This window comes from Peribacillus sp. NPDC096540 (assembly GCF_050278525.1).
Lineage (GTDB): Bacteria > Bacillota > Bacilli > Bacillales > DSM-1321 > Peribacillus.
Genome location: NZ_JBNNTG010000006.1, coordinates 57,672 through 115,342, shown reverse-complemented (window position 1 = coordinate 115,342; position 57,671 = coordinate 57,672). Strand labels below are relative to the sequence as shown.

The 57,671-nt window shown below is 39.5% G+C and carries 47 protein-coding genes, 3 pseudogenes and 1 riboswitch (2 of these 51 cut by a window edge); of the genes and pseudogenes, 18 read left to right on the top strand and 32 right to left on the bottom strand.

Annotation, left to right across the window (positions count from 1 at the left end):
- A protein-coding gene (locus tag ACQKMR_RS08435) for a YihY/virulence factor BrkB family protein (protein ID WP_427696894.1) crosses the window boundary here: on the top strand, positions 1-168 show its 3' portion. It extends 699 nt beyond the left edge of the window; 168 of the gene's 867 nt are visible here — the last part of the coding sequence; its start codon lies off the left edge, out of view; its stop codon occupies positions 166-168.
- A gap of 263 nt (positions 169-431) precedes the next feature.
- Here ACQKMR_RS08435 and ACQKMR_RS08430 read toward each other — a convergent pair whose 3' ends face one another.
- From ACQKMR_RS08430 to ribE, 4 genes and pseudogenes are all read right to left on the bottom strand, one after another.
- On the bottom strand, positions 432-1,598 hold the full coding sequence (locus ACQKMR_RS08430) for a DHH family phosphoesterase (RefSeq protein ID WP_427696893.1): 1,167 nt from the start codon (positions 1,596-1,598) through the stop codon (positions 432-434).
- A 597-nt stretch (positions 1,599-2,195) separates the two neighbouring features.
- A complete protein-coding gene (ribH, locus tag ACQKMR_RS08425; protein WP_427696892.1) occupies positions 2,196-2,666 on the bottom strand; it encodes a 6,7-dimethyl-8-ribityllumazine synthase in 471 nt (156 codons plus the stop codon).
- Positions 2,667-2,747: 81 nt separating this feature from the next.
- Positions 2,748-3,386: pseudogene (gene ribB, locus ACQKMR_RS08420) on the bottom strand (3,4-dihydroxy-2-butanone-4-phosphate synthase); the annotation flags it as partial.
- 20 nt (positions 3,387-3,406) lie between these two features.
- On the bottom strand, positions 3,407-4,045 hold the full coding sequence (gene ribE / locus ACQKMR_RS08415) for a riboflavin synthase (protein WP_427696891.1): 639 nt from the start codon (positions 4,043-4,045) through the stop codon (positions 3,407-3,409).
- 145 nt (positions 4,046-4,190) lie between these two features.
- Positions 4,191-4,321, bottom strand: a riboswitch (FMN riboswitch).
- Between the two features lie 210 nt (positions 4,322-4,531).
- Between ribE and ACQKMR_RS08410 the strand changes: the two genes are divergently transcribed.
- Together ACQKMR_RS08410 and ACQKMR_RS08405 are read left to right on the top strand one after the other, a co-directional pair.
- Positions 4,532-4,765: a hypothetical protein gene (locus ACQKMR_RS08410; RefSeq protein WP_427696890.1), complete on the top strand. Its 234-nt coding sequence runs from the start codon at positions 4,532-4,534 to the stop codon at positions 4,763-4,765.
- A 54-nt stretch (positions 4,766-4,819) separates the two neighbouring features.
- Positions 4,820-5,290, top strand: a complete 471-nt coding sequence (locus ACQKMR_RS08405; RefSeq protein WP_427696889.1) for a hypothetical protein — start codon at positions 4,820-4,822, stop codon at positions 5,288-5,290.
- On the opposite strand, the gene megL is transcribed toward ACQKMR_RS08405, so the two are convergent.
- Complete coding sequence (gene megL / locus ACQKMR_RS08400) at positions 5,287-6,462, bottom strand: methionine gamma-lyase (protein WP_427696888.1); 1,176 nt, start codon at positions 6,460-6,462, stop codon at positions 5,287-5,289. The two genes, ACQKMR_RS08405 and megL, sit on opposite strands and share 4 nt — an antisense overlap.
- A gap of 181 nt (positions 6,463-6,643) precedes the next feature.
- Between megL and ACQKMR_RS08395 the strand changes: the two genes are divergently transcribed.
- On the top strand, positions 6,644-7,525 hold the full coding sequence (locus ACQKMR_RS08395; RefSeq protein WP_427696887.1) for a DMT family transporter: 882 nt from the start codon (positions 6,644-6,646) through the stop codon (positions 7,523-7,525).
- 262 nt (positions 7,526-7,787) lie between these two features.
- On the opposite strand, the gene ACQKMR_RS08390 is transcribed toward ACQKMR_RS08395, so the two are convergent.
- The 3 genes from ACQKMR_RS08390 to putP all read right to left on the bottom strand — a co-directional run bounded on the left by ACQKMR_RS08390 (position 7,788) and on the right by putP (position 11,884).
- Entirely contained in the window at positions 7,788-8,924 is a 1,137-nt protein-coding gene (locus ACQKMR_RS08390; protein WP_427696886.1) for a DEAD/DEAH box helicase, read from the bottom strand.
- Between the two features lie 50 nt (positions 8,925-8,974).
- Positions 8,975-10,249 carry an ATP-binding protein gene (locus ACQKMR_RS08385; protein ID WP_427696885.1) on the bottom strand — a complete coding sequence of 425 codons (1,275 nt, stop codon included), beginning with the start codon at positions 10,247-10,249 and terminating at the stop codon, positions 8,975-8,977.
- Positions 10,250-10,414: 165 nt separating this feature from the next.
- On the bottom strand, positions 10,415-11,884 hold the full coding sequence (putP, locus tag ACQKMR_RS08380) for a sodium/proline symporter PutP (RefSeq protein ID WP_427696884.1): 1,470 nt from the start codon (positions 11,882-11,884) through the stop codon (positions 10,415-10,417).
- A 192-nt stretch (positions 11,885-12,076) separates the two neighbouring features.
- On the opposite strand from putP, the gene ACQKMR_RS08375 reads away from it, so the two are divergent.
- Positions 12,077-14,116, top strand: a complete 2,040-nt coding sequence (locus ACQKMR_RS08375; protein ID WP_427696883.1) for a molybdopterin oxidoreductase family protein — start codon at positions 12,077-12,079, stop codon at positions 14,114-14,116.
- A gap of 242 nt (positions 14,117-14,358) precedes the next feature.
- Here ACQKMR_RS08375 and ACQKMR_RS08370 read toward each other — a convergent pair whose 3' ends face one another.
- From ACQKMR_RS08370 to ACQKMR_RS08360, 3 genes are all read right to left on the bottom strand, one after another.
- Positions 14,359-15,879, bottom strand: coding sequence for an aldehyde dehydrogenase family protein (locus ACQKMR_RS08370; RefSeq protein ID WP_427696882.1), 1,521 nt, complete (start codon positions 15,877-15,879; stop codon positions 14,359-14,361).
- Between the two features lie 282 nt (positions 15,880-16,161).
- A complete protein-coding gene (locus tag ACQKMR_RS08365) occupies positions 16,162-17,601 on the bottom strand; it encodes an aldehyde dehydrogenase family protein (protein ID WP_427696881.1) in 1,440 nt (479 codons plus the stop codon).
- 12 nt (positions 17,602-17,613) lie between these two features.
- On the bottom strand, positions 17,614-18,939 hold the full coding sequence (locus ACQKMR_RS08360; protein WP_427696880.1) for an aspartate aminotransferase family protein: 1,326 nt from the start codon (positions 18,937-18,939) through the stop codon (positions 17,614-17,616).
- Positions 18,940-19,327: 388 nt separating this feature from the next.
- Between ACQKMR_RS08360 and rpoN the strand changes: the two genes are divergently transcribed.
- The gene (gene rpoN, locus ACQKMR_RS08355; RefSeq protein ID WP_427696879.1) at positions 19,328-20,701 is read left to right on the top strand and encodes an RNA polymerase factor sigma-54; all 1,374 of its coding nucleotides are present in this window, start codon (positions 19,328-19,330) and stop codon (positions 20,699-20,701) included.
- A 65-nt stretch (positions 20,702-20,766) separates the two neighbouring features.
- Here rpoN and ACQKMR_RS08350 read toward each other — a convergent pair whose 3' ends face one another.
- Entirely contained in the window at positions 20,767-20,910 is a 144-nt protein-coding gene (locus ACQKMR_RS08350) for a hypothetical protein (RefSeq protein WP_427696878.1), read from the bottom strand.
- Between the two features lie 123 nt (positions 20,911-21,033).
- Positions 21,034-21,675 (bottom strand): 5,6-dimethylbenzimidazole synthase, encoded by a 642-nt coding sequence (bluB, locus tag ACQKMR_RS08345; RefSeq protein ID WP_427696877.1) that lies wholly within the window; start codon positions 21,673-21,675, stop codon positions 21,034-21,036.
- Between the two features lie 351 nt (positions 21,676-22,026).
- Between bluB and ACQKMR_RS08340 the strand changes: the two genes are divergently transcribed.
- Together ACQKMR_RS08340 and ACQKMR_RS08335 are read left to right on the top strand one after the other, a co-directional pair.
- Positions 22,027-22,335, top strand: a complete 309-nt coding sequence (locus ACQKMR_RS08340; RefSeq protein ID WP_427696876.1) for an isochorismatase family protein — start codon at positions 22,027-22,029, stop codon at positions 22,333-22,335.
- A 79-nt stretch (positions 22,336-22,414) separates the two neighbouring features.
- Positions 22,415-22,486, top strand: a pseudogene (locus ACQKMR_RS08335) (DUF1272 domain-containing protein); the annotation flags it as partial.
- Between the two features lie 2 nt (positions 22,487-22,488).
- Here the strand turns inward: ACQKMR_RS08335 and ACQKMR_RS08330 are convergent.
- On the bottom strand, positions 22,489-23,094 hold the full coding sequence (locus ACQKMR_RS08330; protein ID WP_427696875.1) for a uridine kinase family protein: 606 nt from the start codon (positions 23,092-23,094) through the stop codon (positions 22,489-22,491).
- Between the two features lie 108 nt (positions 23,095-23,202).
- Here ACQKMR_RS08330 and ACQKMR_RS08325 point away from each other — a divergent pair, with 108 nt between their 5' ends.
- Entirely contained in the window at positions 23,203-23,874 is a 672-nt protein-coding gene (locus tag ACQKMR_RS08325; protein WP_427696947.1) for an HAD hydrolase-like protein, read from the top strand.
- Here the strand turns inward: ACQKMR_RS08325 and dacB are convergent.
- The gene (gene dacB / locus ACQKMR_RS08320; RefSeq protein WP_427696946.1) at positions 23,857-25,278 is read right to left on the bottom strand and encodes a D-alanyl-D-alanine carboxypeptidase/D-alanyl-D-alanine endopeptidase; all 1,422 of its coding nucleotides are present in this window, start codon (positions 25,276-25,278) and stop codon (positions 23,857-23,859) included. The two genes, ACQKMR_RS08325 and dacB, sit on opposite strands and share 18 nt — an antisense overlap.
- Positions 25,279-25,634: 356 nt before the next feature.
- Here dacB and ACQKMR_RS08315 point away from each other — a divergent pair, with 356 nt between their 5' ends.
- The 3 genes from ACQKMR_RS08315 to ACQKMR_RS08305 all read left to right on the top strand — a co-directional run bounded on the left by ACQKMR_RS08315 (position 25,635) and on the right by ACQKMR_RS08305 (position 29,781).
- Positions 25,635-26,129, top strand: a complete 495-nt coding sequence (locus tag ACQKMR_RS08315; protein ID WP_427696874.1) for a PH domain-containing protein — start codon at positions 25,635-25,637, stop codon at positions 26,127-26,129.
- A 2-nt stretch (positions 26,130-26,131) separates the two neighbouring features.
- Positions 26,132-27,604 carry a PH domain-containing protein gene (locus ACQKMR_RS08310; protein ID WP_427696873.1) on the top strand — a complete coding sequence of 491 codons (1,473 nt, stop codon included), beginning with the start codon at positions 26,132-26,134 and terminating at the stop codon, positions 27,602-27,604.
- Positions 27,605-27,789: 185 nt separating this feature from the next.
- Entirely contained in the window at positions 27,790-29,781 is a 1,992-nt protein-coding gene (locus ACQKMR_RS08305) for a methyl-accepting chemotaxis protein (protein ID WP_427696872.1), read from the top strand.
- Positions 29,782-29,830: 49 nt separating this feature from the next.
- Here ACQKMR_RS08305 and ACQKMR_RS08300 read toward each other — a convergent pair whose 3' ends face one another.
- Positions 29,831-30,241 (bottom strand): general stress protein, encoded by a 411-nt coding sequence (locus ACQKMR_RS08300; protein ID WP_427696871.1) that lies wholly within the window; start codon positions 30,239-30,241, stop codon positions 29,831-29,833.
- Positions 30,242-30,403: 162 nt separating this feature from the next.
- Here ACQKMR_RS08300 and ACQKMR_RS08295 point away from each other — a divergent pair, with 162 nt between their 5' ends.
- Together ACQKMR_RS08295 and ACQKMR_RS08290 are read left to right on the top strand one after the other, a co-directional pair.
- The gene (locus ACQKMR_RS08295) at positions 30,404-31,468 is read left to right on the top strand and encodes a M20 family metallopeptidase (protein ID WP_427696870.1); all 1,065 of its coding nucleotides are present in this window, start codon (positions 30,404-30,406) and stop codon (positions 31,466-31,468) included.
- Positions 31,469-31,981: 513 nt separating this feature from the next.
- On the top strand, positions 31,982-32,536 hold the full coding sequence (locus ACQKMR_RS08290; protein WP_427696869.1) for a 3D domain-containing protein: 555 nt from the start codon (positions 31,982-31,984) through the stop codon (positions 32,534-32,536).
- Between the two features lie 143 nt (positions 32,537-32,679).
- Here the strand turns inward: ACQKMR_RS08290 and ACQKMR_RS08285 are convergent, their stop codons facing one another.
- A complete protein-coding gene (locus ACQKMR_RS08285; protein ID WP_427696950.1) occupies positions 32,680-32,847 on the bottom strand; it encodes a hypothetical protein in 168 nt (55 codons plus the stop codon).
- 184 nt (positions 32,848-33,031) lie between these two features.
- Between ACQKMR_RS08285 and ACQKMR_RS08280 the strand changes: the two genes are divergently transcribed.
- From ACQKMR_RS08280 to ACQKMR_RS08270, 3 genes are all read left to right on the top strand, one after another.
- The gene (locus tag ACQKMR_RS08280; RefSeq protein WP_427696868.1) at positions 33,032-33,952 is read left to right on the top strand and encodes a ketopantoate reductase family protein; all 921 of its coding nucleotides are present in this window, start codon (positions 33,032-33,034) and stop codon (positions 33,950-33,952) included.
- Between the two features lie 232 nt (positions 33,953-34,184).
- Positions 34,185-35,453, top strand: coding sequence for a dicarboxylate/amino acid:cation symporter (locus ACQKMR_RS08275; RefSeq protein ID WP_427696867.1), 1,269 nt, complete (start codon positions 34,185-34,187; stop codon positions 35,451-35,453).
- Between the two features lie 255 nt (positions 35,454-35,708).
- Positions 35,709-37,127, top strand: coding sequence for an NAD-dependent succinate-semialdehyde dehydrogenase (locus ACQKMR_RS08270; RefSeq protein WP_427696866.1), 1,419 nt, complete (start codon positions 35,709-35,711; stop codon positions 37,125-37,127).
- Between the two features lie 82 nt (positions 37,128-37,209).
- Here ACQKMR_RS08270 and ACQKMR_RS08265 read toward each other — a convergent pair whose 3' ends face one another.
- The 15 genes and pseudogenes from ACQKMR_RS08265 to ACQKMR_RS08195 all read right to left on the bottom strand — a co-directional run bounded on the left by ACQKMR_RS08265 (position 37,210) and on the right by ACQKMR_RS08195 (position 57,054).
- On the bottom strand, positions 37,210-38,316 hold the full coding sequence (locus ACQKMR_RS08265; RefSeq protein WP_427696865.1) for an AI-2E family transporter: 1,107 nt from the start codon (positions 38,314-38,316) through the stop codon (positions 37,210-37,212).
- Between the two features lie 1,060 nt (positions 38,317-39,376).
- Positions 39,377-40,486, bottom strand: coding sequence for a lactonase family protein (locus ACQKMR_RS08260; protein WP_427696864.1), 1,110 nt, complete (start codon positions 40,484-40,486; stop codon positions 39,377-39,379).
- 206 nt (positions 40,487-40,692) lie between these two features.
- The gene (locus ACQKMR_RS08255; protein ID WP_427696863.1) at positions 40,693-41,148 is read right to left on the bottom strand and encodes an SRPBCC family protein; all 456 of its coding nucleotides are present in this window, start codon (positions 41,146-41,148) and stop codon (positions 40,693-40,695) included.
- A 114-nt stretch (positions 41,149-41,262) separates the two neighbouring features.
- Positions 41,263-41,778 carry a DinB family protein gene (locus ACQKMR_RS08250; protein WP_427696862.1) on the bottom strand — a complete coding sequence of 172 codons (516 nt, stop codon included), beginning with the start codon at positions 41,776-41,778 and terminating at the stop codon, positions 41,263-41,265.
- Positions 41,779-42,465: 687 nt separating this feature from the next.
- Positions 42,466-43,883, bottom strand: a pseudogene (locus ACQKMR_RS08245) (IS4 family transposase).
- 343 nt (positions 43,884-44,226) lie between these two features.
- Positions 44,227-45,147, bottom strand: a complete 921-nt coding sequence (locus ACQKMR_RS08240) for a CPBP family intramembrane glutamic endopeptidase (protein WP_427696861.1) — start codon at positions 45,145-45,147, stop codon at positions 44,227-44,229.
- A 324-nt stretch (positions 45,148-45,471) separates the two neighbouring features.
- Entirely contained in the window at positions 45,472-45,954 is a 483-nt protein-coding gene (locus ACQKMR_RS08235; RefSeq protein WP_056529740.1) for a DUF2690 domain-containing protein, read from the bottom strand.
- Between the two features lie 234 nt (positions 45,955-46,188).
- Positions 46,189-47,715 (bottom strand): acetyl-CoA hydrolase/transferase family protein, encoded by a 1,527-nt coding sequence (locus ACQKMR_RS08230; protein ID WP_427696860.1) that lies wholly within the window; start codon positions 47,713-47,715, stop codon positions 46,189-46,191.
- A 130-nt stretch (positions 47,716-47,845) separates the two neighbouring features.
- Entirely contained in the window at positions 47,846-48,496 is a 651-nt protein-coding gene (locus tag ACQKMR_RS08225; RefSeq protein WP_427696859.1) for a LytTR family DNA-binding domain-containing protein, read from the bottom strand.
- 610 nt (positions 48,497-49,106) lie between these two features.
- The gene (locus ACQKMR_RS08220) at positions 49,107-49,469 is read right to left on the bottom strand and encodes a P-II family nitrogen regulator (protein WP_427696858.1); all 363 of its coding nucleotides are present in this window, start codon (positions 49,467-49,469) and stop codon (positions 49,107-49,109) included.
- A gap of 15 nt (positions 49,470-49,484) precedes the next feature.
- Positions 49,485-50,699, bottom strand: coding sequence for an ammonium transporter (locus tag ACQKMR_RS08215; protein ID WP_427696857.1), 1,215 nt, complete (start codon positions 50,697-50,699; stop codon positions 49,485-49,487).
- Positions 50,700-50,947: 248 nt separating this feature from the next.
- Positions 50,948-51,151, bottom strand: a complete 204-nt coding sequence (locus ACQKMR_RS08210) for a YbdD/YjiX family protein (protein WP_427696856.1) — start codon at positions 51,149-51,151, stop codon at positions 50,948-50,950.
- Between the two features lie 13 nt (positions 51,152-51,164).
- Positions 51,165-53,216: a carbon starvation CstA family protein gene (locus ACQKMR_RS08205; RefSeq protein ID WP_427696855.1), complete on the bottom strand. Its 2,052-nt coding sequence runs from the start codon at positions 53,214-53,216 to the stop codon at positions 51,165-51,167.
- A gap of 324 nt (positions 53,217-53,540) precedes the next feature.
- Positions 53,541-55,331: an ABC transporter ATP-binding protein gene (locus ACQKMR_RS08200; RefSeq protein WP_427696854.1), complete on the bottom strand. Its 1,791-nt coding sequence runs from the start codon at positions 55,329-55,331 to the stop codon at positions 53,541-53,543.
- Positions 55,306-57,054: an ABC transporter ATP-binding protein gene (locus tag ACQKMR_RS08195; RefSeq protein ID WP_427696853.1), complete on the bottom strand. Its 1,749-nt coding sequence runs from the start codon at positions 57,052-57,054 to the stop codon at positions 55,306-55,308. The genes ACQKMR_RS08200 and ACQKMR_RS08195 overlap by 26 nt, the downstream gene beginning before the upstream one ends.
- A 455-nt stretch (positions 57,055-57,509) precedes the next feature.
- Here ACQKMR_RS08195 and ACQKMR_RS08190 point away from each other — a divergent pair, with 455 nt between their 5' ends.
- On the top strand, positions 57,510-57,671 hold the 5' end (the start) of the coding sequence (locus tag ACQKMR_RS08190; protein ID WP_427696852.1) for a nitroreductase family protein. It continues 399 nt past the right edge of the window; only the first 162 of its 561 coding nucleotides appear in the window; it begins with the start codon at positions 57,510-57,512; the stop codon falls past the right edge of the window.

The following is a 57,671-nucleotide window of genomic DNA, read 5'->3' as shown; positions in this document are numbered from 1 at the left end:
TCCACTTACGGCAGTTTAGGGGGCGTTATCATCTTAATGTTATGGTTGTATTTGAGTGGTCTGATCTTTGTAATCGGTGGCGAAATCAACGCAATTCTTCATCGCCAAAATTCAATACCAAAAAAACAATCCCGTACCATCGTTCATCCTGTCCCACTTAAAAGGTAAAATAGCTTAAACAGGCTCAAAAGGCATCCCTTTTGAGCCTGTTTTTATGAAAGTTCGGTCCAATCTTACGTAAAGGAGTGGGATCAACAACTTTTATCAACGAAACTTTCTTTTTATCTCCGAAATTTCAGCTTTATCTACGAAAAGTCTCCATTTATCTTCGGTTTTTTCGATTTATCGATGATGCGACACAAAGCGTCAGGTTTCCGTTTAAGAGACAAAACAAAAAGCGGCTGCCCACATTCGGACAGCCGTTTTCCTATTTACCCTCTATTGACAAACTCTTCGTATCTTTCATCATGGGCCAGCCATGCAGCGTATTTCCGCTTTATATATTTATCCGCTTCCCCAAATGTATCAAATGTTTTTTTCTGTTGTTTTCCGTTGATTTCCACAATCCATTCTTCTTCTTCATCTTCAAAGATGAAAATGTCTTGTTTTTCTCTCGTTGAATAAAGGCAACCCTCTGGGGATTCCTTGATATTCAATTGGTTTTTATGAGCATCGCGTTTAATAGGCTCGGCAAAAAAGGTCTTTTCTACGAATTGACTGTATGCCTTTTCAGACATTGTGCAACCTGCAGCTTTTTGATGACCGCCCCCATCGTATTTGCCTGCAACCTCAGAAACATCTATGTCATCATGGATTGTCCGAAAGCTGATTCTTTTACTTCCAACCATTAGAATTGCAATATAATCCAGATGGGAAAATTCTTTGGACAATTCATTTCCCAATTCCGAATGATAGGACTCAGCATGGACCACACCTGCTGTATGGGGACCAACCGTAGCCTGATAGACTTCTCTTTTTTTCCTGTTTATGTACCGATCAACCCGGCTTTCCTCAACATCCAAAAGCGTTTGCTCAACTTCGTCAAATGTAAAGCTTTCAGCCGTTGATAATTTATGGGCGATTTTCATTTCAAATTCCTCAATTGGAATCATGAAGAACAAATCATTTAACCGTTTTGCTGTTAAATTTTTATTTACTTCCCATTCCCAAGTATCATATTGACGAACTAATTCAACAAATTCAGCAACAATTCGCGAAGGTTCCAACAATTTTTTTTCAACTGCATACTGATAGAATAATGAAGTCGCCGCTGTTTGTTTACCGTCTTCCTGCTCGACTGTTACAGATGCCCAATCATGTTCGTTCAAATGCAGAGCTGATTTATGATGATCAATCAGAAGCGCTTTGCCTCCATCTTCAACAAACTGTGATATCACTTTTTCATTATCTTCATCGACCGAAAGATCAGTAACCATCAATGTATCCTCAATTTTGGCCTGCTCAAGAAATGCTGCTACATTTTGATTAAGGCGCCCGATTGAATTATAACTAACCACTACTTCTTCCCCGAATGCCAGCTTCGCTATAATCCCGCATCCGACTCCATCTAAATCATTATGTGTAAAGAGATGGTACACACAAACCCCTCCTAAATACTAATATAATTACTTTTCCCTAAGATATGAATTTCAATTGCAATCTTTACAATTGTAGCATAATCATATCCGCATATTTTAACATGCTTCCTTTACGAAGAACTTTTGTAATAAAATATTTTAATATTCCACCTATTAATTCTTTTTTTCCCATTATTTATAGGTAATATATTACTTTGAATTGAGGTATTTTCATGTATTCATTAAGGGAATTTAGCATACCACTGTTTGCTGAAATAAAGTCGTTTACTACGGAAAATGGAACGAGACTAAGCGAACATCTTTTTAAAGAGAGTGAAGGGCACGTTAGAAGTCATGAAAAAAAGCTTTACGACCCTTTAACTTAAATCTCGAATGTCGCTATATCAAGGGTCACAAACGCCTCAGGCATCATTGAAGAAGTGGGAGCAAGCCTCGAGGATTACATACGTTCATCAATAAACAAGAAATTCCCCGAATTTTGAAGAGCTGTTTAATGGGTTGAAAAAGTTAGCTATCTGACATGTAATTGTACATTGGGTACATCAAAAAAGCCGCAGAAAAGAATTTTCTTCTCTGCGGCTTTTTTGAGTGTAACATTTACTGTTCAATCAATCTTCCAAGGTTCGCCATTTCAATAGCACTAACGGCTGCTTCATAGCCTTTGTTACCTGATTTTGTTCCGGCACGTTCGATAGCCTGCTCGATATTTTCAGTAGTCAACAAACCGAAGATAACCGGTACACCTGTGTCCAGAGAAACGGCCGCCATGCCTTTAGCTGCTTCATTGCAGACATAATCATAATGGGAAGTGGCCCCCCTGATTACTGTTCCAAGACCGATTACCGCATCATATTTGCCTGTGTTCACTAGTTTCTTCGCAATTAACGGAAGTTCAAAAGCCCCTGGTACCCATGCGATGTCAACATCATTTTCATCAACGCCATGACGCTTAAGGCCATCCAATGCGCCGCCTAAAAGCTTGCTTGTGATAAACTCATTAAATCTTCCTACCACGATTCCGACATTCAATCCCGATCCGATTAATTGTGCTTCAATAATTTTCCCCATGTCCAATTCCTCCTAATTTTTAAAAAAATATCATTTTTTTATTCTGTAAAAATTAAATGCGCTAAAAAAGCTTCAAGCATTCGGGATGTTCAGTTCAAGTTCCTGTTTCCCGGTTGTATCACTTTGTTGAAGATACCGAATCAAATCGGCAATCGTAATGAATTTAAGGTCGAATCTTTCGGCGATAACTTCTAGATCAGATACACGTGCCATTGATCCGTCTTCATTCATGATTTCACAAATAACGCCTGCAGGAGCAGCCCCGCATAACTTTGCCAAATCTACGGATGCCTCCGTATGTCCTGCACGTATTAACACGCCACCTTCTTTAGCGACAATCGGAAAAGTGTGACCAGGCCGTTGGAAGTCCCCAGCAACTGAATCTTCTTTAAGAAGCTCCAGAATGGTCAAGGATCGTTCAAATGCACTGATTCCTGTAGAAGTACTTTTATGATCGACACTAACTGTAAAAGCAGTTCCATGATGATCGGTATTTTCACCGACCATTGGATGCAGATTCAATTTTGCCGCAAGTTCTTCGGTAATGGTTGTACAAATCAAACCGCGTCCGTGGGTCGCCATAAAATTAATCGCTTCAGGCGTGGCCTTTTCTGCCAATACAACAAAGTCACCTTCATTTTCGCGGTCTTCATCATCGGATACGATTACTACTTTGCCAGCTTTTAAGTCTTCGATCGCTTCTTCAATTGTATGGAACATCTTTTACACCGCCCTTTAAATTAAAATCCGTGTTCTGCCAAAAACTCTAAATTCAGTCCTGGTTTTGAATCACTTTTTTTTATTTGATGTATAATATATTTCCCTATCATGTCATTTTCGATGTTAACTATATCGCCAGCTGCTTTCTGCCCCAATATGGTGTCCTGATGTGTCAGGGGAATCAGAGATACAGTAAGTAGGTTTCCCTCTATCCCGAAAATTGTCAAGCTCGTACCATCAATGGCAACAGACCCTTTTGGTATGCAAAATGTACTGAGTCCTTCTTCCAATTTGATCACATAATACACAGCATTTTCTTTTCGCTCTTTTTTTATTATCGTTCCTGTACCATCAATATGGCCTGAAACAAAATGGCCGCCAAACCTGCCCTGTGCACTCATGGCACGTTCCAAATTCACAGGCGATCCCAGTTTTAACGTCCTGATTGAAGAAGCTTTGACCGTTTCTGGCATTACGTCGACCGTAAACAAACTTTTCGTGAAGGACGTTACCGTTAAGCAAACGCCGTTGACAGAGATGCTGTCCCCCAGATGAACATCTTCAAGGATTTTCTCAGAACGAATCGCCAACTCCATGCTGCTTTTGCCTTTTTTCAAGGAATGGACGGTACCGATATCCTCAATGATTCCCGTAAACATGTTTTTCCCCCTTTTATAGAATATAAAAAACCCCTTAGATTGACCTAAGGAGTTAGCAGGAGAAATGAGTGAAAAATTGTATACCTAAAAAGCCCAATATTTTCATTTTTTGAAAAATTAGGCGCACGTATACACTTGGGTTCCACACGTCCTTCTCCCATCCAGACTATACTGTCGGCTTTGGAATCTCACCAAATCCTGCCTTTATCAGGCTCGCGGGCTTAGAATTTCTTCATCACCGCCGGTTGGGATTTTCACCCGACCCCGAAGGACTAAATTATTATGAATCTCTGAATATTTTATCACCTTAAAGTAAAGATGTAAAATTTCTAATCTTAAATGAACCATTAGTAACAAGAACTTACTATGTATAAAGAAAAATGTACATATTTTTCTTCAAGACCTCCTATGTGCTCAAAATGGTTAAATAAGTAAAATTAGTGGAATATGATAAAGGTGTCTCATTTCTTTCAAAAGAGGAAACTTATGCTTATTGTTATCATCAATTTAATTTTCTATCTGTTTGTCGTCACAATGAACTTTTTGGCCAATTACCTGCCGTTCAACGGCCAAACATCGGGCGAGGTTTCCGATAAACTTGATGTTCTTTTCACACCTGCTGGCTATGTATTTTCCGTTTGGGGTTTAATCTACTTTCTGCTCGCCATCTGGGTATTCAGGCAATTTTTTAGGAAAGCATCGTTACAGCCCTGCTTATAAGGCATCCTCCCCTTGGTTTGCTTTTAGCTGTGCCCTCTCAATGGTACCTGGCTTTTGGCTTGGCATTACGAACAATTTTTGTTATCCGTATTCATTATCATTGCGCTTTTGATTAACTTAATTGTCATTTATACAAACATTAAAAAAGTGAAGCATACCTTTTTCGACCTATTCCCTTTTTCCATTTATTTAGGTTGGGTAAGCGACGCAGCCATCGCTAACATTTCTTACTATCTCACCTATATTGGTTGGAAAGGATTTGAGATATCTAATGTAACCTGGACGATTGTCATGATGATTGCAGCAACAATCCTGGCCTTTGTCTTCGCAGTTAAAAACCGGGATTGGTGCTATCCGCTTGTCTTCGTCTGGGCGTTCATTGGCATTGGTGTATGGAACAGTACTCCCTACCCGGCAATCACCACATTATCCTACATCCTGGCTGCTCTAATCCTTATCCTATCCTTCACCATTTTCATCAAAAAAAATCGGGAAATAATCCGGGAAATGGGGGGACCCAGCTAAAAAGCTTGCTGAAGATCGTGCCAGATGTCCTGCCAAGCTTCGAGGCCTACTGAGAGGCGGATAAGCTGGTCGCTGATACCCATTTGTTGTCTGGATTCTTCAGGAACAGCCGAGTGGGTCATGGTAGCTGGATGCTGAATCAATGTTTCGGCATCTCCTAGGCTGACAGCTATTTTGATAAGTCTCAGGTTATTCAGGAATTTCTGGGCATCCTGCTTCGTACCTTGCAATTCAAAGGAGATAAGGCCCCCACCATGTTTCATCTGTTTTTCCTTTATATAATGGTCCGGAGAACTAGCATCCCCTGGATAATATACACTCTTCACCTGGGGGTGCTGTTTCAGCTCCCGAAAGATTTCCCTCGCATTTGCAGAGTGCCGGTCCATCCTGACAGGTAAAGTCTTTAACCCCCGCAGTAGTAGCCACGCATCAAACGGCGAAATAATTCCTCCGATATCTTTCTGAGTCGTTACCGCTACCTGATTGATAAACTCTTTCTTTCCAACTACAAGGCCAGCAACGACGTCTCCATGTCCACAAAGATACTTCGTCGCACTATGAAGGACGACATCACATCCATATTCAAGAGGCTTCTGTAAATATGGTGTCGAAAACGTATTATCCACTACAACCGTCACATTGCATTCTTTCGCAACTTTCATGACCATTTGTAAATCAATCATTTTCATAGTCGGATTTATAGGGGTTTCCACATATATGCAGGCTGTTTCTGGTCGGATCATTTTCCTTAACTGTTCCTCTGTTTCCATATCACAAAAGTCATGAGTAATACGATATTTACTATTCATCAACTGGAGGAGTCCAAACGTACAACCATATAACCCTTGTGAACACAAGATGTGGTCATCTGTTTTGGTTAATGCAAAAAGCACAGCCGATACCGCAGCCATCCCTGAGCTGAAAGCAAGCCCTGCTTCCCCTCCCTCCAATGCGGCAATCTTGGTTTCAAGCACCTGTACCGTTGGATTTCCAAGGCGCGAATAAATATATCCATCTTCTAAACCGGCAAAACGTCTTTCTCCTTGCTCGGCCGTTTCGAAAGTAAATGTTGAGGTTTGAAACAGAGGTGTTGTTAAGCTTCCTAAATGCTCCTTCGAGTCATACCCTTCATGTATTACTGCCGTTTCAATATGCTTATACTTCTCTGCCATACCGTCTCCTCCTCACCAATGTCTATTTCTATCATATGTCAAAATTCCACATAAAGGAAGCGTTTTCATTTGTATTTTTCACTCATTATTAAACTACTATCTTCAACAATATGCTATAATTTTACAATATTTCAATACTAATTTTGACCGCTCATAGATAAGGATTTTTGGAGGGGAAAAGATGAATAAAGTCATATTTGGTTTACTAGTCATTTTAACGACTGCATTAATGGGTTCGTCATTCGCTATTGGAAAAATAGGGTTAGCCTATACTTCTCCCATGTTACTTGCAGCCATAAGATTTATCCTTGCAGGTTTTATCATGGCCATCATTGTAAAACTCATCAAACGACCTCATCCAAGCAAGACCAAAGATTGGGCTAAATTGGCTACCATCGGTTTTTTCCAGACAGCCGGTGTCATGGGCTGCATCTTTGTAGGCCTTAGGACCATTTCAGCCGGGGAACTTTCGATCTTGACATTTATGAATCCTTTATTAGTTATCATTTTTGGAACGCTCTTTTGTAAAACAAGATACTCCCCACAGCAATGGGCAGGGGTTTTCCTAGGATTTATCGGTGTCTTCATCACAATGGGGGCACATCTTAATTTAAAAACAGGGACACTGCTTGGATTAATGTCAGCCATTTCCTGGTCCATCGCCACCCTGTTGATGAAAAACTGGGGACACGCAATCGACACTTGGGTCATGTCAGCCTATCAAATGCTGTGCGGAGGGGTACTGCTGCTCATCGGCTCTTTTCTTTTTGAACAGCCCTTTTTCATGATTACAACGGCATCCATGCTTATATTATTATGGTTAGCCATTATGGCTTCTATCGTACAATTTTCTATATGGTTTTTCCTATTACAAAAAGGGGATTCCGCCAAAACAAGTGCCTTTCTATTTCTAGCTCCCTTTTTTGGCGTCCTATCTGGTTTCATCTTGCTAGATGAACCGGTCCACTGGTACGTTGCGTTAGGTGGTTCACTTATCTTCGTAGGGATCTTTCTGGTTAACTGGACATCCCATCAAGTTGCATCAATAGAAAAGTCCATGTAGAGTGTTCTTCAAAATACACACTCACTGTAGGAGGGAACAAGAAACCATCAATAAGTGTTATGTGTTTTCTTAATTTGGTTTCACTTTTGAAAAATCTAAAAGTAGGTAAAAGTATTCATAACCAAACGATTTTGGGAGCTGTTCTTTGTTATATTTTATTCATGACGTTAATGATCGGCTTAGAGGGCATGTATTAATACATCTGCCTAGTCTTGATAAAAAAAGTAGAGACAGCCTGCATGGCCATCTCTACTTTCAAAAATTATTCTTCGATTACGATATTTCCACCATAGAATGATACTTTCGTTAACGGAATATCAAGTTCACGTGCCATTTTTTTCAATTCGCGCTCTTCTCTTTCTGTTACAATCGAGATAACCGTGCCATTTGCACCCGCACGCCCTGTCCTCCCGGATCGATGGATATATTGTTCAATGTTTTCAGCCATATCAATATGAACGACGGCTGTCAGTCCTTTAATATCCAGTCCGCGAGCCGCCACATCAGTTGCCATCAACATCGGGGATTTTCCGGAACGAAGCTTGCGCAGCGCTTTCTCACGATCTACTTTATTAGATTCCCCGTGAAGGACACCCATTTCAACGCCTTTGTAACTCAGCTTTTCATGTAAGACGCTCAGCTCTGCAATATCGTTTAAAAAGGCAAGAGCTTTCACATCTTTCAGCCTCGTGATTTTTTCTAGAATCTTAGACTTTTCCCGTCTTTCGACAACAAAGTAAAGATGGTCCACTTTTGACTCCATTTTTTCACTCTTATCAACCTTGATCATTTCCGGTTCGTTCATGAATCCACGAGCCACTTTTTCCGTTTCCTCTGGTAGGGTTGCAGAAAACACCATGATTTGGCGGTCTTTAAGCGTTGTTTTGATAATATTATTAATCGTTCCCATATGCTCGGGAATAATTAATTGGTCACCTTCATCGAGGACAATTGTTTTTACTTCGTGCATTTTTAATTTCTTTTGGGCAATCAATTCATAAATCCGTCCTGGTGTTCCAGCAATGACCTGTGGATGCTTCTTCAGTTTGTCCAACTGACGTTTTACATTAGCTCCACCGATGAAAGCTGCACCTGAAATACCGCTTCCTTCTGACCAAATCCGAATTTCTTCATTAATCTGCATGACCAATTCACGTGATGACGCCAAAATCAAAGCTTGGGGAGATTTTTTATCAGGATCTATTTTTTCAAGCAATGGCAGTAAATAAGCAAGTGTCTTTCCCGTTCCCGTGGGTGATTCAGCCATGATGTCTTTTCCTTCTACAATCACAGGAATCGCTTTCGTTTGAATCGGAGTAAGTTGGCCGAAGCCAGATTTTTTCCAGACCTCCTGGATAAATGGCTTTCTATCGTTCACTAATGCTGGTAATTCGCTCATATCGTTCTCCTTTAATAAAAAACTTTTCATATCCTCTATAGTACCATTTGTTAAAGCGTAGTAGCCAATGGAATCCGAATTGTAACCGTGGTTCCCTTATTTATTTCACTTTCAAAGTGCATCTCTCCTTCGAGGCGGTGTATAATCTTCTGGCAGATTGCAAGTCCGATTCCTGTGCCCCTTTCCTTTGTCGAATAAAAAGGTTCACCGATTCGTTCCAGGCGTTCAGGAACCATACCTATTCCATTATCACTCACACTGAATACAGCATGATCATCAAGGATATCCAAGGATATGTCAATCTTCCCATTATCACTAACTGCTTCAATGCTATTCTTGACAATATTAATAACCATCTGTTTAAGTTCGATGGAATCAGCCATAATATAAACCGGCTCGGCTGTTTTCACCCGATACTCCATCTCAATATTATTTAGATTCGTCTCCGCTTTCATTAACGTAAATACTTGTTGTAAACAGTCACCAAGATCGATTTTACGGAAAGCAACTTCCTGTTTTTTCCCGAGAACCAGCAGCTCACTCGAAATAATATTAATTCGATCAATTTCCTTTAACATGATATCAGAATGCATCGGGTTGACTTCTTTCGTCAGATCCATTAACTGTACGAACCCTTTCAAAGATGTCAGCGGATTTCTTATCTCATGTGCGACGGCTGCTGCTAGATGCCCGATTACGGACAGCTTTTCAGACATAATCATCAATTCCTCTTCACGTCGCAATTCGGTAATATCTCTAACGATGGCATACACTCCAAGCAACTCCGTTTGAACAATAATTGGCATAAAAGTTACACGGATTATCCGCTCTTCATCACTCATGTTTTGGATAGTCGTTTCAAATTTAACAGCTTCCCCTTGAAGTGACTGTATAAAGAAAACAGATACTTTTTCACTTTCATTCCAATTGATGAGTTGATTAGCATTCTTTCCTTTTAACATGTCACTTTGGTAACCTAGCAACTTTTCTGCTTCCGGGTTAATCGACACCACATTTCCGTCAAGATTTAATTCAAGGACACTATCTGGATTATGCTTGAACAACGACTGATATTGCTCATCCTTCAGATTAAATTCCTTTTGGGAGCGCAACATTTTCCCAGTCCAATATCGGATTATAATATATAAAAAAACCCCGGTAATGAAAATGAACATCCACCCTTTGGAATGCTGAAACATCGCATATGTCTGGACATCTTCTTTTGCCTGGATCATAGAGAAGGAATCTGTAATGATAATCCATAAGACCCCAATGAATATATATATAAAAGCTACTTTAAATGCAATTTTATGAGACTGGTTCATGTTTTATCCTTTGTAGTTGTTTTTGGTTTATTATTCCCAAATCACTCAAAAAAAGTCCTCATGTTTTAACACATAAGGACTTTACGGATATTGTACCATATAATATGCATTTATTGGTTATATACCAAAAAAAACGCCGCCCATTTGACTGAGCAGCGTCAATAATCAAGTGAGGTTTTTTACAGCTTGATTGAATTCCTCTTCTATCTCTTTAGAAGGTTTAGCTGATAACAGGCTAAAAATCACGACCGCTATTGTACCAGCAATAAATCCAGGGATGATTTCATAAACTTCAGCAAATTTATCAATCATTTCCCAGACTATCACAGTTGCGGTACCAACAATCATCCCTGCTAGCGCGCCCCATTTCGTCATCCGTTTCCAGTAAAGACTTAACAGAATGACCGGCCCAAATGCTGCTCCAAACCCTGCCCACGCATAACCGACCAATTTAAGAATCGTACCACTAGGGTTAAAAGCTAAAATTAGGGCAATAGCAGATATCGCTAATACACCAAATCGTCCAACCAGCACTAATTCCTTATCCGATGCATTTGGGCGAATAAACTGCTTGTAGAAATCATCAGTCAGGGCACTCGCCGATACTAACAGCTGAGATGCAATCGTACTCATAACTGCTGCTAAAATCGCTGCTAATAAGAAGCCAGTAATTAAAGATGGAAACAGTTCTTTAGCCAGAATGATGAAGACTGACTCTGCATTTTTTTCCCCTAAGGGTCCGCTTGTCAGATTAAAATAAGCTATTCCGACCAATCCTGTAAACATCGCTCCTATGATAGCGAAAATCATCCAGCCCATACCGATTCGTCGTGCACTTTTCAACTCTTTCACGGATGAAATCGCCATGAATCTAACGATGATATGAGGCTGACCGAAATAACCAAGACCCCACGCTAGCAGCGATATAATACCAATGGTTGAAGTCCCTTCAAAAGCATGTAAGAAATTCGGGTTAATCGATTTTATTTCATTAAAGGTAGGATCCCAGCCGCCAATATTTACAATTGTGACAACAGGGACTAAAATTAAGGCAATGAACATGATCGTACCTTGTACAAAATCCGTCCAGCTAACCGCAAGGAAACCGCCAAATAATGTATAAAGAATAACAACACTCGCTGTCAGCCAGATGCCCAAGCGGTAATCCATATTGAAAGCGGATCGAAAAAGCTCCCCACCTGCTACCATACCTGAAGAGGTATAAAAGGTGAAAAAGATTAAGATAACCAAGGCTGATACCACTTTTAAAATTCGAGAACTATCTTTAAACCGATTTCCCAAAAAGTCCGGTATCGTAATCGAATTGTCGGCCACTTCCGTATATGTCCGAAGTCGCGGTGCCACGAATAACCAGTTTAAATAAGATCCTACACTCAGGCCGATAACAATCCACCCGGCACTTAAGCCGCTTATGTACATCGCACCAGGAAGACCCATTAACAGCCAACCGCTCATATCAGAGGCACCTGCACTTAATGCAGTTACAGCCGGGCCCAAGTTGCGGCCTCCTAGCATATAATCGGTTAAGTTGGCAGTTTTCCGATAAGCTAAATAACCAATTAACAGCATGCCTGCCATATATATTCCAATAGATATTAATATTCCATAATCCAAAAATATATCCTCCTATTACTTATTGGTTTTGTGATTAAAAAGGTTCATTTTTATCTTGTAAGCTTATCAGAAAAAAAATCATATGTTAAGAAGTTCTTGCAGGTATCTACTATTTCGCATTCTATATTAATTAAGATATAAATAGATTATCAATGCAAGATAGGAGATTAGATAAATAAGGAGGAATACGCCATGCAACCCTATATCAATCAACCAGATGGAGTCTTTCCCTCGGTTTGCTCTCTTGATTGTCCTGATCAATGCGGCTTACTGCTGCACAAAAAAGATGGAAAAATCATTAAGGTGCAAGGAGACCCTAACCATCCCGTTACTAAAGGAAATATTTGCAACAAAGTCCGAAACATGACAGCTCGCATTTATGACCCCAAACGTCTTCAGCAGCCATTAAAGCGGATAGGTTCAAAAGGCGAAGGGAATTTTGTTCCAATCAGCTGGGAGGAAGCCATTGACACAATCACTTCCAAATGGAAAAACTTGATTGAACAGCATGGCCCAGAAAGCATCCTTCCTTACAGCTTTTATGGAAACATGGGAAACCTCAGTGCAGAAGGAATGGATCGTCGGTTCTTTCATAAGCTCGGGGCAAGCAGGCTTGAACGTTCCATTTGTAACGCGGCCGGTTCTGTTGGCTATAACTATACGATGGGTGGTTCGTTCGGCATCGACCCGGAAGAAACGATTCAAACAAAGCTTTTTATCCTGTGGGGCATTAATGCTGTGAGCACAAATATGCACCAAGTAACAATTGCCCAGCAGGCCCGAAAAAACGGGGCAAAAGTAGTGGTCATTGACGTACATAAAAACCAAACTGGAAAATGGGCAGATTGGTTCATTCCTATTCTGCCCGGCACCGATAGTGCTCTCGCTCTCGGTTTAATGCATATTTTATATGCCGAAAATCTAGTCGACCAACCTTTCTTAGATGAATACACAGTGGGCTCCGCAGAATTGCGCGAGCATGTCCGCCAATATGATCCTGCCACCGTCTCAGCGATTACAGGTGTTCCAATTGATGACCTATATGAGTTAGCACGGATGTACGGCAGCACGACTCCATCATTCGTTCGAATCGGTAACGGTCTTCAGCACCATGATAATGGCGGCATGGCCGTACGGACCATCGCCTGCCTTCCAGCACTTACCGGTCAATGGCTTGTGAAGGGCGGTGGAGCGATAAAAGGGAATTCAGGATACCTGGCTTTTAATACGAATGCCCTAAGACGTCCTGACCTTTTGCAGGATAAAGCACCACGTATCATTAATATGAACCAAATCGGTCAAGCCCTTTTAGAAAAAGAAAACCCGATTCGTTCCTTATTTGTATACAGTTCCAATCCAGCCCTTGTCGCTCCGAATTCGAATAAAGTACAGGAAGGTCTGATGAGAGAAAATCTCTTTACAGTGGTCCATGATTTATTCTTAACCGAAACGGCAATGTATGCTGACATCGTCCTGCCTGCTGCTTCATCTTATGAAACGGAGGATTTTTATAATTCATACTGGCATAATTACGTCCAAATACAAAAACCTGTAGTGGAAAAGTACGGAGAGTCGAAATCAAATGTCGAATTATTCAAACTGTTAGCCGGTGGTATGGGCTTTGTAGAAGCAGCTTTTAGAGATTCAGAGGATGATATGATACGCCAGGCACTCAATTTTCCAGATAACCCGTATTTAGAAGGAATCACTTATGAATCCCTATCAGAAAGTCAATTTGTCAAAGCCAAGATGCGGCCGCTGTTCCCAGGTAAACTGCAGACACCGAGTGGCAAAATAGAACTCTATTCTGAACAGATGAAAAAGCATGGATACGAACCGCTACCAACGTATATGCCAAACATCAAAGACAGTGACCTGCCATTTTTATTCATACCAGCACCTAATCACAATTTCTTGAATTCAACTTTTTCCAATAACGAAAAACATATCTCTATGGAAAAAGAACCGAAACTACACATGAATACGGTCGATGCCCTAAAATTAGGAATAGATACAGGAGATATGGTCCGTATCTGGAACGAGCGCGGTGAATGTGTGCTAACTGCGGCTCCCGGGGAAAATGTGTTAGCCGGTGTCCTTGTTAGCCAAGGCTTATGGCAGAACACACCTGAAACAAAGCAACATATCAATACCCTTACTCCAGACAGGGTCGCAGATATGGGAAATGGGGCCGTTTTCTTTTCAGGCCGGGTTGATCTTGTAAAAGTCTGAAATTATAGTCGTATCGTATTTGATTGATTATCATGATTTATTCTCATTACTGAAAAGCGTCATTTTATTTTGTGTGCATTCTTTAAAATATGTTCGATTTTTGGATTTCATCTTCGATTTCTGGAGGTATATCTTCGATTTTTGGATTTTATCTTCGATTTCTGGAGGTATATCTTCGATTTTTGGATTTTATCTTCCACAAAAAGGCTGTTCCTTAAGGAACAGCCTTTTCATCTAGCTATTTACTCTTCATCAAACCATCCTGTTGGTTGAATATCCAAGTTGTTATTAATTTGCTTCACTTCTGTGTAAGCCTCGTATCCGAAAGTGCCTAGCTCACGGCCAGTTCCACTTTGTTTGAAGCCGCCCCAAGGAGCTTCGTTATATGTCGGGTGATAAGAATTTATCCACGTGATACCAGCACGTACTTTTTTGATGACACGGTACGCCTTAGCGATATCATTCGTAAACACCGCTCCTGCTAAACCGTATTTCGTGTCATTGGCCAGTCGAAGAGCTTCTGCCTCGTCCTTGAACTTTTGAACGACAAGTACTGGGCCAAAAATTTCTTCCTGCACGATACGCATTTCAGGTGTTGTATCAACAAAAATCGTTGGTTCAACAAAGTACCCATTTTCCAAGCCTTCTCCTTTAATCCGGTTCCCACCAACGATTAATTTGGCTCCTTCTTCTTTTCCAATTTCGATATACGATAAAATTTTGTTCATATGGGCTTCAGAAACGATTGGTCCCATTTGGCTTTTTTCATCAGAACCTGAGCCTACTTTAATCTGTTTCGCTTTCGCGGTAAGACTTGCAATAAATTGATCATAAATAGATTCTTCCAAAAGTAATCGGGAGCCCGCTGAACATACTTGTCCTTGGTTACAGAAGATCCCGAATAAAGCGTAATCAACGGCAGTCTCAAAGTCAGAGTCTGCAAATACGATATTAGGGGATTTCCCACCAAGCTCCAAAGTCACTTTTTTCAAATTCCCTAACGATGCTTCCATGATTTTACGGCCTGTTGCTGTTCCGCCTGTAAAGGCCACTTTATCGATTTCCTCATGTTCAGCAATGGCCTGTCCGACAACTGGTCCTGCCCCTAATACTAGGTTTGCGACACCTTTGGGTACTCCGACCTCTTCCAAGATTTCGAATAATTTAACAGCCGTTACTGGTGTTACTTCTGATGGTTTGAAAACGACTGAGTTTCCTGCAGCTAGCGCCGGAGCCAATTTCCAGGCTGACATCAATAATGGGAAGTTCCAAGGAATAATTTGCCCGCAAACACCGATTGGTTCCCGGATGACCATTGCTTGCTGACCGTCAGGCACCTCATACGTCTGTCCTGTCGGTTTAGTAGCCAATCCTGCATAATATCTAAAACAGGCTGCTGCATCATCTATATCAAAACGAGCTTCGCGCAATGGTTTTCCATTATCCAACGTTTCCAAAGCAGCTAATTCTTCAGCTTTTTCTTCTAATTTATCGGCAATTTTGAATAAAAGTCTGGCTCTCTCCACTGCCGGAGTTCCCCACCATCCGCCTTCATAGAAAGCATATTTAGCTGCCTCAACCGCTGCATCGACATCCTTCTGTGTTCCTTCTGCAGCTGTAGCAATAACTTCTCCCGTAGCCGGATTCAATACATCCCTTTTTTCACCCGAAGTCGAACTCACCCATTCCCCATTGATAAACATCTTTAAGTCTAGTGCTTCCGTTCCTTCTTTTTGTGTGTTATTTTGTAAAGTTTCCTGCATTTTAATTCCTCCTCGGTTTTAAGTTATCTACCTATATACAAGATATAAGCAAGATTCATGCCAGTTTAAGATATTAGGTAAATCAAGTTTTCTTTCCCTTCCCTCTCTCATATAAATTCAATCGTGAATTTTCTATTCATTTTTGCATAAAAAATCTTATCAATCTTTTCTACTTTCACCACATTTCTATAATAGATTCATAGGAGAAAATATATTTAGAAGAAATATATTTTCTCAAAAATAAAGAGATGAGCAGCTGCTCATCTCCATACTTTTTCATTATTAATTTCGATTAAAAATAACCAGCTTCATTTCCGTCATTTCTTCAATTGCATACTTTAACCCTTCACGGCCCATCCCGCTTTTTTTGACTCCGCCATATGGCATGTTGTCGACGCGGTATGTTGGGATATCATTAATGATAACGCCACCGACTTCCAGTTTTTCAGCTGCTGTAAGGGCCAAATTGATATTGTCTGTGTAAACCCCTGCCTGTAAGCCAAATTGGGAATCATTGACCAAATCAATAGCTTCTTCAACCGACGACACCTTATTGATCAAGACAATAGGAGCAAAGACTTCCTGACAGGATACCTTAAGCTTCGCATCCACTTCCAGCAAGACAGTAGGATGCAGGATATTCCCTTCAGATTTACCTCCTGCTGCAACAACGGCACCATACTGTTTTGCTTCACTGATCCAGTCCAGACTGCGCTCTACATCACCAGAGCTTATTAACGCTGAGACATCCACTTTAGGATCCAAAGAATCGCCGAGTATTAGTCCCTTCGTTGCCGCAGTGAATTTTTCTACAAACTCGTCATACACCTCTTCATGTACATATGCACGCTGTAAGGAAATACAGACCTGCCCTTGAAAAGCAAATGCTGCCGTTACACAGCGTGGGATAATTTTATCAATATCAATCCCTTTATCCACAATAACCGCTGCATTGGAACCAAGTTCAAGACTCACTTTCTTCAAGCCCGCCTTGTTACGGATACCGATTCCTACAGCAGGGCTTCCGGTGAATGAAATGCTCTTCACCCGTGAATCAGTCACTAATTTATCACCAATTACCGAACCGCTTCCAGTAATCAAATTAAACCCTCCATCAGGAAGATCTGTTTCGGCTAATAGCTCAGCTAGCAATAGCGAGGATAGTGGCGTTTGGCTCGCTGGTTTCAAGACAATCGGGTTTCCGGCAGCAATGGCCGGTCCGACTTTATGAGCTACTAGGTTCATCGGGAAATTAAAAGGAGTAATTGCACCCACTACGCCAATTGGCTCGCGTACGGTGTAACCAATTCTTCCTTCCCCGTCAGCAGTAGCATCCATCGTTAATGTTTCTCCATGAATCCTCTTTGCTTCTTCTGCTGCAAATTTATATGTTGCAATCGTCCGGGATACTTCTCCGATTGCTGTTTTAATCGGTTTTGCTGCCTCTTTAGCAATAATTTCAGCTGCCTCATCTTTACGGCTTTCCAATAGAGTTGCAAGCTTTTCAAGAATGGCAGCCCGTTTATGACTTGGCAGAGCAGCCATTGCTTTTCTAGCTTGATAAGCTGAGTCAATCGCCAACTCAACCTCTTCAGGGGTAGCCGCCGGAATCTCCGCTAAAACCTCCCCACTATAGGGAGACTTTAGTGTCGTGAACTTCTGGGCTTCTTGCCATTTACCATTAATAAATAATTTCTTTTTCAGGGTTTCCGTCATTACCATCCTTTTCACCTCTTATAAAATTTCTTTTTCGACAGCAGTAAATGTTTCATCCAGGATTTCAATTATTCTTTCGACTTCTGATTTAGTTATGATTAAAGGTGGCGCAAAAACGAGTGTATCTTGATCAAACGTAACAGACCGGCAAATTAAACCATTCTTGGCCGCTTCAGCCACAAGTCTTGGTGCTAGCTGTGTTTCAAAGCCTTCCCCGGTTTGTTTATCTTTGACAATGGAAATGCCTCCAATAAGGCCCAGTGCTCTAACATCCCCAATAATCGGGTGTTTGCTTTGAAGCTTTTTAAAGCCCTCAAGCAATTCTACGCCACGCTGTTTCGAGTTTTCTATTAAGTTTTCGCGTTCAATAATTTCAATATTCCTCAACGCGACAGCACAAGCCATTGGGTGCCCACTGTATGTGTAGCCATGTAAAAGCGTGCCTTTAGAAAGGGCTATAAAATCCTGATGCATCTTATCATTAAGGACCACGCCACCTAACTGGGCATATCCGCTAGTCACACCTTTTGCAAAGCACATCATGTCCGGCACAACACCGAAGTGCTCAATTCCAAAATACTTACCTGTTCTTCCGAAGCCTGTAATGACTTCATCCGTTACCATTAAAATGCCGTATTCATTACAAATCTCTCTTACTTCCTTAAAATAGCCTTCAGGAGGTAGATTCACTCCGCCGGCTCCCTGAATCGGTTCCGCGATAAATGCAGCAATCGTTTCTGGCCCTTCTTGTTCGATGACCTTACGCAACTCTTCAATGGAAGAACCATCTACATAACAGAAATCCGGAGCAATGGAATTTGTGAAATCACGGAATGGTTTCAAGCCAGTTGCACTTGTCGCTCCCATAGCCACCCCATGATAAGATTTCGAACGGGAAATAATCTTTTGGCGATTAGGCTGGCCTTTTAAAATCCAGTAGTGACGGGCAAGTTTAATCGCCGTATCATTCGATTCCGATCCACCTGAAGTGAAGAAAACTGCATTCAAATCCCCAGGAGCAATAGAAGCAATTTTAGCCGCTAAACGAATAGCCGGCTCATTGCTAAAGGTAGCAAAACTAGAGGTAAACGCCAACTTTTCCATCTGTTCTTTCGCCACTTCAGCCAACTCTTTTTGTCCATGTCCAATATTCACATTCCAAAGTGAGGCCATACCATCAATGACGGTTCTACCCGTGATGTCCGTAAGATATATTCCTTTACCTTCTGTAAAAACGAAACTTGGACCATCCTCCTGCTGTTGTGCGATTGCTGTAGTTGGATGAATAAAATGCTTTTTATCCAAATCGATTAATTCCTGAATCTCCGTCTTCTCTTTAATCATCTAAAAAACACCCTTCTCACGTAATGGATTTTTTTATCATTTGCTATACGTATTTATATAGCAAGATACGTGCCAAAGTATATGAGCTTTATATAATAGTATTCAAAGAGAAAATGATTCATAAATAAATCAAAAACAACAGGTATTGATTCGAATATAAATCAATTGATTCATAAATAAATCGATTATATGAAAATTTTCATTTTTCAACAAATATTAATTCTTATTTACTAACATTGTCGTTTTTTGTAATTAATTTCTTAATGATGTTACATAATCTAACATAGATTATTGAATTTTCTAAAAATTTGTATTATTATCATAGTAATAACATTTTTAATTCCCTTTTGTCCCCTTTGTTAATCTAAAATGAAAGAAGTTGATATAAATGCAGGTAAGCTTTGAACTGTATCAAAAGCAAACTTTGAAGTTAGCTTTAACCCCTGAATTACAGCAATCGATCAATATTCTACAATATTCTGCACATGAACTTATAGATTTTTTACACCAACAGGCCAACGAAAATCCTGTTCTCGAAATAACTGAAACATTTAAAGACCCCCTCGCCTCACTCTCTGAATCAGGTATGCGTACAAATAAAATAAACAATCAGGCACGAGGATCTTCAGTTACAAGTAAAGGATTTAATGGAGACAGTGATTATAACCCAATCAATAATTATTCAGTAAACACGGAAACACTAGAAAATCATTTACTAGAACAAGTGAGTATGCTGAGATTCTTGAAACCTCTTGAAAGAAAGATCCTCGCATTTTTAATTGGAAACTTAAGCGAATATGGATTTCTTGAAGTGGATGCAAATTGGGCAGCCTCTCTTTTTTCAGTGTCTTTGGAAGAAATTGAAGACATGATTCAAGTTCTGCAATCCCTTGACCCCATTGGAGTGGGTGCCAGAGATTTGACTGATTGTTTACTCATTCAGCTGCGTGAGCATGAGCATTATAATGAATTGGCGTACACTATCATAGATAAGCACTTAACTGATTTAGCTGAAAAGCGGTACAAGAAAATGGCCAATCTTTACAAAGTAACCATTCAGGAAATTCAAGAGGCATCAGATTTTATCCGCACATTAAATCCCCGTCCCGTCAGTCATTTTTCCAACGATATGACTCATTACATCGTTCCGGACGTATTCGTAGAAAAAGAAAAGGATGGCTATCTGATTACCGTTAACGACAGTCTTGCACCTAAACTATCAATCAATCATTACTATACGGACATTTTAGCTACTAAGTCAGGCGACCCCGCTAAAGCTTACGTTAAAAATCATTTAAATGATGCTCAATTACTGATTAAAGGTCTTGAACAAAGGCAAATGACCCTTTACAAAGTGACAGCGACAATTGTAGAGGAACAACAGGATTTTTTCTTGAAGGGGATTGCTGGATTAAAACCTATGACTCTGAAAGATATTTCCGAAAAACTCCAGCTTCATGAATCAACAATCAGCAGGGCCACGAGCAATAAATATATCCAAACGCCGCAAGGCCTCTTCAAATTAAGGAACATCTTTACTAGAGGCTTAAACCGCGTGAACAGTCAAGAAACCGAATCTACTATTACCATCAAAGAAAAAATAAAAGTCTTGATTGCAGATGAAGATAAAATAAAGCCTTTTTCCGACCAAAAACTTTGTCAAATCTTTGAAAATGAAGGAACCAAAATATCCCGCCGAACCATCGCAAAGTACCGCGAAGACCTCGGTATACCTGGATCTTCTAAACGCCGGAGATTTTGAAACAAAAACACTAGCCGTGAATAAATACAGCTAGTGTTTTTTTCTTTATAGTTAAACTTATAACATCAGGATGTGGCATCACCAATTTGAACGACTTCCCATTTATCTCCTTCTCCTCTGACTTTATCCTCGCCCGATACAATCAAAAGCAACTGAGGAACGACAGCCCGATGTACCCTATCACACCATTCTTCTCCACATGCATACACTCATTATCCTAATGGGGTGTAATTCGAGAGAGGATAACTGTTTTTCCTGTTTTTATTTATTAAAAATATAGAGCGCATCACCAAATTTTCTCCTCACTAGCTTAAATGAAGATACAAAGAGTTTTATTTATTACCCCACTTATCCTCAAAAATAAGATCATCCTTTGGCCGTCTCTTTTCCCAGTTGGCCAATTCAAGAATAGGTTTATCCGGGTATTGATCAGTATAGCCAACCGACATAAGTGCGATAGGCTCGACGTGCGGCGGTATATCCAAAATATCACGGATATCATTTTTTTTGTAAAAGCTGACCCACCCCATTGCTAATCCTTCGGCATAGGCAGCTAGCCACATATTCTGAATCGCACAGGCAGTGGATAGAATATCCGTTTCGGGAATCGAGTTCCGCCCCAACACATGAGAACCTCCCCGTGTCGGGTCACAGGTTACACAGATGGTATATGGTGCTTCTTTTAACCCTTCAACTTTCAAACTAAGAAATTTATTTTCTTTTCCACCTTCATAATGAATTGCGAGCGCTCTTCTCTCTTTATCGGCTGCCCAGGCCAAGCGGTTTTTGATTTCCTGAGATGAAACCACAATGAAACTCCAAGGTTGCATAAATCCTACAGACGGGGCATGGTGTGCCGCATCCAAAATTCTTTGCAGTATTTCCTTTGAAATGGGATCCGGTAAAAAACTCCTGATATCCCTTCGGTTATAAATAGCTTTATATACGGCTGCTTGTTCGTCATTAGTAAACATAGTTCTCCCCCAATGTTTCCGGCTTCCCAGAAATTTATCTAAAAATTCAATATAAATGTTACAGGTTAACCATTACAATTAAAAGTAACTTCGACACAGGAAAGGAATGATGGGAATGAAGCTACAATAGAATGTCCCGCTTATTGGTGTCGACATCCAAAAAGGCGCAACAATCCTAGCAGAATCTAGTATTGACCCGCCCATACAAGCATGACAGGAGACAGATCGGCAGGTGATTTATATACGGCACTTATCTGACTCAAAAGATTCCCTCTTTTATCCAGAGAATGAAACAAGCCAATTTATATCGTTCATTCAACCAAAGTCAGTGAATGGATTCTCACAAAATATGTGAATAGTGCGTTTATCGGTATCAAACTTGAAATGAATTTAAGAGAAGAAGCTTGTCCCCAGGTTGTCATTACTGGATTAACGACCGATCATTGCGTAGAGACCACCACCCGGATGGTCGGAAACCTCGGATTCAATCCTATCTTAGTATCAGATGCGACCGCTACATTTGAACGGGTAGGTCCTGATGGAACGCGCTCTAGCGCAGAATTGATTCAGCAGACTTCTTTGGCAAATCTGCATGTGATGAATTCGCTGAAATTATGCAGACTGAGAATCGTATTGATAGTCTATGATGATTGGAAATGAGAAGTACCTGTGAAACATACAAATAGGAGCTATCACCACAGGCACTCGCCTATATTCTTGAGTACATGAAGATGAGTGTACTGAAAAAACAAATACCACCTGCCCCAGTTGCAATGGGGAATTAGTGAAAAGGCCTAGATCAAGAGTCTGAATTCATCTTGTTCCGTCCACCACAAGATTCACTTTTTCTTGTGGCCTATGTGCGTCCACATAGAGATCTTCATAAACCATCCAGTTATCCTCCCACATCGGACGTGCTTCTTCACCATCACGCTTAAGTCCCCGTTCCAAACGCTGATACCGGGGACATTCTACCCAGATTGTGAAATCATAAAGTTCAGCTAATTCTTTACGGGTGGAATACGTTCCTTCAATAATAACAAGGCCGCCAGCAGGAATCGTATGCCATTCGGCCATTGCGTCCGTTTCCCAGTCATACCGTTGATATTTCGCTCCTCCCCTCCTAGTAAGCGGTTGCAGAACCTGGCTGAAAACCCGAGGCCAATCACAGTCTGCACCAATTTTCTTTTTGGAGGGAGGCAGTTGTATTCTCTGTGATGACGGCAAATAAAAATCATCCATGTGAACAACCGTGCTATCCGGACATTCTGATTTAATACGGGCCGCGAGCGTACTTTTCCCGGAACCTCCGCGACCATCGATTGCGATTAAATATGGGGACTTTTTTTGGGAAAACAAATGAATGTTAGCTATAAGACCCTGAACCGTATACGGCCCTTGAAGTGTTGGAAAGTTCATAAGCATTCCTCCTATACTACTTATTTCTATTCTTCCTCCCTTATATTCCTTCCTTAAGGGCAAAAAATAGAAAAAAAACAAAAGAAGTAGGTGCATTTATTGACTAAGATCCACTTTGCCGCCATCTTCGATATGGATGGCACCCTATTTCAAACAAATAAGATATTAGGCTCTTCACTTGATAGAACGTTTGAAATCCTTCGATCAGAAGGAAGCTGGACAGGAGATCCCCCCCTTTCCACGTACCAAAAGATTATGGGAGTCCCATTAACAGTTGTTTGGGAAACCTTATTACCAAAGCATCCCTTGCATATTCGCAATCAGGCGGACCAACTTTTTTTAGAATGTTTGAATCAAGAAATCAAAGAAGGAAAAGGTCAGCTTTTTCCTCATGTCATAGAGACCTTGTCAACGTTCAAACAGCTTGGAATTTCTATTTTCATTGCTAGCAACGGTCTTGAAAAGTACTTGGAAGAAATCTGTTCATATTTTGGGATAAATGAATATGTTAAAGACATATACAGTGTGGAAAGGTCTTCGAAAGGCTCGAAGACAGACTTAGTGCGAATGCTATTGAAAGACTATCAAATTGAGAAAGCCATCCTGATTGGTGACCGAAAATCCGACATCGAAGCAGCAAAGGTAAATGGCTTAGTGGCTGTAGGCTGTCAATTCGGATTTGCCGCTGAAAATGAATTGGCAGATGCAGATATACTCATTACTGATTTTCTAGAACTACAAACTTACATTTCTAAAGGGATACTAAAGACCACTTTCTAACAAGTTTTCCTGATCTGCCAGCATCACGGCTATCTTATCCTGTATGGCTGTGATGCCTTTTTCTTCTACAAAGTTATTCAAGAGAATGGAAAAGATGATTTTCTCCCCTCTTTTGGTCGTCACATAACCAGATAAGGAGCTCGTCCCTGAAATTGTCCCCGTTTTCGCTCGAACGTTCTCTGTTGCATTAGTCTTTTTCATCCTCTTTCTTAGCGTCCCGCCAACCATTCGTTCTTCAACACCTGCAACTGGCAATGCATTTAAGTATTCAGGAAACCATGTTTTTTCCTGAACGGCATATAGCAACCTCGTAATTTCATTTGCTGGGATCATATTGACTTGGGAAATGCCGGACCCATCACGCATCTTAATCGTATGCATATCGAGGCCCATTAACTTCATCTGGCTTTTTGCCTCTTTCAATCCATCTTCCCAGCTTCCATCTCCGTTTGCCGCTTTACCCATTTCTTTTATCAACACCTCGGCATGGCTGTTATTGCTCAACTTCATGAAAGGAATAAGAAGTTGTGAAAGCGGCATTGATTCATGAGTGGCAATTATCCTCGCATCTACTGGCGTTTTACCTTGCTTCTTTTCACCGACCACTTTGATTCCTTGTTTCTTCATTGATTTTTCAAATAGATTTAGTGCATACTCTGTAGGATCTGTCACCGAAAACCACTCTTTCGTTTTCCCAGCATGTTCGGGAATGGTCCCGGTTACCGTTATAACATTTTTGCCATGAAACCGTTCGACATCGATTTTCTTCTTTCCGTCCGCTGCTACAGTTTTTGTTTTGTTTATGATTTCCACGTACTCGGTTTCCGGTTTCATCTTCACTGTTGCCTTTTTACCAGCTTTTTTACCAGGAGATATCTCCACGAGAATTGTCCCGGTATCATAGTCTTCATTCGGGGAAGCCGTTAAAGCTGAAACTGCTGCTCCGTAGTATTCGTGCTCATCACTCCAAACTAAGTCCTTTGAATAACGAACATCATCATACCAGGTGTCATCCCCAATGAGATTTCCATGAACGAGCTGAACTTGATTTTGCCTCAGGGAAACTGCCAACTCTTCAAAGTCCTTTTCTAATAACGTAGGATCTCCTTTTCCTTTCAGATACACATCCCCCTGCAGAACATGATCGACCTGCACTCCTTTTATGTACAGTTCCGTTTGAAAAACAAAATCATCACCTAATGCTTCAAGTGCTGCCGCAGCAGTCAAAAGCTTCAGATTCGAGGCAGGCCTCAGTCTCGTTTCCGAACCGCGTTCATAAATCAATTCTCCCGTTTCTGCTGAACGAATGGAAATTCCCACCAAGGCCCCTGCCAATGCAGGTGACTCATTCAAAATACGTTGAATTTCCTGACCTAGAACTCCCTCTTCATTCGACGCCTGCATCGATTCTCCATTAAAAAAGCAAATCAAAAACAGGAAGAATATAAAACTCAACTTCCTTTTATATGTCAAACATACCACTCCTACTCTGAAAAAAGACTCATCCCTACTATCTTGTCCATTTTATGGTCAGATAAAAAGTGAAGATTGATTCACTTGAAAGTTTCCCCTAATACATATACAAAAAATCCCCCAACTATTCGAGCGAAGTTTCAGCTAGTCATTTAACAAATCTAGACTTTTATCAATAAACGTCCCCATGCCTATTAGGGCTCTCTTTCATCCCCTAAGATGATATTTAGGGAACTTTTCTGAAAGTTTATCCGTATAAGTATTAAGACACAGTAAGGAGTGAACATATGTATTCAATGATTCAACCGCCCACGAAGAAAATTTCGAAAGAATCCGTTAAAGTTTGGCGGATGACTGAAACCATTACCAATCTTGTAATCCTCGCCGTCCTAGGCATTCTACTGTATGCCGATAATTTTTTCACTTGGAAAGAATGGATTGGATGGACTTTAACCGGCCTTATCGTATTACTATTTTTTCATGCAATATGGTCCATCTTTATTGAACCAATACTTTTGCAAAAGTATTGGCGTTACGACGTGAGCGAAGAATTCATTCAAACAAAACAAGGAGCATGGAAGGAAACTCACGAACTCATTCCGATGACAAAAGTACAATCAGTCAAGTTGAACCAAGGTCCGTTTTTGCGGAAATATAATCTTTATTCGATAAGTATCGGAACAATGGGTGCTTCCCATGACATACCTGCCATTTCAGAGAAAGAGGCGTATGAACTACGAGATAAGATTGCCCATTTCGCAAAAATTAAGGAAGTGGAATAACAATGGAAGAACATGCAAAACGGTTACACCCGTTCAAAATCCCTTTCGAATTAGGAAAAGTAATGAAAGGGAACTTGTTTTTTATTATCATGCTTTATGTACTTAACTTCGGTACTGAAAAGACATATATGAAAGTGCTCCAAATCGGGTTTCTAGTTTACTTGGTATGGCGAGTTATTTCAGTTATCCTTCAATGGTATACATATAAATACCAAATTAAAGAAGGAACCGTTCATATTACATCAGGGCTTATCTCCAAGTCGTTTCGGACAGTTCCGCTTCTTAAAGTACAAAACGTTCAACGACGTACAACTCTATTCCACAAACTTTTCAACTTAACTTCTTTAACATTTGAAACCGGGATGACCGGTGATCAAGGTTCTGTACCATTTGAGGTTATATCTCAAAAAGAGGCCAAACGACTTGAACATGAATTTTCGATAAAACAAGAACTTTCCGTTATGAAAGACGAGGGTTCTGAGGAAGAAGAGATCCCGGAAAATGTTGAATCGGTTTCTGAAAAGACGATTCATTTTACACCGACCAAACAGGATGTGCTGAAGGCCTCCTTTACATCCCTCAGCTTCTTAGCGCTTATTCCAATTGTCGCTACTATTTATAATACACTCGATGATTTTTTCAATATGGAGGATGCCGAGGGGTTGCTTGCAACGCTATTAGATACATGGTGGATTGTAACCATCACCCTCATCGGCATTATTTGTATAGCCGTTGCATTCGGAATTATTTCTACGTTCGTTAAATATGGAAAGTATGAAATATCATCAGACCATGAACGCGTGTATATCAAGAAAGGTGTACTTGACGAATCTGCTTTTTCAATTCAGAAAGAAAAAGTACAAGCAGTCGAGATCACCCAATCACTCATTAAAAGAATGCTTGGTTTAGCGGAGGTAAAACTGATAAGCGCAGGAAGTACAGGCGATAAAGAACTTGAAACAAATACTCTCTACCCCTTTTTATCGGTTGACCGTGCGTATGCGATGATAGAAGAGATTTTACCTACTTACAAAGTGGAAAGGTCGATGGAACTCTTATCGAAACAAGCGCTCAAAGTACGAATGTTGCGGCCCAGCTTTTTCTGGATTTTTACGACTGTGGCAATCTATTATTTTAAACCGGCCATATGGTATGTATCAGTGATTTTACTTGTCCTTATTTACACATTGAGAATATTAGATTACAAAAATAGTCGTTATTTGTTAAATAACGAGTTTATTCAGTTAAAATCAGGAAGTTTAGAAACATCACTGTTTATTACAAAAAGAAGCAAAGTCATTCAAATTGAAGTAGAACGCTCGAAATTACAAAAACTCTTCGGGCTTGCCTCAATTGAAACTGTTAACCGCTCCAAGCCAGTGCATCATACAAAGCTTCAAGACGTATCAGTTGAATATGCTGAAGAGTTTTATACTTGGTATACTTGCCGAACACAAAATATTCAAGTCGAATAAGAATAAAGAACGGAAGAGTTGACTATGACAGTCAGCTCTTTTTTTATATCATCTATATCCCCTCTTTCAACATTATTAATAATTATAAGAATATTCCAAATTAAAGCTTCAAAAAAATAAAAACAAGCCGAAATATCTATTGAAGCCATTAAAAAAATTTGAAGTACATAAGGAGCATCGTCCACATGAAAAGACTAACAAAATGGTATTTTAATTCTCTAAAAAACCAAATTTTGATTCCTTTTTTAGCTTTGATCATGATTAGTGGATTAGTCATTTCTTATAATAGCTATAATAATAGTCTTGATTTGAGAACCCAGGAACTAACGGTATCGACGAAAGAGCAAGTAAAATCAATAAATGATTCTTTCGAGATTTTTTTTCAAAAAACGGAAGATCATTTAGAGAGAATAAGCAAGTATTCAATCATGAATTCTTTTAATAAGGACCCTGAATCTATAATGGCTGAGTTTTCTACCACACAGTCAAGTAATGAGGAAATAAATGGATTGTATATAGCCACCGAGAAGGAAGGAAAAACCTTAATATTCCCTAAAACTGTTTTACCAGTTGACTTTGATCCAAGACAGAGAGATTGGTATCAAGCTGCATTGAAAGAAAAAAATAAAATTATTTGGACGGAACCATATACCGATAAAGCAACGAACACACTTGTCATTACCGCAGCCAAGACCGTTTATGATGGGGATAAATTGATAGGGGTACTCGGTGTCGACATTTCAATTGATACTTTAATCACGATGGTTAATCAAACTGAATTGGGTGAAACTGGTTATTCTGTCTTGTTGGATAAGAAAGGATCATTCGTTACGCATCCAGATAAAAAGAAAATCCAACAAAATATTTCAGGAGAAAATATTTTCAAAAAAATGAATAGCGAATCTGGAACAATGATTGAGGAATATGAAGGAAAAAGCCGAATCATCGGTTATGTATCCAACCCAAAAACAGGATGGAAAATAGCAGGTGTAATAGATGAAAATGAAGTGAAGCTCCGTGCCAATTCGATGATAATTGATAATATCATCACACTGATAATCGTCTTTACCGTCACTGCCGTTTCTGCAATCTTCATCACTCGATCTTTAACGAAACCCATAAATAGGCTACAAGAATCCATTCGAAAAATGACTGATGGTGATTTCACTTCCAATAATTCCGTTTTCAAGAAAGATGAAATTGGGCAGCTTGCAGAATGCACAAACATAATGACCCGGAATATGAGTCACATGCTGGAAAAAGTTAATAACCTCTCCCATAAAGTATCCGATTCCTCTATGACACTCGTTGCCAGTGTAGATGAGAATTCTGCTTCGGCAAATGAAGTAGCCTTGACTATGGAGCAAATTGCGGCGGGGGCCATAGACCAAATTGAAATCGGTCAAAATAATGAAAAGGCTGTAAAGCTTTTGGCTGATAAAATCAATGATTTAGAGGAACGTACGAGCAAAATGTCCCTGGAATCTGATAATATGTTCAAGGCTTCGGAAGATGGAATCGTTCAAGTCCAAAACCTAAAACAGCAATTCAATGAAACGACCCTGATTTCCAATAAGATGAGCAAGGCGGTTAAATCATTGGATGTACGTTCCGGTGATATTAGCGATATTGTAAAGACCATTAGCGGAATTGCGGGGCAAACTAATTTACTCGCTTTAAATGCAGCCATAGAGGCAGCAAGAGCTGGTGAACATGGAAAAGGCTTTGCAGTGGTTGCTGATGAAGTTAAAAAATTGGCCGAGCAAACGGAAATATCTCTGAAGGAAATCTCGAAAATCATTCATGCCATGCAAACTGATACAACGAATACCGTTAATTTAATTGACCAAGTCAATCAAAAAATCCATCACCAGGATACTTTTGTAACCGATACAGAAAACGCCTTTAGTCACATAGCAAAGATTATCGATAACACATTCAGCAATTTTGACGAAATTAAAAGGATGATGAACGAGATGGTCGCTCAGGTCACACAGATGTCTAGTAATGCAGAGCATTTAAACTCAATCAGTCAGGAAACTGCAGCCGGTACTGAAGAAGTATCTGCTTCTGTCGAAGAAACGAATGCCTCAATGGAGCAATTAAATGCTCTTGCTAGTGAATTAGATACCCTATCCCAGGAATTGCACAACGAAATAAAAAAATTCACATTCTAACAAAAAAGGACGGCCCCTAAAGGATCCGTCCTTTTTATATCCTAATCTATTAAAGAGGTCTACTTTTAGTAAGCGTTTCGTCTGTTTCTGTAATTCCTGAGTAGGAAGAATGTGCTTTTCTCTCATCTGCATCAACTAACACAAGTAGCTTGCCATTCTTTACATCTGTTTCATATCGATTTGCCTCTTCTTCAGGTATGCCTAGACCAATTAATGTACCGGCCAGGCCGCCTGTACCAGCTCCCACGGCTGCACCAGCCAATATCCCTCCGGTCGCTGCACCAGCAGCAAGTCCTTCTTCAACTTTTGTACCCGTTTCTTCATTCACTGTCCTTAATTCTTCTTTATCTTTCGCTACGACTGAAATATCATCACGATTATATCCTTGTGCTTGCAAAGCCTCAACTGCCTTAATGGCCTCTTCTCCAGTTTCATATACACTAATTATACGTTTATCCATATCTATCATCCTCCTTAAAGAATGTAAATTTGTCTCTCCCTTTACGTACCCTGAGAAATGAAAAGAATAAACGTTTTTTAATAGGAAAATATTTTTGATTTAACCTTTTCTTAAAAAGGGTATATATAATTATAGTATGCATATTTTTAGGAGGTTTTCTTTTTGCTAATCGAGTTACTTAAAGATTTAGTATCTATTGACAGTTCATCAAAAGAAGGAGCCAACGAGGCAGTTGAATACTGCGTGGAGTGGCTTAGCAAGCAAGGACTTATCGTGAATGTAATAGTAAATAACGGGTACAAAATGCTTGTAAGCGAGATTGGCAGCGGAGAAAAAACCGTGATTTGGAATGGCCATGTCGATGTTGTCAGCGGGACGCCGGATCAATTTTTCCCTGAGATTCATGAAGGGAAATTATATGGACGTGGGGCAGCTGATATGAAAGCGGGGATTGCAGGCATGATGTGTGCATTTTCCGAACTAAAAGATAGAGACTTAGGTCTGAAAATCCAGCTCCAAATCGTATCAGATGAAGAAATTGGTGGTTTGAACTGTTCTGGATATTTAGCGAAGCATGGTTATAGAGGGGACTTTGTAATCTGTGCAGAGCCGACACAGTTAGGCATCGGCCTCCAGGCCAAGGGAGCCCTTCGTCTGGATATTGAAGTATCCGGTAAATCCGCACATGGAAGCCGGCCATGGGAAGGAGTGAATGCTATTGAAAAGGCATATGATCTCTATCAAAAAATTAAAGAACTTCCCTTTACCCGGGATAATTCTCCCCTTTACACATCCCCCTCACTTAATTTGGCTAAAATAAAAGGTGGAGATGTCTATAATAAGGTACCGGATGCCTGCTTACTCAGTCTTGATATCCGTTATCTTCCCACCCAAACCATGGAGGAAATTATTGCACAGATTGAAAGCGTGACAGGAAATACTGTTCATCTGAACATGTACAGTAAGCCTGTAAAGACCGAAGAGAATGACCCATTCATCACTCTTCTTCGTCCAATTATTGAAAAGAATACCAATCAGAAGGCTATCATTTTCGGGCAACATGGCTCCGCTGATACTGTCTTTTTTGCAGCCTATGATATCCCTGCAATTGAGTTTGGTCCAGAAGGTGAGAACTGGCATGGCGACAGAGAATGTGTAAGCCTCGAATCTGTTGCTATTTATCAACAAATGCTAGTCGATTTTGCTTCCGAATTCGTTTTGTCTTAATTTATTACATGAAAAAAGCCGACATCCCTTAGCTGTAGGCTTTTTTCATGCGTCTATTATTACAACGAAGAACTTCTTTTTACTATATGAAGAGATGATAGTAAAATCATTGAAAATCCCACAATTAAAAGAAAACCTCAAGAACTGAAATTTCCACTTCACAAAGAATAAAAATTGAAAACGCCATCCTCTAAAAAATTGTTGCATTCAACTTTTTTTACGTGCTTTTTTACAAAAAATACAGGTCTTTGAACCTAAACGAGATACAACCATGTTTTATCTTTTTAAACAAATTATACCATTATATAAAGGCTGTTAAACAAAAAATCTATTATTTTGACAAAATACATAATATAGGAGCATTTAAATAATTAGTTCTTTTTACCTGGTTTATATTACAATTGTTTATCAACAGAAACGTTTTTGTAACACAATTACTATTCCAACGAAACAATATTGTCATATAGACCTGTTATTCTAAGTCTACGATTTAAAACAAAGGAGACTATTCATTTGAAAAAAATACTACTTCCAATTTTCACTGCTTTCTTCCTGGTATTTAGTTTTTCCGGAGTTTCATCGGCTGCTACTACTACATACAAAGTTAAAAGTGGCGACACACTATGGGGTATCGCTAACAAACATAATATAACAGTCAACCAACTAAAAAGTTGGAACAACCTTAAAAAAGATCACATTAAGCCAAAACAAGTTTTAAAGGTTAAGAAAACTTCGACCTCTGCTAAACCTAAAGCTAAAACAACATCATCCAAGAAATATAAAACGATCACCGTCAATGCGACCGCTTACACAGCGAACTGCAAAGGTTGCAGCGGTATTACAGCATCAGGTCTTAACTTAAAGAAAAACCCTAACGTAAAAGCAATCTCAGTCGACCCTAAAGTCATTCCACTAGGAACAAAAGTTCATGTAGAAGGATACGGGGAAGCCATCGCTGCAGACAAAGGCAGCGCGATTAAAGGGAATAAAATTGACGTCTTCTACTCTTCTCATACAAAAGCAATTAATTGGGGTAGAAAAACGGTAAAAGTTAAAGTCTATAATTAATAATAATCAACAGCCTGGATTCTATCAGGCTGTTTTTTTCTTTTCTTTAACACTTCTATATGACAAGTTTCGTTATTATATAACTAAATAGAACTCCCTTCACCTATATTTCCTTGAAGAAAGAACAAGTAGGATCCAAGTTGCTACATAATCATTGTAAAGCATGTTTGACTTTCTATCGTGGAAAAGTTGTAAGCCTCTTCCCTCGTTTCCAAATTGCTCATGGAACAGCCCTCCTCCAACTTCAAATGAATGACTTCTCGCCTCATTTCTTCTGTATAAGTGTTAGAGGGGTGTCCCTTTTTGGTCATAGAAAAATCCCCTCCCAAGTAAACTCTCTCTTGTTCCTTATGAAAGAGTTTATAAAATCACCCGAGGAGCTGCACTCATGACAGAGACAGAAGTAGATATACGATTACACCTGTATATCATACGATAAAGATTTACTGAAAATTCCGTCAATGTTATGATTAAGACATCCTAATTAAAAGAGAGGTGCGCACTTTGAATATTGTCATTATTGGGGCTGGTGCACTAGGTTCCTACTTTGGTGGAAGGTTACAACAGGCCGGACAGCACGTTCAATACCTTGTCCGAAAAAAACGCGCCCAACAATTGAAAGAAGATGGCCTAAGTATAACTAGCCCTCATGGAAACTATGATTTTAACGAGCTACATATCATAGAGGATGTAAATGATATAGAAGAAGTTGATCTAGTGATTCTTGCCGTAAAAGGCCAGCACCTGCAGGGGACCCTTCCCGACTTGAAGCTTCTTGTTAAAAAAGGCGCGAAGGTCCTTCCGCTTTTGAATGGATTAGAACATATCTCCATTTTACAAGACGAACTAAGTGAGGCGGCCGTCATAGGGGGAAGCGCGTTTATTATAGCTACCCTAGACGAAAAGGGCCATGTAATACACTCCAATGATAATCACGATTTAATCTATGGCCCGCTTCATCCCTCGCAAACAAAGATTTGCGACGATTTTGAACAGGCAGTCAGTTCCGCTATAATGGGGGCAAGCAAAACGGAAAACATTTTAATCAGGATGTGGATTAAATACATGTTCATTACCGCTTTCTCGGGTGTAACAACTGCGTCCAACCTCCCTATTGGCACGATACGGAGATTCACTGAAACCAATAGGTTACTAGAAAATGTCCTTATAGAAATGAAGAAACTGGCAAATGCTTATAACGTCGGAATAACAGAACAGAATGTTGCTCAGGCACTAGAAAACATGCAAGGCTTACCGGACGAATCAACCTCTTCCATGCATCAAGACCGTCGAAAAGGCCAAACCCTTGAAGTAGAGCATTTACAAGGTGGAGCACTGCGTCTCGCTGAAAAGGTCAATTTGAAACTTCCCGTTATTGAAACCCTTTATGCACTCATAAAACCGTTTGAAAATTGATTTTCTCAAGTACCGGTGCTACACCGGTACTTTTTTTGCGTCCGTTCAGGGTAGATCTTAATTGAATTCTATATTACTTCGAATTCCTCCTTTTCCCTTCAGCTACTAAACTATCATCAAGACCAAAAAGAACAAAAAGAACAATATCACCAAAAGAATATTCTGACTCTTCCTTCTGTTACACTAAAGTCAAGTTAAGAAAGCGCTATCATATAACAAAGGAGAATGCACCTTGAAAATATTAAAAAATCTAACCGTTCAGGTCATCATCGGTATTATTCTAGGTATTACAGTCGGTTTCTTCTTCCCTACTTTCGGTGAACAGCTGAAGATATTAGCTGATTTATTTATTAAAATGATAAAAATGGTCATTGCACCAATCATCTTCTTAACTGTCGTCATCGGAATTGGCGGCATGGGCGATATGAAGAAGGTTGGCCGTATCGGCGGAAAGGCGTTACTATATTTTGAAATCGTTACCACCTTCGCCCTTGCCATTGGAATTATCGTAGTAAATATGTTAGGACCTGGTAAAGGTTTCAACATTGATTCAGTCGAAGGCGGAGATGTATCACAATATACAACAGCCGCTTCCGAAACAGAACATGGCGCAATCGCCTTCATTTCTAACATCATCCCTGATAATGCTGTTGCTGCAATGGCTGGCGGAGACTTGCTCCCTATTTTATTCTTTGCCGTATTATTCGGATTATCAATGGCTGCGATGGGACCAAAAGTACAACCTGTCGTCTCCTTCCTTCAACATATTGCTGATATATTCTTCGGCATAGTCAGTATGATTATGAAAGTATCTCCATTGGCAGCGTTTGGGGCAATGGCTTACACAATCGGTAAGTTCGGTCTTAGTTCTCTAAGTTCCTTAGGTCAATTAATGGGTAGCGTTTACATCACGATGGCTCTATTCATTATTCTTATCCTTGGTACAATCGCAAAAATCTACGGCTTTAATATTTTCAAATTCATTGCCTATTTAAAAGAAGAGATCTTATTAGTATTAGGAACATCTTCATCGGAATCTGCTCTTCCAAGCGTGATGAAAAAATTAGAAAAATACGGTTGTTCAAAATCCGTAGTCGGTTTGGTTGTCCCAACTGGTTATTCTTTTAACCTTGATGGCACATCCATTTACTTATCCATGGCAGCAATTTTCATCGCTCAGGCCTATGGTATCGATTTAAGCATCTGGCAGGAATTAACCCTTCTAGGAATCTTGATGTTAACGTCTAAAGGAGCTGCCGGTGTAACAGGATCTGGTTTCATTACACTTGCTGCAACATTAGCTGCATTCCCGATGATTCCAGTTGAAGGTATGGCTCTTCTATTAGGGGTTGACCGCTTCATGTCTGAAGCACGTGCCATCACTAATCTTATCGGTAACAGTGTTGCGACTGTTGTTATCTCTAAATCAGAAGGCGAATTCAATCCAAATCAAGCTCTCACCGACAATGTGGGTGAAGTAGCAGTCTCCTCGGAAAAATAAAATAAACTATTAATATAGAGGTGTGCAACTTGCACCTCTTTTTTTTGATAATCTATTATTTTATTAAACCTTCCCGATTTTTGTCCAATTTCCCTATGTCTTCTTCCCTTTATTACAATGGCTCCAAAAAAAGCCAATCAAATAAATTTAAGAATCTCCAAAAAGTGTTTATAATTTTATATAACAGGTATTGGTATAAAGTTAAAAGATTTTTTAAGTAGTTTGATAGATTTAACCAAAATGGGAGGTTTTATCATGAAGGATTACGGATTATTTATTAACGGTGAGTGGTCTGATTTTGGACTAGAAAAAATTGAAGTGAAAAATCCGGCAACTGATGCAGTCGTTGCCACCGTTCCAAAAGGTGGTGCAACTGAAGCAGCCAAGGCTGCCGATGCTGCTTATGAGGCCTTTACAGGTTGGGCATCACTCTCAGTCTATGAACGTGCTGATTTAATTTGGAAATGGCATAGATTAATCGATGATAATAAAGAAGAATTAGCTAGAATCATGACAGAGGAACAAGGTAAACCCTTAAAAGAGGCTCTTGGGGAAATGACCTATGCTAATGGGTTTTTATCTTGGTTTGCTGAAGAAGGAAAACGAGTGTACGGTGAAACAATTCCTGCTTCCGTGTCTAATAAGCGACTATTCGTTACTAAACAGCCAGTCGGAGTGGTAGCCGTCATTACACCATGGAACTTCCCTGCAGCGATGATTACGAGAAAAGTGGCCCCTGCCCTTGCTGTCGGCTGTACGGTCGTCATTAAACCGGCCAATCTGACTCCTATTACAGCTTTAAAAATGGCAGAATTAGCAGAAGAAGCTGGTATTCCAAAAGGCGTCATCAATGTCGTGACAGGGAAATCATCAGAAATTGGTGAAACCTGGCTTCAAGATACACGGGTCCGTAAATTGACATTCACCGGTTCAACTGAAGTCGGTAAAACCTTAATGAGGGGCTCGGCCGATACGGTAAAAAAAGTCTCACTTGAACTTGGCGGTCACGCTCCTGCCATCGTCTTTGAAGATGCTGATCTTAATAAAGCAGTCGATGGCATTATCAGTTCTAAATTCCGTAATGCTGGACAAACATGTGTCTGTTCAAACCGCATTTATGTTCACGAATCCATTCAAGAAACCTTTATCGAAAAGCTTGTTGCCAAAGTCAACGAACTGAAAGTAGGCAACGGGCTAGAAGAAGGCGTCGACATTGGTCCACTTATTGACCAAGATGCGGTGGATAAGGTTCAAAAACAAATCGATGAAGCAATCAGTAGCGGAGCTAAACTCGAAGCTGGTGGAAAATCAATCGGTGGGCTTTTCCTAGAGCCAACTATTCTTTCCAACATCGATGATAGCATGCTCTGTATGAAGGAAGAAACATTCGGTCCATTAGCTCCAATCGCCTCCTTTAAGACGGATGAAGAAGCTATTAGGCGTGCAAATGACTCCATTTTCGGTTTAGCTGCATACGTGTTTACCGAAAATATCACCAAAGGCATCAAAGCCACTGAAGCGCTAGAATTCGGAATTGTCGGCTTAAACGACGGACTTCCCTCCGTTCCACAGGCTCCATTTGGTGGCTTCAAGCAAAGTGGACTCGGCCGCGAAGGTGGACACCAGGGCATTGAAGAGTTCTTAGAAGTAAAATATATTTCTTTAGGTTTGTAATATGTTCAAGTGCCCTTGATTATTAGGGAACCTTTCTTAAAAAGAAAAACGGGACCAACTCTTTTTGAGTTGGTCCCGTTTTTCATTCTAATATATCTTCATCAAGCTTTTCCTCTTTCCGGATCCTGATGAACTTTACGATATTCAACACAATCGTTTTTACAACGGAATATGTCGGAACTGCCAAAATCATCCCTATGATACCGGAAATGTTTCCAGCAACGAGTAAAAGGATAATGATGGTAAGCGGGTGGGTGTTCAATTTTTTCCCGATGACTAACGGTGAGATGACATTACCATCCAGTTGCTGAATGATCGTTATAACAAGAATGACCAATAACGCTTGGGTCGGTGAATAAATCAATCCCACAACGACTGCAGGCGCTGCCCCAATAAAAGGGCCTACATATGGAATGATATTGGTAATCGCACCAATCAGCGCAAATAAGAACGCGTAAGGCAAACCAATGATTAAATATCCAATGAACGTTCCAATTCCAACAAACATGCATACAAGCATCTGTCCTTGTATATAAGTAGTAAGCGTGTCTCCCGTTTCCTGAAGTACTGTTAAAGCTGGTTTTCTATAACGAACCGGTACGAATTTCATGATGGCACTTGGAAGCTTATCCCCATCTTTCAGCATATAAAATAGGATGAAAGGAACCGTCACGACTACTAATGTAATATTCGTCACTACACTGAAAACCGAAGACAAACTATTCGTTATATTACTCGGTAAATTCATCAAATATTTTTGAAGCGAATCTCCTACTTCTTTCAAAGGGACATAATCTTGTTCCACCGTCCACAAAAACCATTTTGACTCAGCTGAATCTTCAATGAACTTTCTTACTTGATTGAAATAATCCGGGAGGTTATTGACTAAATCTGTGACCTGTCTGGAAAGTGATGGGCCCACTAGGCCGACCAACAAACTAATCAATCCAAGGAAAAACACGTAAAGCAATAAAATCGCCAATCCCCTCGGCATTCTCCTTTTAACTAAAAAGTCAACAGTTGGGTTGAACAAAAAGAAGAGGAAACCTGAAATCAAGATTGGAAAGAACAAAGTTGAGGTAAAAATCACAATTGGTTCAAAAAGAAAAGAAATCTTTGTACCAACATAAAAAAGTAAAGACAATAATAATAACTCTAACGTCCAAAAATGCAGTTTGGTCTTGAACAAATTATCTCCTCCAATATAACCATTCTATATAACTCCCTATTACTAAGGAAACGACATATATAATGTAAAATTCTATGTATGATAATCTTTCATTGTTAGCAGTTTACCATACTTCTATAACTTGAACGTATAATATATACAAAAATAATCTAAAAAACCTTATGTATAATTCCCGCTCTTTTGAATACTTAAGCATTATTTATTAAAAACTAAAAATCAGTTAATATATTGCAAATAATACATAAAAGTAAATATACAATGAAAACAGATTATTTGAATTCGATCATCAAAGCATTCGCTGCAGGACTAAAGCAGGCATCTCAACATCGATAAAAAAACCACGCTTTCGTGAAGCAAAGAATGACTCTTAGAATCACTATCCAATGACATGCTCTAGTAAATACACATTAAAAGAGACCACTTATTGTGGTCTACCTTTTGTATCCTATGGATACAGATAGGTAAGGGTTTGAAATTATCGCTCCCTGTTCCCCCTGTTCACACCGTAGGTACTTACTTTGAGCCTGTCAACTCCTCATTTGTTAGATATTCCAAGGTTCCTATGTACTAATCGTACTTTTCGGTGTTTGACACTGCATTTACAGTATACGTCTTTCGAGCGTATTAGAAATTTAGACCCGTACATTCGCAAGTTCGTCAGTCCTATTGGAAATTCCCACCTTAGAATTTTGTAGCACCCCGACCTATCATGAACCATATTCTATATAAACAACTTAGGTTCATTTCAGCCGACTTTACCTAGCTTCATACACATTCAGGCTACTACCATTCTGTGCACGTAGGAGTATCAGATAACTCGTTTCAGCTCAACATGAAGGTTTTCATTCCGAGTTTCCATTAATCAGTTGTAATTGCTTTTTAGCAATCCTCCTATTTCGTGCTTATGCACTTATAAGGAAACGTCTCGCACAGTACATTTCTTCACAATCTAGCTTGCAATTATGTTGTCTCATAACAAAAGCCACCAATATGTCGGCAGCCTTGTTTTTAGAAATTCCTGTATTTTTCTTTTCCACCCAGTATGGTGAACCTAATAGAATCAAAGAACAGCTAAACCTTGTGACCCAAAGTAAGGAAAGTTAGTCCAGGCAGCAACCTGTAATCTTACTAGACTACCATCATCTTGGATATTAAATACTGACACTGTACCCTGATTTCCGTTAAGTGTGTAAAAATGTCGTCCATCTTTACTGACTCCAACATCCATCGGAAGACCTGGTGGTGTACCTGGCGGTGTACTGGTAATATGCCCTACCACCGATAATGTTCCATTCTGATCGATTCGATAGGTGGAGATGGTGCCGCTTAAGGTGTTGGTAGTGTATGCAAAACGTTCATCCCTCGTTGTTACAACCCAACAAGCAGTCTGATATCCGTTTCGTACAGAGCCGCTGATCACATGAAGGATACCATCGTTGCTCAATGAATAAGATGACAACGCATTTGAAACCGCTTCTGTAACTAAGAGGATTCCAGAGGATAGAAAATAAGCGCCCAATGGTCCTTGGCCGTAAGAATCATTAACAATCAGTCCTGTAACCGTACCATTGTTATTTACATGGAATACACTGAGGTGGTTTGATGTAAGCTCGGAGACAACGATTTTACTGCCATCTGGAGTAAAGAGAACCTGCGCCGGCTGAGCATTAAAAGTACTAAGAGAATGGGTGGATCCTGGAATAGGAGTAAGGCGTCCGTTATCATCTATGTGAAAACCAGTGATATTTGATGCAAAGTTGTTTTCGGCATGACCTACATTGGAGACATAGAGAAGATTTCCAAACACATCTACGCTATTGGGCTGAGCACCTCCTGATGGCTTCACATCAACAAGAACAGGCATTCCACTATCGGTTATGATGAAACTACTGACACTATGGCTGCCTGCGTTAACTGCAAGTAGGAAACGTCCATCACGGGATAAAGTTAGGGCGCCTTGTGACGCTAAGGGGTCGACGCCATCGTTTGCTGTTGCAGTGGAAACTTCCTTTGTACCAGTACCTCTGCCATTAGTTGGGGAGGAACCCGCAAAGGTGAGCATACCATTCATATCCATGTAAAAGGCAATGATTTGATTCATTACTTCATTATTGGTCATCATGTACACCATACTCGCACGCGCACGAAAATAATTGTTCATTATCTGCATTTTTTGACTCTCCTCCTTCCATAATTTTATATGGTTCTTTTTCCATTTAAATTCCCCAAATGGCAATAAATTAGTTCACAAAGAGAAGTGGACTATCATCCACTTATCCCACTAACCTGCCTCTTTAGTTCCATAATAAAAGGAGCTGCTGATCAGCTGCTGATCAGCTCCTGAAATGAAGTAAAGCACCTGTTAGTTAAACAAGGTTAGAGCATATTCTCGGCAATCTTTTTCAGTGCCTTTGCACGAGAAATGATAAATTCTCTCATATACTTCTCCAAAAACAACTTATCGGCTAAAACCCCAATTGGACCGAACGGTGACTTATATCGAAATTTATCTATCATTATAGTTCCACCTTGTTCTTCTATAAACTGATGTGTGTGAACAAAAGAATGAAAGGCTCCCTTCACCATAATATCTACAAACTTATTTGGTTTTTCCATTAATGTCACTTGGGCTTTCAGCCTTTGTTTAATACCAAAGTGAATGGCTTCCCAAGTAACAGTATCTCCCTCCTCTAATAGCCCTTCTGTCACACCATCAACAGCAATTTCCTTTGTTTTCGATGTCGTCTTGGTATGAATATCCACGTTCCTCGCAAGGTCAAAACATAATTCAACTGGGGCTTTAATAAATTGTTGATACTCAATAACAGGCATTTCTTATTCTCCTTTTATAAGCACTTTCTAACACCATCATTATAGTTCGTTAAAGCCAATATTACCTAGCCATTATTCCACTAAACTGCCCCGATTGTAATTGGCAAAGGCAGTCTAATTATCGAATAGCCCTCTTCCTCTCAGATTTGCGGAAACAGGCTCCTTTCCTATTTCACGTGCCCATATAGATAACTGGCCGATATGGTGGATTTCGTGGACAATGACATGACGAATGATCTCTCCGTGTGTACATTCAATAACTCGGCGCCTGATTGGTGCGTCTCTAGAGCTAATCGGTTCTTCATTGAAATCAGTTTCTGAAAGTTTCCGAGAATCCATTTCATTTGTCCAAGATGTCACAAATGGCTTCACTTTCTCATGGTATTGAGCTGAAAGATTTTTCACTTTTTGTAAGCTAGCATAATCCTCAAACAATGGCTCCTCAGGCACTGGTTCACCACGCAAACCTAAGATCCACATATATTCCACATCTACAATGTGAAATAGGGTATGTAGGATACTGCCGAACCCACCGACCCGTTTCTTTATTAGTTCTTCATCCGATATGTCTTCGCACAATGTAAACCAATCATCACGAACTTGCCAGTTATATTGAAACAGTTTCAACATCACAACAACCTCCATCTGTAGCTTTATAAAAAAGTTTGATAAGAATTGATCTTAAACATTTGTTTTGTAAATGAATTCATTCCATTTTTTTAAAAAAAGATTGATCAGAACCAATGATATAACTTATAACAGCAACTCAATTTTTATAAAAAGGTTTGATCAAAAAAAATTATAAACGTTGTTAAATCAACGTTTCACATCAAATATAGCCCATACTTCAATCAATTTTTTTTCAAAACGATACAACTTTATTAGGGGCACGGAAACGATTCGAGGATTAAGGGGCCACATGTATAAAAATTTCCAATTGTTATAAATTATCGAACCAACCAAATAATCGAATTAACAAAATTAATGCGGATTCTACCATATTTCAACAGGACTTAAAAATGCTATTTGAACCTTGGCTAACTGTTAAACAATATGATGAAAAAGATATTAAAGAAAAAGTGTGATCAACAATAAGATAAGTCTTTTCAAACAAAGCCCTGAATCTTCTACTTAGCGTAGAAAATTCAGGGCTTTTTATTCCAAAAATTATCTTAGCATATTCGCATTTTGTCGGCAGGACCCCATGCCCATCAAGCTAACAACGTAAATTAATAGCACAAAATGATATTGTTCCAAAACTACCCAGTTCTTGAATACCAGGCATGCCAAAGAAGCCTATCAAATATGCGCTTTTTTCTAGGCAGCTTGTCTATCCTTCACCGTCGTTTGATACACAACCCCTAGAATATCAAAGACAGTCATCTTCTTATACCTATGGCATTTTCGACCGTTCTTTTTGAGTAGCTGAAAAAGGCGATGAAGAATTTTCAAAAGCTGTTCTGAACCAATTGCTATTGCTTGAAACAATAACGGAAAGTAATCTTTAATTATATAAATCGCTTTGTATTCACTCAACTCCTGATTTTTCTTTTCAAGCAAAAGCTGTCGCATTTGAAACATGGTAGAAGAACAAAGGAGAATTCCAATAAGTTGGCCGTATAAATGGCACTCTAGGCGTTCTTTTTTGATTGTTTTGCATTCATCGATTTCAAAGAATGACTTCCATGTTTTAAATAAAATCTCAATCTGCCAACGCAGGGAATAGAGGGAATGGACATAATCAGTAGGAACTTCTTCTGGCGATGAATTCGTGATATAGACATTCATCCCCATCAAGTGCTTACTTTTCTCCTTCATGGAAATGCCTTTCTTCTTTTCTCGTATTACTTGGTTTGCGTTTGATCATCGGTTAAACGATGGATAATAACACGTGCTGGAAGCTTCTGATTTTGGCCAATGTATGCTTCGGGGATTTCCATCGTTTCACCTGAAGTTAGACCGGACATTATTTGTGCCATATCAAGCTTGATGTATTCTGTTTGCTTTTTTATCGTGCCATTGTTGAAGAATTCTGGCTCAGGGTTCTTGATATAAATACGTGTATTAAGCTTTAATCTCGAGATATAGTAAGCATCTTTATCATGAATGGCTTGTAAGTCTCCTAAATCAAAGTAACCAAGATCACGTAAGCATAAATCGCCTTTCTCAACAGTTTCAAGGCAAATTGTACCGTATGTTTTATCATTGTTTTTTCCAGGTCCTAGTTGTACGTTTAAAAATTGGCCACTTAATAAATCGTATTCCAATTGGATTTTCACCCCTGCAGTATTACTACTCCCTCCAGAGCCTTGATAATTTATAGCAAAGGAATCAGGTAGCTGAAATACAGTCGCATCTAAAATCCGAATACGTTTGAAAGTAGAAATTATGTCTGAAGAAAGTGATTGATTTAAACAGAGTTTTTGTGTTAACAGCGAAGTAAAGACTTCTCGGAGGAATGTGACAGCTGCTGGATTAAAGCGTTGATTCAGCCCTTCTGGGCTCATTAGTACACCCGTCGAAGCCTCTAAACGACTACATAATTGTGTAAGTGATGTACTAGCGACTTCTTGGCTGAGCCAAACGCAAAGGGCGATGAGTTCAGCTGCTTGATACTTACTAGATCGCTGTACAAAGCCCATCTGTTTGGCAGTTTCTTGTAGGACTAATGGAGATAGAAAGCGTTGTAATTCTTTCGCAAAAAGTGTCAGTTCACTAGAGGTGATAGGATTCATAAAAAAAACCATCCTTTCTCGTAAACTTCTTACGATAAGCATAGCGTTTTTTCGTTATTGGAGGTATTGTTTTTACTTAGCTTGATGGGCATGTGGTCTCGCCAACAAAACGTTATCAAGACCTAATTTTATAAACTGTAAATAAGGGGTTCTTAATTAAATTCATCAAAAAAATTGATTAATAAGGTTAGATGATATGAATAAACAATTTGAGCACAAAGAAGAATGGATAAAGTCTTGCCGTGGTCAACGGATTTGCCATCTAGATGCAGAATGCCGAAAAAAATGAGGTAAACAAAAAGCAACTCCAAAATCAACTGCCCCTTTTTTATGGTTTTCGTTTCTATTTACTTATATTTTCATTGTTACTGAATCCTACTTCATTAGAAGTTTGTTTATATCCAAGGTTGCCTCGTGTGAAAATAAGAACAAGCAAAGCAACAAAGACTAATCCTATTCCGATAGATAAATCCGAATTTTTCAAAAAAGGGTTGGTCAAATAAGGCTGTATCAAGCTAAAGGTATTTAAACTCGTATGAACCAGCATGACAATAAATAAGTTACCGCGATGGCAGTTATAGACCCAAGTGAGAATGATTGAAATCGGTAAACACAGCAAAATAAAAATCGGCAAATTAATATATAGGAGAGAAAGGTCAGAACCTGGTCCGCCCCTTTGTGCAACCGTTAAGAAATGAGGAAGATGCCAAAAAGCCCACAAAACGCCAAGCAGTAATGTTGCCTTTAATGGTCCAAACTTCGATTGTAATCGAGGCAGAGCGAAACCCCTCCATCCGATTTCCTCAGGTAATGGTCCACCGCCAAAGAAAACAGCTACAAAATAGATGGGATAAATCACAAAAAATTTAGAAGTAAGACCATTGAAAGTAGGCATCCCTCCATTTAACATCACCATCCCCAGAAACATCACAGCAGGGATACCGATAAGAGTAAACAAGTACCACTTTAAACCGACTTTTGTCGATCTGATGCTTTTTCTAATTTTTTGCCATGACTCATTGCCTTCAAGAGTTCGAAACATGATATATGCTGCTAACATAGGGCCTACAAACGCATTGGCAACAAAGAAAATATCAAACGATTTTGTTTTAGGAAAAATACCCCATTGGGATAAGATATATGGAATTAATACAACCCACGAGAATAAATATGCCATTACAAAAAATGAGGTTAACGGATGGGATTCCAAAAACCCTCTCAGACCTGTTGATGAGTTTTTTGATTTTGTTAAATACTTCAACATAATCACTCCTTCAATTATAAAATACTGCGATAGGTGCTAATTCTATATGTTTTCATAAAGAACCTTTTTGATGTGATAAAGTTAAGATTTTTGTAAGAAGGACGCGATACGTTATCAAAGAAATGTGAAATTTCTATAACAGTTTCCTTCATGCCTTTGTCTACCTTGAGTGCATCTGGGGGTAGCACCACATCGCTATCAAGTTAAGAAACACATTCTTCCCCAAAACGATAATAATGAACTTCCGTGCTATAAAAAACACAAAAATTTCGTTTAGGGGGTACTTTAAAATCTTAGCTTGATGGGCATGCGGCAGGACCCCTATTAATAGTATCCAGTAATACCATAAGCTTCAAAAGGATTCGAGCTTGTTGATCGATATCCTTCTGCTTTCGCATAATTTCCAACTGGATCATCAACCATGGGGGTATAACATGATTTTTGTCCGGAAAGTACTTTTCCATTTCCTCCAGAACTATTACAATCATATGATCGGAGCTTTATCGAATGATCGGAATTAAACTGGTGAATAAAGGCATTCCCTGTATAACCGGATGGCAAGGCAGAATTAAATGTAGTTTTCGCCCAAGCAGACTTACAGGATGGACTATATTTCACCTGAATTGTTCCAACAATGGTTCCATTATCCTTCTTCACACTCGTAGAAACTGCCGTGTAGGCATCATTTTGACAACCAGTAGAAACTGGACTCTTCCCGTTATAACTTGCAGCCTCTACATTGGGAATAGAAAATGACATTGTGGTTAACGCCAAAAATGAAAGAAATACCAACAATTTTTGTTTCATTATAATCCTCTCCTTAATATTATTTTTTTAATACTCTGAAAATTATAACGTTATGCGTATTTATATTCTATTTAACTAAACTACTATCTTATTCAACAATCTGGCCCGATTGTTGAATAAAGATCAAACAGCACTCTTCAGCTATCCTGCCCCGATAGTTCAACAAAAAAATCAACAAAATCCTTAATTGAGCCTAAATAAAAAAACCCCGCTATAATAGCGGGGCAGAATATCTTATTTTTGGTCTTGAAGAGTAGCTTCAAGCATTGTACCGTTTTTAGCAAGGTTTGTATGCCAAGAGAAAGCTTTTTCAAGAATATGTGGAGTTTGATGTCCACCAGTTTGAGCAACAGCTTCAGTAAAGTATGCACGAAGTTGCGGACGGTAATCCGGGTGTGCACAGTTTTCGATGATTAATTCTACGCGTTCTTTTGGTGCTAGACCACGTAAATCAGCGATACCTTGTTCTGTAACTAGTACATCCACATCGTGCTCAGTGTGGTCCACATGAGAAACGAAAGGAACGATACTAGAAATTTTGCCGCCTTTAGCATATGATTTTGTTACAAAAATACCTAGGCGTGCGTTACGAGCAAAGTCTCCTGATCCACCGATACCATTCATCATTCTTGTACCAGAAACATGTGTAGAATTTACGTTTCCGTAAATATCGCACTCTAACGCAGTATTGATTGAAATCAAACCAAGACGACGGATGATTTCAGGATGGTTAGATATTTCTTGTGGACGAAGAACAAGTTTTTCACGGTATTTATCAAGCTCACCGTAGACTTGTTTTCCTTTTTCTTCAGCTAAAGTAATCGAGCAACCTGAAGCAAATTTAACTTTTCCAGCATCGATTAAATCGAATACTGCATCTTGTAGTACTTCAGAATACACTTCTAAATCTTTAAATTCAGAATCAAGGAAACCAGCGAATACTGCGTTGGCTACTGAACCTACACCAGATTGAAGCGGAGCAAGGTTTTCAGTTAAACGGCCAGCCTTGATTTCTTCACGAAGGAAGTTAATAAGGTGATTGGCAATTGTTGCTGTTTCTTCGTCTGGTGGCACGATTGTAGAAGGTGCATCAAGATCTGTAGAAACGACAATCCCTCTAACTTTTTCAGGGTCAACCGGAATACCAATTGATCCAAGACGATCGCTTGCGCTCGTCATTGGAATTGGTTGGCGCTCACCTTGTTTAGCTGGTGTATAAATATCATGCATGCCTTCTAATCCTTCTGGATGGGACACGTTTAATTCAATAATTACATTTTTAGCTTCTTGAACATAGATGGCTGAGTTACCTACAGAAGTAGTAGGGATGATTAATCCTTCTTCTGTAATTGCCAATGCTTCAATAATAGCAAAATCAATTGGTCCGACAATACCTTGACGAACTTGTTCAGCTGTATGAGATAAATGCTGATCCACATAAGTGACTTCATCAGCATTGATTTTATTACGAATACCTTTATCTGCTTGGAACGGTAAGCGTTTGTTTATGATACCAGCTTCCGCCATATGTTGGTCGACTTCCGGCCCTAAAGAAGCACCAGTATAAACGTCAACTTTGAATTTTTCAGTTTTAGCTCTTTCAACTAGAGCCATCGGGATAACTTTAGCGTCACCAGCACGAGTGAATCCACTCATACCAAGTTTCATCCCATCTTTAATCCATGAAGCTGCTTCTTCCGCTGTAACAACTTTCCCCTTAAATTGTTCGTTGCGAATTTTTTTGAAAACGCTTTCGTTCATACAAAAGACCCCCATTTTCGCTTTTCTTACACTTAATTTTATCAAGCCCGTGTAATTGTAACATTCGTTTTCGAATGAAAAGCCTTAAATAGAGCATAAACCAGCATTTTTATCACATAAAGTAGAAACGTTAAAACCCTAGAGCTCTTCTGAATTGACTTGCATATGTTTGACTAACTTGGATTTTAGACTGATCCTTCATTACAAGTAAAAATGTAGAGTGAAAATCAGGAAGAATCTCCTGAATATAATTAATATTGACGATGTACGAACGATGAACCCGAATAAACAAATCATTCGGTAAAATAAACTCCAATTCACTTAAGTTCATTTTATGAAATCCATTTACGCGTTCGGACTGAATTTTAGTTTTCCTATTTTGCGCTTCTAAATACATAATTTCGTCATATGGAAGTGGAATCCAGTGGTCATCCGTTTTGATTGTTAAAAATGAAGTCGGTAATATTAACTGCTTTGACGGCATAATAGCAGTTACTGCCCCTAACGGATTACCCTCGTCCATTATTGGTACGCTCAAACCATAATAAGGTACGCCAAATACATTACTTTCAACTTGTACACCAATTTTTTTTCGGACACTCAAGGCTTTATACGTAGCCGTCTTTTCACTTATTAAATCTCCTGGTTTAATTCTTAAGTCAACCTGCTTGCTCGGTTGGTAATAAATGTATTTTTCTGAGTCAGCCACAGATATTGAAGCATCCTGCGGAACAAATTCCCTGATGATATTTAAAACGGACTCGACCGTAAATTGATCCATTTCCCCTCACCTCATAAAAGAACATATTTATAAATTTCCCTCACTATAAACAGTGCATTCGCGAACCTACTTCGTTATTTTTGGAAGACTTACAATTTTTTTGAAGTTATTTTTCGCAAAATAAAGAAAAATTGAATTAACTAAGCTAAAAGTGTCAAAAAAACCAAATAAAATGGATTTAAATTTTTGTCCATATTCATTATAGTAGGAATACTCATCGATTTCTATGGGAGATAAAAAAAAAGTTTCCTTATATAATAAAATTCATTTCAAAGCTATTAACTTTTAAATTCCATTGCCAAAGATATGCAGTAAAAGCATAAAAAAAACCGTTCTCCTTTATTTAGAAGAAACGGCTGTAAAATGTTATTTTTTATAACTCTGATTTTGAAACGAGGATTTTATTCGAAGTGATAAAATTTCTTCTAAATTTTTTAATGGTAATTCTAATAAAAAGGGTCGGTCAGCAGGTTGATATACATTCTCTGATATGAGTGTATCAACAATCTTTTGTTTTTTTGCATTAACAATTCGGACCAGTCTCCCCATATTTTGCTCCTTTCTCTAAATTGCTGAAATCAGCACATTATATCGGATTAATTAATCTCCTCTAGTTCTCGTTCTTTAAAGCATAATGTCCTTCTTTTCCTGTTCGGATATTCACGACATTCGCTAATTCATAAATGAAGATTTTGCCGTCACCGGGTTTCCCAGTGCTCAAAAGTTTCCTTGCTACTTCCACAACATCCTGAACTGGAACTTCACAAACAACAATCTCGATTTTCATCCGGTCATGTAACGACATTTCCCGATTTCGACCGCGATACGTTTCCACATAACTTTTCTGAAGCCCAGTTCCTTTTACTTCCGATACTGTTATTCCACTTACTCCTATTTTTGCAAGTTCTGCTTTGAATTGCTCAAACTTAATAGGACGTGTAATGATTTCAATTTTCGTTAAAACCTCAGACATATGATCAACCTCCATTTAAATTGATTCGTGATAGGCTTTTTCGCCGTGAAGTGTAAGATCAAGCCCCATTGACTCATCTTCTTCACTGACACGTAATGGAACGAAAAGATTTATTACTTTTGCAATGATATAAGTGATCACAGCCACGAATATATACGTTGCAACGATCGCTAAAATCTGCTTCCAAAGCAAGTTGAAATCTCCGTAGAATAAACCATTAGCTCCACCTTCGTTTACGGAAGTAGTAGCAAATAATCCTGTCGCGATTCCACCCCATGTTCCACCGATGCCATGCAATCCGAAAGCATCTAGGGCATCATCGTATCCTAGTTTATTTTTCAGGAAGAATACACCCCAGAAGCATACTGCTCCACCGACGACACCGATAATGATTGAAGATGCCGGTGTTACGAATCCACACGCTGGTGTAATGGCAACTAACCCAGAAATCGCTCCAGATACTGCACCTAGCAATGTTGCTTTTTTATTCGCCATATACTCAACAATTAACCAACCAATGATACCTGCAGCTGCTGCAACAGCTGTATTCACGAATACATTCATTGCTACCGCATTAATTGTTAGTGCGCTTCCGACATTGAAGCCATACCATCCGAACCATATTAATGATCCGCCGAGGAATGTTAATGGAAGATTATGTGGTGCACTGTTACCTGATTCTTTCCTTTTACCTAACATGATCGCTAAAACCAGACCTGCAACCCCGGAAGAAATATGAACAACGTTACCACCAGCAAAATCAAGAGTACCGAGTTCAGCTAACCAGCCGCCTCCCCATACCCAGTGAGCAACAGGAGCGTATACGAATAGAGACCAAAGAATTGTAAAAATTAAGAATGCTGAATACTTCATTCGCTCTGCAATACCACCTGCAATGATTGAAACGGTTAATACAGCAAAAGTCATTTGGAATAACATGAATAAACTATGAGGAATTGTTTCGCTGTATGGACCTGGTTCGAAGCCTACGCCTTTTAAACCAACCCAATCCATACCGCCAAGGAGTGTATTTCCTGAAGAAAATGATAATGAATAACCAACTAGTACCCAAAGAATAGAAATAACAGCCAATGGCATGTAACTATGCATTGCCGTATTCAGGACGTTTTTACTTTTTACCATCCCACCATAAAATAAGGCAATCCCTGGTGTCATTAGCCAAACCATCATTGTTGCCAAAAACATAAATACCGAATCTGCCATTTGCATTTTGTTTCCCCCTTATTCTATATGTTATGTTTTTTAACATCATCATGTTATAATTTTTATCATAAACTTAATTTTCTAATAATTCAACTTCTTTAAATAATTTTATAAAAAAAGTGTTAGATTTTATAACATTAGGATGAATAAATAACCGTTTCAATCTAATGCTCTTATAATCCATCCCTATTTCCTACTTCTAAAAAAAACAAAAAAGGGCCCTCAAATCGAGGGCCCTTCAAAAATATTGCCAGTTAACAACAACGAGACACTTTACCACCTTTAGCATTATACCGTTCATCCTGAGCTTCACAGAAAAATTCTTTCCTAGTTTTTACTGTATCTTTCGGATGGTGGACCTTCATATGGTCCACATAAGTTTCATAACTAGGTACGCCGACAAGCAAACTGACAAACTGCTTTCTGTAGCTAAGAATCTTTGTTAATCTTTTCAGCATTGTCTCCCCTCCCTTATGACCTTGATACATAAGGTGATTCATGTAAATCTATTTTTTGATTTTTTAAGACCTTGATCCATAATCTTATGGCTGAAATCAGGACAGTGATAACAACAATCATAAAGATGGCACAAAGGGCTGCATCCACATAATCATTGATGATAACTCGTTTCATTTCGGCTAAGTTAGCTGCCGGGGCAAGAACCTCCCCATTATCATAAGCGGCTTTAAATTTGTCCTTATGCGCCAAAAAACCAATCGCCGGGTTTTCATGGAATAGCTTTTGCCAGCCTGCCGTCATAGTTACAATCAATAAGAATACAGTCGGTACAAGCGTAACCCATGTGTATGCTTTTTTACCCATTTTGAAAAGGACAGTTGTACCAAGCAGCAATGCAATGGCTGCAAGCATCTGATTTGCAATTCCAAACAACGGCCAAAGTGTATTTATTCCACCAAGAGGGTCAATAACTCCTTGATAAAGGAAGTAACCCCAACCAAGAACACAAATGGCCGTCGCAATGATGTTTGGCAGCCATTTACTCGTCTGTGCAAATGGCTTATAAAAGGTTCCGAGAATATCTTGAATCATAAAACGCCCTACCCTTGTTCCAGCATCAATAGTCGTTAAGATGAACAATGCCTCAAACAGGATCGCGAAATGATACCAGAACGCCATCAGTGAATCTCCACCAACCACCTTTGAGAAGATATGAGCCATTCCAATTGCAAAGGTTGGCGCTCCTCCAGTACGGGACAAGATCGTTTCTTCTCCGACATCATCTGCAAGACCAGTAATCATCTCTGGTGTCAAAATGAATCCCCAATCGGAAATCGTCGCTGCTACCTGAGCTGGCTCCGTTCCAACAACTGCACCTGGGCTATTAATCGCAAAGTAAATCCCTGGTGTCAGTACGCAGGCTGCTATCATCGCCATGATGGCAACAAAGGATTCAGTCAGCATAGCTCCGTATCCTATTGGACGCGAATGAGATTCACGTTCAATCATTTTAGGAGTTGTACCGGAAGAAACAAGGGCATGGAATCCCGACACCGCTCCACAAGCAATCGTGATGAACAAGAACGGGAATAGATTCCCTGAGAAAACAGGTCCTGTTCCATCGATAAACTGAGTGACAGCAGGCATTTCAAGGCTTGGCATGACGATAAAGATACCAAGCGCAAGCCCGATGATCGTTCCGATTTTCAAGAATGTACTTAAATAATCACGTGGTGCCAATAGCATCCATACTGGCAGAACAGAAGCAACAAATCCGTATACGATCAACATGATGGCAATTGTTTCACCATTGAATGTAAACATTGGCGCCAATGTCGCGCTTTCGGATACAAATCGACCGAAGTATAAAGCAAGCATCAATAAGATAATACCAATGATTGAACCTTCACCAACCCGACCAGGCCGGATATATCTCATGTAGACGCCCATAAGGACTGCAATCGGTATGGTCGAAGCGATCGTAAACATCCCCCACGGACTGCCAACCAAGGCTTTTACGACTACAAGGGCAAGTACCGCTAATAAAATAATCATGATACCAAGAATCCCTACCATTGCAATCAAACCTGTAATTGGTCCAATTTCCTCTTTGATCATCTCACCAAGCGATTTACCGTTACGGCGCATCGAACCGAAGAGTATAATAAAATCTTGTACCGCTCCAGCTAAAACAACTCCAACTACAAGCCAAAGTGTTCCCGGCAAATATCCCATTTGTGCAGCAAGGATCGGTCCTACAAGCGGACCAGCTCCGGCAATTGCTGCAAAATGGTGGCCAAACAACACCCATTTATTTGTAGGAACGTAGTCTTTTCCATCATTATTTGCTTCCGATGGAGTCTGGCGATTATCATCTAGCTCAAACACTTTCTGTGCGATAAATTTACTATAAAAGCGATACGCAACCGAATATACACAGAGAGCTGCAGTGACTATCCACATGGCATTAATACTTTCTCCTCGGTTTAAAGCGACGAAGCCAAAACTTACTGCACCCACTGCCGATATGATCCCCCAAAGAATAACTGATTTAACCGCTTTCATTTTTTTCCATCTCCTCTCTATTGGAACTAAATAATTACTATAAAAAATCTTTATTTCATATGGTGTTAGGTCTATATTCTCCTATGACCTACTAAATTTAAGTTAATTTTTTATATATTCAGAATTATATGTTATTATAAGGTTTTTTAGCAATAGTAAATTAGTCAATTTGTAATGGATTTACAATTATTTTGTCGATGAACTCCTCATATTTTTAGTTGAGGAAATTGCATCAATAAATGAATCGGAATCCAATTCCTAAGGTTAAGGTTCTGGTTTTACACGACAAATGCAAAAAAAAGTGCGCCAAATGGCCCACTTTTTTTACCCGGTCTGATTTTCCTTTAATGAGCTGCGATAAAGTTCAGAATAAAATCCTCGCTGCTGTAAAAGCTCAGTATGGGAACCTTTTTCAATGATTCTCCCTTCATCAAGTACCAGAATTTGATCACTTTGCTGGATCGTATTCAATCGATGAGCAATGACAAAACTTGTTCTTCCCTCCATCAATCGGTGTAACGCTTCCTGGATTTTCAGTTCGGTAATCGTATCAATACTGCTTGTCGCTTCATCTAAGATTAATAGAACGGGATCTGCTAAAATCGCTCTTGCAATCGATAGAAGCTGGCGCTGCCCCTGACTGATTCCACTGCCATCCTGATTCAAAATGGTATCATATTGATCTGGTAGCTTCATGATAAAGGAATGAGCATTCGCAAGCTTGGCTGCATCCACGACTTCTTCATCCCCCGCCTCCAATCGTCCGTAGCGGATATTTTCACAAATGGTCCCCTGAAATAAAAAAGAATCCTGTAATACAAATCCCATATGCTTGCGGAGACTTGCTCTCGTTACCTGTTGGATATTCTGGCCGTCTATCAAGATCCGGCCGCTGTTTGGTTCGTAAAAACGGGCAAGCAGATTAATGATTGTCGTTTTACCTGCCCCCGTTGGCCCAACAAGCGCGATGGTTTCTCCTTTTTTTGCATGAAAGCTGACATTATGTATTGTTTGATCCTCTTCATTATATGAAAAGGAAACTTCTTCAAAGTCCACCTCACCACAGACATTCCGAAGTTCACCGGCCTGTTTCTCATCCATTCCCTCTTCTTTTTCATCAAGAATGGCAAATACCCGCTCCGCACCAGCAACAGCCGAAAGCAGTGTATTAAATTGGTTAGCTAGGTCATTTAACGGTCGGGTGAATTGCCTTGAGTACTCTGTGAAAATAACAATGACCCCGATGGAAACCGTACCAACGCCACTCAGCGCTAAAAATCCACCGACAGCTGCAATTACCGTAAAACTTAAGTTATTCAATAAATTCATTAGCTTTGGAATCAGCCCTGAATAAGATTGCGATAAAAACCCAGCTTTCTTTAAGTTTTCACTCCGGGTAATAAAATCGCGGATAACTTTATCTTCCTGTGAAAAAGCCTTCACGATTCGCTGTCCGGAAATCGACTCCTCGATAAACCCGTTCAGTTCGCCAAGATTTTTCTGCTGTTCTTTAAAAAGCTTTCCTGTCCGGTTCGTGATCCATCTCAAGCCGAAGAACATAAGAGGTACGATGAAGAGAGTAAGAATCGTTAACAATGGGCTCAAATAAAGCATCACTCCGATTGTTCCAACCAATGTTAGTACACTTGAAAAAACCTGAATTACAGAACTATTCAAAGTAGAACTGACATTTTCAATATCATTCGTGACACGACTCATCAATTCCCCATGCTGACGGCGATCAAAAAAGGGGATCGACAACTGATGAAGCTTTTTAAACAATTGATTGCGCATCACATACACCGTATCCTGTGCAATTCCGATCATCCAATAATTCTGCAACCACATCGAAAGTGAATAGAAAATATAGACCGCGAGAAGCCCGAACAACAGATTTATTAGCCCTCCGCTTTCCTTCGTTACAATATAATCATCTATGGCCATACCAACAAGAAAGGGTCCAAGCAATCCCAATATCGAACTTATCAGTACCATAAGAAGGACATAGAATAGCAGACCTTTATTCGTTGCTAAATAGGGGATTATTCGTTTTATCGTTTTCCATGAGTTGGATGGTTTTGACTTTATCTTAGCGGGAAATATTTTTCGACTCAAGAGAAATCCCCTCCTCCCCAAACTGTGAGTGAACGATTTTCCGATAAAGAGTACTTGTTTTGATCAACTCTTCATGTTTCCCTTCCGCAAGCACCTCACCATTTTCAAGCAATAAAATTTTATCTGCCTCCATGGCTGTACTAATTTTTTGTGTAATGATTAGTGTCGTGCATGTATAGGACTTTAAAGCAGTAAGCAGTTTACTTTCCGTTTTTAAATCCAAGGCACTTGTACTGTCATCCAACAAGAGAATCTTCGGTCTACGCACCAATGCCCTCGCAATCGATAACCTCTGTTTTTGCCCACCTGACAGATTCACTCCTTTTTGCCCTAACTGCGTTTCATATTGTTTTGGCAGTTTCATCACCGTCTCATGAACCTGAGCATGCTGGGCAGCTATCATAAGCTCTTCCATCGTGGCGTTTTCTTTCCCCCAAGCAATATTATTCTTTATAGATCCGGAAAAAAGCAAGGCTTCTTGCGGTACATAACCAATCCTTTTTCTAAGGGAATCCAAGGGAATATTTTTCACATCTTGGCTGTCTATATAAATGGATCCACTTTCAACTTCGTACAATCTTGGAATTAGCTGAAATAAGGAGGTTTTCCCTGAACCTGTCGCTCCGATAATAGCGAGCGATTCTCCCGCTTCAACAGTGAAGCTCAAATTTTTCAATACAGGTGTACCACTTCCAGGATAACGGAATGAAACATCCTGAAACTCGATGCTTCCTGCTTTAACGACCCCACTCTGACTTTCCATCATACCTTCATCAAGATCTATGGGGGTTACAAATATTTCAGTCACGCGTTCGGCTGAAGCCTTTGCCCTTGATATGACCATGATCAGCCACGAAAAAACTGAAAGTGATGCTGTAATTCTCGTTGCATAATTAACAATCGCCACCACTTCTCCGACCTGTATATCTCCTGTTGCAATAAACTCGCTTCCAAGCCAAAGTATGACCAGGATGGCCACATTCATAACCAACATCAGCACCGGCATCGTTGTTTCAATCAACCGAAGGGAAGACACGGTCTTTCTTTTCAACTCATCGTTCGACTCATCGAATCTTTTGATTTCATGTTCCTTACGTAAATACGCTTTAATTAAGCGCATGCCTATCAGGTTTTCCCGCATGACGCTATTTACATTATCGAGCTTTTCCTGTACAAGCTTAAACAGCTTTGCCGCTCGTTTCATAACCCACCCTAGGAAGTACACAAGAATTGGAATCGAAATGACTAATACAAGCGATAGTTTCAAATTGACCGTAATCGCCATGATTGCACCGCCAAGAACAATTAATGGTGCCCTTGCCATGATCCGCAAAGCCATGAAAACCGTATTTTGAAGCTGAGTCACATCATTGGTCATCCTTGTAATCAACGAGGAAGTTGGGATGTTGTTCAAATTAGCAAAAGAAAACGCCTGAATTTTTCCAAAAAGGCTTTTCCTGACATCATGGCCAAAACTCTGACTCACATGAGATGCTGTAAACGAATTAACAATTCCTCCAAGAAAGGAGAAAATAGATAGTCCAACCATAATACTTCCCCACTTAATCACGACCGAGAGATCTTTCTGTAAAATACCATCATCAATTATTTTTGCAATAAATAGCGGTTGTAACAGTTCGACACCGAGCTCAACAATCATTAAAAATAAAGCGAGAGTAATGAAGAGTCGGTATGGCTTAAGAAATGAGAACAGTTTTTTCATCTATGACACCCTTCAATTCTTCATATGTAGATAGCATTTTTTATCTTTTCATTATACATTTTTATACAGAATATATAAAAGATTTTGAAATAAACGAAAGGATTGGTAAATAATTTGAATTTTTTTCAGAAATACGCTTGACAAATAACGGGAAATAAGAGAAAATTCTAATTGATAATGATTTTCAATTTCATTATTGATCTCTGAAATTTGATAAGTAAATACGATAATCTATTATCGTACCCTTTTGATATTGTACATAGATACAATGTCGCCCCGGCTTCTCTGTGCCTAGTAGAAATTATATGCTTAGTAGCGAATGCAAGTCACTAGAATATTGCCCCCTCTTTATTCAAGTCAGTTTATTCACGTTGAAAGCATATTAGGCAGCCGGGGATTATTTTTTAAAAAAAACTAATAAACGTACATATAGAGGTTAAAGGAGCAGGATGAACATGAAACTTGAACAAATCATTAAAGAACGGCGCAGTATCAAACGATTTAAGGACATTCCTGTCCCCCTTGATACCATTCAATCCTTATTGGAAACATCGACATGGGCACCGAATCATAAAATGACCCAGCCGTGGCGCTTCGTCGTCGTGCACGGTGATAGC

Bases quoted from the DNA above. Each gene is read 5' to 3' on its own strand.
- ACQKMR_RS08315 (WP_427696874.1), top strand. From the start codon at position 25,635: ATGTATTCAATGATTCAACCGCCCACGAAGAAAATTTCGAAAGAATCC.
- ribE (WP_427696891.1), bottom strand. From the start codon at position 4,045: ATGTTTACGGGAATCATTGAGGATATCGGTACCGTCCATTCCTTGAAA.
- ACQKMR_RS08385 (WP_427696885.1), bottom strand. From the start codon at position 10,249: ATGAACCAGTCTCATAAAATTGCATTTAAAGTAGCTTTTATATATATA.
- ACQKMR_RS08360 (WP_427696880.1), bottom strand. From the start codon at position 18,939: ATGATTAAAGAGAAGACGGAGATTCAGGAATTAATCGATTTGGATAAA.
- ACQKMR_RS08310 (WP_427696873.1), top strand. From the start codon at position 26,132: ATGGAAGAACATGCAAAACGGTTACACCCGTTCAAAATCCCTTTCGAA.
- ACQKMR_RS08220 (WP_427696858.1), bottom strand. From the start codon at position 49,469: ATGTCTGAGGTTTTAACGAAAATTGAAATCATTACACGTCCTATTAAG.
- ACQKMR_RS08410 (WP_427696890.1), top strand. From the start codon at position 4,532: ATGCTTATTGTTATCATCAATTTAATTTTCTATCTGTTTGTCGTCACA.
- ACQKMR_RS08305 (WP_427696872.1), top strand. From the start codon at position 27,790: ATGAAAAGACTAACAAAATGGTATTTTAATTCTCTAAAAAACCAAATT.
- rpoN (WP_427696879.1), top strand. From the start codon at position 19,328: ATGCAGGTAAGCTTTGAACTGTATCAAAAGCAAACTTTGAAGTTAGCT.
- ACQKMR_RS08370 (WP_427696882.1), bottom strand. From the start codon at position 15,879: ATGCAGGAAACTTTACAAAATAACACACAAAAAGAAGGAACGGAAGCA.
- ACQKMR_RS08300 (WP_427696871.1), bottom strand. From the start codon at position 30,241: ATGGATAAACGTATAATTAGTGTATATGAAACTGGAGAAGAGGCCATT.
- ACQKMR_RS08210 (WP_427696856.1), bottom strand. From the start codon at position 51,151: ATGCTGAAAAGATTAACAAAGATTCTTAGCTACAGAAAGCAGTTTGTC.
- ACQKMR_RS08285 (WP_427696950.1), bottom strand. From the start codon at position 32,847: ATGACCAAAAAGGGACACCCCTCTAACACTTATACAGAAGAAATGAGG.
- megL (WP_427696888.1), bottom strand. From the start codon at position 6,462: ATGGCAGAGAAGTATAAGCATATTGAAACGGCAGTAATACATGAAGGG.
- dacB (WP_427696946.1), bottom strand. From the start codon at position 25,278: ATGCAGGCGTCGAATGAAGAGGGAGTTCTAGGTCAGGAAATTCAACGT.
- ACQKMR_RS08195 (WP_427696853.1), bottom strand. From the start codon at position 57,054: ATGAAAAAACTGTTCTCATTTCTTAAGCCATACCGACTCTTCATTACT.
- ACQKMR_RS08270 (WP_427696866.1), top strand. From the start codon at position 35,709: ATGAAGGATTACGGATTATTTATTAACGGTGAGTGGTCTGATTTTGGA.
- ribH (WP_427696892.1), bottom strand. From the start codon at position 2,666: ATGGGGAAAATTATTGAAGCACAATTAATCGGATCGGGATTGAATGTC.
- ACQKMR_RS08395 (WP_427696887.1), top strand. From the start codon at position 6,644: ATGAATAAAGTCATATTTGGTTTACTAGTCATTTTAACGACTGCATTA.
- ACQKMR_RS08250 (WP_427696862.1), bottom strand. From the start codon at position 41,778: ATGTTGAAACTGTTTCAATATAACTGGCAAGTTCGTGATGATTGGTTT.
- ACQKMR_RS08330 (WP_427696875.1), bottom strand. From the start codon at position 23,094: ATGAACTTTCCAACACTTCAAGGGCCGTATACGGTTCAGGGTCTTATA.
- ACQKMR_RS08215 (WP_427696857.1), bottom strand. From the start codon at position 50,699: ATGCAAATGGCAGATTCGGTATTTATGTTTTTGGCAACAATGATGGTT.
- ACQKMR_RS08390 (WP_427696886.1), bottom strand. From the start codon at position 8,924: ATGAGCGAATTACCAGCATTAGTGAACGATAGAAAGCCATTTATCCAG.
- ACQKMR_RS08255 (WP_427696863.1), bottom strand. From the start codon at position 41,148: ATGCCTGTTATTGAGTATCAACAATTTATTAAAGCCCCAGTTGAATTA.
- ACQKMR_RS08235 (WP_056529740.1), bottom strand. From the start codon at position 45,954: ATGAAACAAAAATTGTTGGTATTTCTTTCATTTTTGGCGTTAACCACA.
- ACQKMR_RS08240 (WP_427696861.1), bottom strand. From the start codon at position 45,147: ATGTTGAAGTATTTAACAAAATCAAAAAACTCATCAACAGGTCTGAGA.
- ACQKMR_RS08225 (WP_427696859.1), bottom strand. From the start codon at position 48,496: ATGGATCAATTTACGGTCGAGTCCGTTTTAAATATCATCAGGGAATTT.
- ACQKMR_RS08230 (WP_427696860.1), bottom strand. From the start codon at position 47,715: ATGAACGAAAGCGTTTTCAAAAAAATTCGCAACGAACAATTTAAGGGG.
- ACQKMR_RS08365 (WP_427696881.1), bottom strand. From the start codon at position 17,601: ATGGTAATGACGGAAACCCTGAAAAAGAAATTATTTATTAATGGTAAA.
- ACQKMR_RS08260 (WP_427696864.1), bottom strand. From the start codon at position 40,486: ATGCAGATAATGAACAATTATTTTCGTGCGCGTGCGAGTATGGTGTAC.
- bluB (WP_427696877.1), bottom strand. From the start codon at position 21,675: ATGTTTACTAATGACGAACAAGCAGCCGTATATAAAGCTATTTATAAC.
- ACQKMR_RS08205 (WP_427696855.1), bottom strand. From the start codon at position 53,216: ATGAAAGCGGTTAAATCAGTTATTCTTTGGGGGATCATATCGGCAGTG.
- ACQKMR_RS08375 (WP_427696883.1), top strand. From the start codon at position 12,077: ATGCAACCCTATATCAATCAACCAGATGGAGTCTTTCCCTCGGTTTGC.